54 protein-coding genes and 1 riboswitch (2 of these 55 running past the window's edge) are annotated in these 57,671 nt (G+C 60.1%); of the genes, 13 read left to right on the forward strand and 41 right to left on the reverse strand.

Annotated features, from left to right (window positions below):
* Positions 1-381, forward strand: the end of a protein-coding gene (locus ACYP2A_RS28295; RefSeq protein WP_459749227.1) for a class II fumarate hydratase. Its footprint begins 1,014 nt before the window's first position; the window shows 381 of its 1,395 coding nt (coding positions 1,015-1,395); the start codon falls outside the window, past its left edge; its stop codon occupies positions 379-381.
* Positions 374-988: an NAD(P)H-dependent oxidoreductase gene (locus ACYP2A_RS28300; RefSeq protein WP_459749228.1), complete on the forward strand. Its 615-nt coding sequence runs from the start codon at positions 374-376 to the stop codon at positions 986-988. The genes ACYP2A_RS28295 and ACYP2A_RS28300 overlap by 8 nt, the downstream gene beginning before the upstream one ends.
* A gap of 1 nt (position 989) precedes the next feature.
* On the opposite strand, the gene ACYP2A_RS28305 is transcribed toward ACYP2A_RS28300, so the two are convergent.
* Together ACYP2A_RS28305 and ACYP2A_RS28310 are read right to left on the reverse strand one after the other, a co-directional pair.
* Positions 990-1,931 (reverse strand): DMT family transporter, encoded by a 942-nt coding sequence (locus ACYP2A_RS28305; protein WP_459749829.1) that lies wholly within the window; start codon positions 1,929-1,931, stop codon positions 990-992.
* A gap of 99 nt (positions 1,932-2,030) precedes the next feature.
* A complete protein-coding gene (locus ACYP2A_RS28310; RefSeq protein ID WP_459749229.1) occupies positions 2,031-2,621 on the reverse strand; it encodes a tRNA-uridine aminocarboxypropyltransferase in 591 nt (196 codons plus the stop codon).
* A gap of 180 nt (positions 2,622-2,801) precedes the next feature.
* On the opposite strand from ACYP2A_RS28310, the gene ACYP2A_RS28315 reads away from it, so the two are divergent.
* Positions 2,802-3,116, forward strand: coding sequence for a hypothetical protein (locus ACYP2A_RS28315; RefSeq protein WP_459749230.1), 315 nt, complete (start codon positions 2,802-2,804; stop codon positions 3,114-3,116).
* A gap of 64 nt (positions 3,117-3,180) precedes the next feature.
* Here the strand turns inward: ACYP2A_RS28315 and ACYP2A_RS28320 are convergent, their stop codons facing one another.
* Positions 3,181-3,303, reverse strand: coding sequence for a PA1414 family protein (locus ACYP2A_RS28320; protein ID WP_459749231.1), 123 nt, complete (start codon positions 3,301-3,303; stop codon positions 3,181-3,183).
* Between the two features lie 188 nt (positions 3,304-3,491).
* A complete protein-coding gene (locus ACYP2A_RS28325) occupies positions 3,492-4,856 on the reverse strand; it encodes a DNA recombination protein RmuC (RefSeq protein ID WP_459749830.1) in 1,365 nt (454 codons plus the stop codon).
* Between the two features lie 1,000 nt (positions 4,857-5,856).
* On the opposite strand from ACYP2A_RS28325, the gene ACYP2A_RS28330 reads away from it, so the two are divergent.
* The 3 genes from ACYP2A_RS28330 (at position 5,857) to ACYP2A_RS28340 (ending at position 8,195) form a co-directional block, all read left to right on the forward strand.
* Positions 5,857-6,084: a hypothetical protein gene (locus ACYP2A_RS28330; RefSeq protein WP_459749232.1), complete on the forward strand. Its 228-nt coding sequence runs from the start codon at positions 5,857-5,859 to the stop codon at positions 6,082-6,084.
* 216 nt (positions 6,085-6,300) lie between these two features.
* Positions 6,301-6,780, forward strand: a complete 480-nt coding sequence (locus ACYP2A_RS28335) for a hypothetical protein (protein WP_459749233.1) — start codon at positions 6,301-6,303, stop codon at positions 6,778-6,780.
* A gap of 152 nt (positions 6,781-6,932) precedes the next feature.
* Positions 6,933-8,195: an OmpP1/FadL family transporter gene (locus ACYP2A_RS28340; RefSeq protein ID WP_459749234.1), complete on the forward strand. Its 1,263-nt coding sequence runs from the start codon at positions 6,933-6,935 to the stop codon at positions 8,193-8,195.
* 72 nt (positions 8,196-8,267) lie between these two features.
* Here the strand turns inward: ACYP2A_RS28340 and ACYP2A_RS28345 are convergent, their stop codons facing one another.
* From ACYP2A_RS28345 to cobO, 26 genes are all read right to left on the reverse strand, one after another.
* On the reverse strand, positions 8,268-8,819 hold the full coding sequence (locus ACYP2A_RS28345) for a glutathione peroxidase (protein WP_459749235.1): 552 nt from the start codon (positions 8,817-8,819) through the stop codon (positions 8,268-8,270).
* 57 nt (positions 8,820-8,876) lie between these two features.
* The gene (locus ACYP2A_RS28350; RefSeq protein ID WP_459749236.1) at positions 8,877-10,103 is read right to left on the reverse strand and encodes a glycosyltransferase family 4 protein; all 1,227 of its coding nucleotides are present in this window, start codon (positions 10,101-10,103) and stop codon (positions 8,877-8,879) included.
* A complete protein-coding gene (locus ACYP2A_RS28355) occupies positions 10,100-11,326 on the reverse strand; it encodes a glycosyltransferase (RefSeq protein ID WP_459749237.1) in 1,227 nt (408 codons plus the stop codon). The genes ACYP2A_RS28350 and ACYP2A_RS28355 overlap by 4 nt, the downstream gene beginning before the upstream one ends.
* Positions 11,319-13,247, reverse strand: coding sequence for an asparagine synthase (glutamine-hydrolyzing) (asnB, locus tag ACYP2A_RS28360; protein WP_459749238.1), 1,929 nt, complete (start codon positions 13,245-13,247; stop codon positions 11,319-11,321). The genes ACYP2A_RS28355 and asnB overlap by 8 nt, the downstream gene beginning before the upstream one ends.
* Before the next feature lie 67 nt (positions 13,248-13,314).
* Positions 13,315-14,514 (reverse strand): glycosyltransferase, encoded by a 1,200-nt coding sequence (locus ACYP2A_RS28365; protein ID WP_459749239.1) that lies wholly within the window; start codon positions 14,512-14,514, stop codon positions 13,315-13,317.
* Positions 14,515-14,553: 39 nt separating this feature from the next.
* Positions 14,554-15,519, reverse strand: a complete 966-nt coding sequence (locus ACYP2A_RS28370; protein WP_459749240.1) for a hypothetical protein — start codon at positions 15,517-15,519, stop codon at positions 14,554-14,556.
* Between the two features lie 38 nt (positions 15,520-15,557).
* Positions 15,558-18,419, reverse strand: coding sequence for a glycosyltransferase (locus ACYP2A_RS28375; RefSeq protein ID WP_459749241.1), 2,862 nt, complete (start codon positions 18,417-18,419; stop codon positions 15,558-15,560).
* Positions 18,416-20,200, reverse strand: a complete 1,785-nt coding sequence (locus ACYP2A_RS28380; protein WP_459749242.1) for an ABC transporter ATP-binding protein — start codon at positions 20,198-20,200, stop codon at positions 18,416-18,418. Before ACYP2A_RS28380 ends, ACYP2A_RS28375 begins: the two co-directional genes overlap by 4 nt.
* Positions 20,193-20,975: an ABC transporter permease gene (locus tag ACYP2A_RS28385; protein ID WP_459749243.1), complete on the reverse strand. Its 783-nt coding sequence runs from the start codon at positions 20,973-20,975 to the stop codon at positions 20,193-20,195. Before ACYP2A_RS28385 ends, ACYP2A_RS28380 begins: the two co-directional genes overlap by 8 nt.
* On the reverse strand, positions 20,972-22,057 hold the full coding sequence (gene wecB / locus ACYP2A_RS28390; RefSeq protein ID WP_459749244.1) for a non-hydrolyzing UDP-N-acetylglucosamine 2-epimerase: 1,086 nt from the start codon (positions 22,055-22,057) through the stop codon (positions 20,972-20,974). Before wecB ends, ACYP2A_RS28385 begins: the two co-directional genes overlap by 4 nt.
* Positions 22,054-23,148 carry a DegT/DnrJ/EryC1/StrS family aminotransferase gene (locus ACYP2A_RS28395; protein WP_459749245.1) on the reverse strand — a complete coding sequence of 365 codons (1,095 nt, stop codon included), beginning with the start codon at positions 23,146-23,148 and terminating at the stop codon, positions 22,054-22,056. Before ACYP2A_RS28395 ends, wecB begins: the two co-directional genes overlap by 4 nt.
* Positions 23,132-23,728 (reverse strand): acyltransferase, encoded by a 597-nt coding sequence (locus tag ACYP2A_RS28400; protein ID WP_459749246.1) that lies wholly within the window; start codon positions 23,726-23,728, stop codon positions 23,132-23,134. The genes ACYP2A_RS28395 and ACYP2A_RS28400 overlap by 17 nt, the downstream gene beginning before the upstream one ends.
* A 7-nt stretch (positions 23,729-23,735) precedes the next feature.
* Complete coding sequence (locus tag ACYP2A_RS28405) at positions 23,736-24,683, reverse strand: Gfo/Idh/MocA family protein (RefSeq protein WP_459749247.1); 948 nt, start codon at positions 24,681-24,683, stop codon at positions 23,736-23,738.
* 24 nt (positions 24,684-24,707) lie between these two features.
* Positions 24,708-26,018 carry a UDP-N-acetyl-D-glucosamine 6-dehydrogenase gene (wbpA, locus tag ACYP2A_RS28410; protein WP_459749248.1) on the reverse strand — a complete coding sequence of 437 codons (1,311 nt, stop codon included), beginning with the start codon at positions 26,016-26,018 and terminating at the stop codon, positions 24,708-24,710.
* A 483-nt stretch (positions 26,019-26,501) separates the two neighbouring features.
* Positions 26,502-27,710 (reverse strand): MFS transporter, encoded by a 1,209-nt coding sequence (locus tag ACYP2A_RS28415; protein WP_459749249.1) that lies wholly within the window; start codon positions 27,708-27,710, stop codon positions 26,502-26,504.
* Positions 27,711-27,844: 134 nt separating this feature from the next.
* Positions 27,845-29,023 carry a glycoside hydrolase family 5 protein gene (locus ACYP2A_RS28420; protein WP_459749250.1) on the reverse strand — a complete coding sequence of 393 codons (1,179 nt, stop codon included), beginning with the start codon at positions 29,021-29,023 and terminating at the stop codon, positions 27,845-27,847.
* A gap of 100 nt (positions 29,024-29,123) precedes the next feature.
* A complete protein-coding gene (locus tag ACYP2A_RS28425; protein ID WP_459749251.1) occupies positions 29,124-29,852 on the reverse strand; it encodes an adenosylcobinamide-GDP ribazoletransferase in 729 nt (242 codons plus the stop codon).
* 1 nt (position 29,853) lies between these two features.
* Positions 29,854-30,426 (reverse strand): alpha-ribazole phosphatase family protein, encoded by a 573-nt coding sequence (gene cobC, locus ACYP2A_RS28430; protein WP_459749252.1) that lies wholly within the window; start codon positions 30,424-30,426, stop codon positions 29,854-29,856.
* The gene (cobT, locus tag ACYP2A_RS28435; protein WP_459749253.1) at positions 30,423-31,475 is read right to left on the reverse strand and encodes a nicotinate-nucleotide--dimethylbenzimidazole phosphoribosyltransferase; all 1,053 of its coding nucleotides are present in this window, start codon (positions 31,473-31,475) and stop codon (positions 30,423-30,425) included. Before cobT ends, cobC begins: the two co-directional genes overlap by 4 nt.
* Complete coding sequence (cobU, locus tag ACYP2A_RS28440; RefSeq protein WP_459749254.1) at positions 31,472-31,993, reverse strand: bifunctional adenosylcobinamide kinase/adenosylcobinamide-phosphate guanylyltransferase; 522 nt, start codon at positions 31,991-31,993, stop codon at positions 31,472-31,474. The genes cobT and cobU overlap by 4 nt, the downstream gene beginning before the upstream one ends.
* A 1-nt stretch (position 31,994) precedes the next feature.
* Positions 31,995-33,455 (reverse strand): cobyric acid synthase, encoded by a 1,461-nt coding sequence (locus ACYP2A_RS28445; RefSeq protein WP_459749255.1) that lies wholly within the window; start codon positions 33,453-33,455, stop codon positions 31,995-31,997.
* On the reverse strand, positions 33,452-34,456 hold the full coding sequence (cobD, locus tag ACYP2A_RS28450) for a threonine-phosphate decarboxylase CobD (RefSeq protein WP_459749256.1): 1,005 nt from the start codon (positions 34,454-34,456) through the stop codon (positions 33,452-33,454). The genes ACYP2A_RS28445 and cobD overlap by 4 nt, the downstream gene beginning before the upstream one ends.
* A complete protein-coding gene (gene cbiB, locus ACYP2A_RS28455) occupies positions 34,449-35,357 on the reverse strand; it encodes an adenosylcobinamide-phosphate synthase CbiB (RefSeq protein ID WP_459749257.1) in 909 nt (302 codons plus the stop codon). The genes cobD and cbiB overlap by 8 nt, the downstream gene beginning before the upstream one ends.
* A complete protein-coding gene (gene bluB, locus ACYP2A_RS28460; RefSeq protein ID WP_459749258.1) occupies positions 35,354-36,004 on the reverse strand; it encodes a 5,6-dimethylbenzimidazole synthase in 651 nt (216 codons plus the stop codon). Before bluB ends, cbiB begins: the two co-directional genes overlap by 4 nt.
* Positions 36,001-37,299, reverse strand: a complete 1,299-nt coding sequence (locus ACYP2A_RS28465; protein ID WP_459749259.1) for a cobyrinate a,c-diamide synthase — start codon at positions 37,297-37,299, stop codon at positions 36,001-36,003. The genes bluB and ACYP2A_RS28465 overlap by 4 nt, the downstream gene beginning before the upstream one ends.
* Positions 37,296-37,907, reverse strand: coding sequence for a cob(I)yrinic acid a,c-diamide adenosyltransferase (cobO, locus tag ACYP2A_RS28470; RefSeq protein WP_459749260.1), 612 nt, complete (start codon positions 37,905-37,907; stop codon positions 37,296-37,298). The genes ACYP2A_RS28465 and cobO overlap by 4 nt, the downstream gene beginning before the upstream one ends.
* 94 nt (positions 37,908-38,001) lie before the next feature.
* Positions 38,002-38,216, reverse strand: a riboswitch (cobalamin riboswitch).
* Between the two features lie 104 nt (positions 38,217-38,320).
* Here cobO and ACYP2A_RS28475 point away from each other — a divergent pair.
* Complete coding sequence (locus tag ACYP2A_RS28475; RefSeq protein WP_459749261.1) at positions 38,321-39,634, forward strand: PQQ-dependent sugar dehydrogenase; 1,314 nt, start codon at positions 38,321-38,323, stop codon at positions 39,632-39,634.
* Positions 39,635-39,655: 21 nt separating this feature from the next.
* Here ACYP2A_RS28475 and ACYP2A_RS28480 read toward each other — a convergent pair whose 3' ends face one another.
* From ACYP2A_RS28480 to ACYP2A_RS28505, 6 genes are all read right to left on the reverse strand, one after another.
* Positions 39,656-40,198, reverse strand: coding sequence for a C40 family peptidase (locus ACYP2A_RS28480; RefSeq protein ID WP_459749262.1), 543 nt, complete (start codon positions 40,196-40,198; stop codon positions 39,656-39,658).
* 74 nt (positions 40,199-40,272) lie between these two features.
* A complete protein-coding gene (locus tag ACYP2A_RS28485) occupies positions 40,273-40,974 on the reverse strand; it encodes a C40 family peptidase (protein ID WP_459749263.1) in 702 nt (233 codons plus the stop codon).
* A 75-nt stretch (positions 40,975-41,049) separates the two neighbouring features.
* The gene (locus ACYP2A_RS28490) at positions 41,050-41,826 is read right to left on the reverse strand and encodes an NAD-dependent deacylase (protein ID WP_459749264.1); all 777 of its coding nucleotides are present in this window, start codon (positions 41,824-41,826) and stop codon (positions 41,050-41,052) included.
* Positions 41,820-42,524, reverse strand: coding sequence for a DnaA regulatory inactivator Hda (hda, locus tag ACYP2A_RS28495; RefSeq protein ID WP_459749265.1), 705 nt, complete (start codon positions 42,522-42,524; stop codon positions 41,820-41,822). Before hda ends, ACYP2A_RS28490 begins: the two co-directional genes overlap by 7 nt.
* A 136-nt stretch (positions 42,525-42,660) precedes the next feature.
* A complete protein-coding gene (locus ACYP2A_RS28500; protein WP_459749266.1) occupies positions 42,661-43,734 on the reverse strand; it encodes an AI-2E family transporter in 1,074 nt (357 codons plus the stop codon).
* A 39-nt stretch (positions 43,735-43,773) separates the two neighbouring features.
* The gene (locus ACYP2A_RS28505) at positions 43,774-44,802 is read right to left on the reverse strand and encodes a DUF2066 domain-containing protein (protein ID WP_459749267.1); all 1,029 of its coding nucleotides are present in this window, start codon (positions 44,800-44,802) and stop codon (positions 43,774-43,776) included.
* A gap of 309 nt (positions 44,803-45,111) precedes the next feature.
* Between ACYP2A_RS28505 and purM the strand changes: the two genes are divergently transcribed.
* The 4 genes from purM to ACYP2A_RS28525 all read left to right on the forward strand — a co-directional run bounded on the left by purM (position 45,112) and on the right by ACYP2A_RS28525 (position 47,988).
* Complete coding sequence (gene purM / locus ACYP2A_RS28510; protein ID WP_459749268.1) at positions 45,112-46,170, forward strand: phosphoribosylformylglycinamidine cyclo-ligase; 1,059 nt, start codon at positions 45,112-45,114, stop codon at positions 46,168-46,170.
* Complete coding sequence (purN, locus tag ACYP2A_RS28515; protein WP_459749269.1) at positions 46,170-46,832, forward strand: phosphoribosylglycinamide formyltransferase; 663 nt, start codon at positions 46,170-46,172, stop codon at positions 46,830-46,832. Before purM ends, purN begins: the two co-directional genes overlap by 1 nt.
* 8 nt (positions 46,833-46,840) lie before the next feature.
* Positions 46,841-47,554 (forward strand): DUF3108 domain-containing protein, encoded by a 714-nt coding sequence (locus ACYP2A_RS28520; protein WP_459749270.1) that lies wholly within the window; start codon positions 46,841-46,843, stop codon positions 47,552-47,554.
* Between the two features lie 245 nt (positions 47,555-47,799).
* Positions 47,800-47,988: a DUF3110 domain-containing protein gene (locus tag ACYP2A_RS28525; RefSeq protein ID WP_459749271.1), complete on the forward strand. Its 189-nt coding sequence runs from the start codon at positions 47,800-47,802 to the stop codon at positions 47,986-47,988.
* A gap of 7 nt (positions 47,989-47,995) precedes the next feature.
* Here ACYP2A_RS28525 and ACYP2A_RS28530 read toward each other — a convergent pair whose 3' ends face one another.
* From ACYP2A_RS28530 to cysM, 5 genes are all read right to left on the reverse strand, one after another.
* Positions 47,996-48,535, reverse strand: coding sequence for a DUF2058 domain-containing protein (locus ACYP2A_RS28530; protein ID WP_459749272.1), 540 nt, complete (start codon positions 48,533-48,535; stop codon positions 47,996-47,998).
* 29 nt (positions 48,536-48,564) lie between these two features.
* A complete protein-coding gene (gene mazG, locus ACYP2A_RS28535) occupies positions 48,565-49,398 on the reverse strand; it encodes a nucleoside triphosphate pyrophosphohydrolase (RefSeq protein ID WP_459749273.1) in 834 nt (277 codons plus the stop codon).
* Positions 49,399-49,504: 106 nt separating this feature from the next.
* Positions 49,505-51,745 (reverse strand): GTP diphosphokinase, encoded by a 2,241-nt coding sequence (gene relA / locus ACYP2A_RS28540; RefSeq protein WP_459749274.1) that lies wholly within the window; start codon positions 51,743-51,745, stop codon positions 49,505-49,507.
* Between the two features lie 154 nt (positions 51,746-51,899).
* On the reverse strand, positions 51,900-53,255 hold the full coding sequence (gene rlmD, locus ACYP2A_RS28545; RefSeq protein ID WP_459749275.1) for a 23S rRNA (uracil(1939)-C(5))-methyltransferase RlmD: 1,356 nt from the start codon (positions 53,253-53,255) through the stop codon (positions 51,900-51,902).
* Positions 53,255-54,157 (reverse strand): cysteine synthase CysM, encoded by a 903-nt coding sequence (cysM, locus tag ACYP2A_RS28550; RefSeq protein WP_459749276.1) that lies wholly within the window; start codon positions 54,155-54,157, stop codon positions 53,255-53,257. The genes rlmD and cysM overlap by 1 nt, the downstream gene beginning before the upstream one ends.
* A 242-nt stretch (positions 54,158-54,399) precedes the next feature.
* On the opposite strand from cysM, the gene ACYP2A_RS28555 reads away from it, so the two are divergent.
* Together ACYP2A_RS28555 and ACYP2A_RS28560 are read left to right on the forward strand one after the other, a co-directional pair.
* Positions 54,400-57,153, forward strand: coding sequence for an ATP-binding protein (locus ACYP2A_RS28555; RefSeq protein ID WP_459749277.1), 2,754 nt, complete (start codon positions 54,400-54,402; stop codon positions 57,151-57,153).
* A 123-nt stretch (positions 57,154-57,276) separates the two neighbouring features.
* On the forward strand, positions 57,277-57,671 hold the 5' portion of the coding sequence (locus tag ACYP2A_RS28560) for a hypothetical protein (protein ID WP_459749278.1). 43 nt of this gene lie beyond the right edge of the window; only the first 395 of its 438 coding nucleotides appear in the window; it begins with the start codon at positions 57,277-57,279; its stop codon lies off the right edge, out of view.

The raw sequence follows: 57,671 nt of genomic DNA on the forward strand, positions 1-57,671 counted from the left end.
ATGGGCAACGATGTCACGATTGGTTTTGCCGCCAGCCAGGGACATTTGCAGCTCAACGTCTACAAGCCGGTGATCATTCATAACCTGCTGGAGTCCATCGAACTGCTGGCCGACGGCTGCCGCAACTTCAATGAACACTGCGTTGCGGGCATGGAACCCGATGCCGAAAAAATGGCCGAGCACCTGGAACGCGGCCTGATGCTGGTCACCGCCCTCAACCCGCATATCGGCTACGACAAGTCGGCGCAGATTGCCAAGAAGGCCTACACCGAAGGCCTGACCCTGCGCCAGGCAGCGCTGGACCTGGGCTACCTGACCGAGGAAGAGTTCGACACATGGGTGCGCCCGGAGAAAATGCTCGAGGCCGGCACCCATGGCTGACCCACGAAGTGGCGCGACGCCACTGGAAGGCAATGGCAAGCGCATCCTGGTGATTCACGGCACCCCAAAAGCCAAAAGCCTCTGCCACGCCCTGGGCGATGCCTATGCCCAAGGCGCGCGCAGCCAGGGCCATGTGGTTCGCAGCATCAGGCTTGGCTCACTGGCGTTCGATCCGGTGCTGCACAATGGCTACGAGCAAAGCCAGACGCTGGAAGCCGACCTGCTCGATGCCCAGCGTCAGATTCACTGGGCCGAGCATCTGGTGTTTGTCTACCCGGTCTGGTGGGGCGGTATCCCGACCCTGCTCAGCGGTTTTTTCGATCGGGCCTTCACACCCGGTTTCGCCTTCAAGGTCCATGGCCGCAAAGACCCGTCCAACGAACTGCTGCGCGGGCGCAGTGCCGAACTGCTGGTGACGCTGGACACCCCGCCACGCTATTTCCGCTGGGTGTATGGTGCACCGGCGCACCGGCAGATGGTGCGCACGATTCTGGGCTTTTGCGGGATCAAGACCAGCCGTCTGACCGAATTCGCTCCGATCCAGACCGCCAACGAGGCCCAGCGTCAAGACTGGGTTCGTCAGGCCGAGCAGTTGGGACGGCGTTAAATCAGCGCCGCGCTCGCCACGCGGCAATCAGCGACGGCCCCAAAGCCGTCAGCGCCGAGCCCGCCACCACCAGCACCGCCCCACCATAACCGAGCAGGTTGAGTTGCTCGGACTGCACATCGGCCGGCCATAGCCAGGCGGCAATGGCCACCGTCACCAGCGTCACCAATGGCGTCAGGGCCAGGGTCGCACTGACTTTCGAGGCCTCCCAGTGCGCCAGCGCCTCGGCAAAGGCGCCATAGGCAACCAGGGTATTAAGGCAACAGGCCAGCAGCAGAAAGCCTTGTACCGGACTCAACTGCAGCACCTCGAACGGGTGCGCCCACGGCGTGATCAGCAGCGCGCAAAACAGGTAAATCACCATCATCACCTGCCGCGAATCCCATACCGTCAGCAACTGCTTCTGGCTCAAGCCGTAGAACGTCCAGACCAGCGAGGCCAAAAGCACCAGCAGTACGCCAGCGGTGTATTCGCCAAACGATGTGAAAAGCTCGACCAGACGCTCGTTGAAAAACAGCCCGAAGCCCAGCAGCATCACCGCAAGACCTATGCCCTGACCAAGGCTGAAGCGCTCTTTGAAGACAAAAATGCTGCCGATCAACAGCATGATCGGCCCGGTCTGGATCAGCAGTTGCGTCGTGCCTGGGCTAAGTACCCGCAGACCGATCAGGTACAGCACATAGTTGCCCACCAACCCCAGCACCGCCATGGCTACCAGGCCTTTGCCTTTGCGCCCCAATGGCTTGAAGCTCGGCAACCGGCCCATGGTCTTGAGCCAGACAAACAGCAGCGCGCCGGATACCAGCAAGCGATACCAGGTCACTGTGACCGGGTCCATGACCTGCAAAACCTGCTTGAGCTTGACCGGCAGGATGCCCCACAGCAACGCCGTCAACAGCGCCAGGCTCAAGCCGAACAGCCAGCGGCCGGAAGAAATATGCATCGGGTAACCCAGAGGATTGAAGAGGCGGGCCATTCTAGGCGCGCCACCGCCGATCACACAGTTACAGCTGTGTGCAGATAAGCCTCACAAGTGTTTTCTTCAGGAGTGGTTGCGACGGAAGGTCTCTTCGCCCATGGCTTCGATCTGCCGGTCGATCAAGGCCTCGAAGGGCCTTAGCAAGGCATTGAAATCATCCGGCGTCTCGAGCACGTTCAGCGCCTGCACAATCGACTCCAGAGTCGACAGCGCCTCAGGGGCGGGCGCCTTGCGCAGGCGGTAACGCGACACCGGCACCTCGCCCAGCGTGACTCTGGGCAAGGCTGCCAATGACGGATTGAGATGCAGGATTTTGCGCGCCTTGCGCCAAGTGCCATCTGGCACCACCAGTAAGGTTGGCAGCGCATTGCAAGGCATGGGGGTTACCACCTCGGCGCCCTGCCCCGGAAACAACAGCCGGGCCTGATAACCGGGCAGGTCGAGCAGTGCGGGTAAATCATCGAACACCTCCCCCACCCGCAACTGCGCGTTGCGCAGGCCCAGCGCAGCCAGGCGCGCCGTATTCAGGGCATGATTGACCTCGCCGGGATGTTGCAGCACCAACACCCGGGTACGACTTTCGAGGCTCGGAATCAAGGTACAGAGGCAATGACTGGCCGGACGCAGGCAGCGCTCGCAACAGACGCGGGACATGAATAACCTCGAAACGGAAAAACAGGCACGGCCGCACAGTCTATCCCAACCTATCCCAACGCGGATGCGGTGATGCGCCTGTCGGAGTACAGTTCATTCAAGGTGCGGCTGAACTAACCTGCAAGCACCGAAGCGGCTTTAGAAAGACTTCGTCAGAGCACGATACGCTCGGAGGTCCAGATGGATCGCGAAGGGATAAAGCAACGAGTATTCGATGCGCTGGGCATCATTCTGGTCGACAAGTCGCAGATTCACGAAGACTCGACCTTTGAAGAACTGGTGCTGGACGACGATGATGTCCACGAGCTGTTCAAACGGCTCGAACACATGTTCGCCTGTCGCTTTCCGGGGTTTATCAGGCAACGCGCCAATCGCAGGCCCGACCACGTCTCACTGCCGATGCTGGTCGACCTGATCGTAATGATGCAGCAGGAAGCCGACGCCACTGACAAATCGGCTCATAAGACCGCACCTGACGAAAAACGCAGATCGTAAAGAACGCCGCATTAAAGACGCGCGGCACCTTCGCGACCTGCACAGGCTACTGGTTTAGCAAGTCTCATCGACGTGGACGGCGTCGCTCGTCGTCGCTGCGTACCGGGATGGGCTGCAATTTCGGCCGTTCGATCAGGCCAAGGGCAACCCCGAGATCATGAAGCCATTCCTGCACTTTACTGTTCATACGCGCCCCCTTCAGGGAAAAACCGGCAACTTGTGACTGTTTAACTATCGGCTGCCTGAGATGATTCTAGAGCCAATTCAATAATTCGCCGAATGTAAACCAGAAACATCATATTTCATAAGGGCAATGTGACATTAATCACGCAGGACTTCTCGGCTTGGCGATGAACGGCGAGCCGTTGATGACGATCATTCCGGCAGGTGCATCAGACCCTCTTCGTCGGTCATTGCCCGCTCCAGCAAATCCGCCGGCAGGCTCTTGCTGGCGCGCGCGCCCAGCAAGCGCAACTGCTCGCTGCGGCTGACCAGATTGCCACGCCCTTCGGTCAGTTTGTTACGTGCCGCGCCATAGGCTTTATCCAGTTGCTGCAAACGATTGCCGACTTCGTCCAGGTCCTGAATGAACAACACAAACTTGTCGTACAGCCAGCCGGCCCGCTCGGCGATTTCCCGTGCGTTCTGACTTTGACGCTCCTGCTTCCACAAGCTGTCGATCACCCGCAGGGTGGCCAGCAGCGTGGTCGGGCTGACAATCACGATCTGCCGATCGAAGGCCTCCTGGAACAGGTTCGGCTCGACTTGCAAGGCGGCGGCAAAGGCCGCCTCGATGGGCACGAACAATAAAACGAAGTCCAGGCTGTGCAACCCCTCAAGACGCTTGTAATCCTTGCCAGACAGCCCCTTGACGTGGTTACGCAACGACAGCACATGTTGCTTGAGCGCCGCCTGGCCAATGACCTCGTCAGCGGCGCTGACATATTGCTGCCAGGCGGTCAGGCTGACCTTGGCGTCGACTACCACCTGCTTGTCACCCGGCAACATGATCAGCACATCGGGCTGAAAACGCTCGCCGTCGGCACTTCTGAGATTGACCTGGGTCTGGTATTCGCGGCCCTTGGTCAGGCCTGCATGCTCCAGCACCCGCTCCAGAATCAACTCCCCCCAATTGCCCTGGGTCTTTTGCCCCTTGAGTGCCTGGGTCAGGTTGGTTGCCTCATCGCTCAGGCGCAGGTTCAACTGCTGCAGACGCTCAAGCTCCTTGCTCAGAGAAAAACGCTCACGCGCTTCGTTCTGGTAGCTTTCCTCGACCCGCTTCTCGAACGACTGAATGCGCTCTTTAAGCGGATTGAGCAACTGGCCGAGTTGCTGCTGGCTGGTTTCGGCGAAGCGTTGCTCGCGCTCATCGAAAATTTTCCCGGCAAGCTCGGCGAACTGCGCTCGCAACTCATCGCGCGAACCTTGCAAGTCACTGAGGCGCTGCTGGTGGCTGTCCTGCTGTTCGCGCAGCTCGGCCTGCAAGGCTGCGCGACTGGCTTCCAGTTGCCGCAGTTCAGCCTCCTTGACCGACCGCTCCTGATTCCAGCCCTGCACGGCATCGCGACGCTCGTCGCATTCTTCACGCAACAGCTCGACTTCACGGCGCAGCGCTGCGAGGTCTGCCTGACGGGCGGCATTGGCTTCGCTCAAGTCACTGATTTCGTCGCGACTGGCATCCAGCTGGGCATTGAGCCCGTCCTGCGCCAGTTGAGACATGCTCAGGCGCTCATCGAGCAGCGCGCTGGCGGCCTCACGCGCGGCCAGCCGGCGTTGCAACTGCCAGGCCAGTGCCAGCAAAGGTAATCCGGCAAGGCCGAGCCCCAGCAACAGACTGGTGAGGTCAAACGCCATATCGACTCCATGGATGGATATTCAGGTCGCAAGCATTATGCGCACAATGGCTGGCATAAGAGAGGGGTGGCACAATGAAGGCTAAAAAACAGCGAGGTAAATCGAGGAGGGCCGAACACTCTACGCCTTTTTTGTGATAGGTAAACCCCCTGATACACCCCGACACCCCTTGGGACAATCCACAGAAGCTGTGGATAACTCAGTGGACAACCTCCTCTCACCCCCCGCAAAGGCACGTGGCATGGGGCTTAGGCTCAAACTGTCGATTTTTTCACCAGTTCAAAAAAGCGATGTTTTTCATTGACTTATTAATTGACTGCAATAAATCAAGCGCTTAGCCGCTGATGTGACAGTGATGTGGCAGCTTGCTCCGCTATGTGAACAAAACACCTTGACAGGCCCTGAAAATTAAATTCAAAAGGGGCTGTCATTAGCACTTTAAATGCGGTAGGCTTCTCACCGTTAGTACCAAGCTGAATATCAATTCTCTCAGGTCGATCAAGTCCGCTCTCTTCAGCAGCCTCTCAAAGGCACTGTCGATAACCAGAGCGACACGTTCGCCGGTTCCCCGGACATGCCCCTTGCTACAGCAGCCGCCGATGCGCTGTACGCTCAAGGCCCATGCCCCACCAAACCACCTGCAATTGATCAGGATCTTCACCGGAGCACGGAACCTTAGCTCCTGTCGTGATGCCTGTCCTCTCAAGTACCTACCAGTCAGCCCAAGCGCACTTTTCATAATATGACGCGCTTCAACCGACTGCTTTCATTCCAGTCAGGTTCTGCGCCCGGCCACAGCCCACATAATTATCTGTAGGCCCGCGTTTACTGGAATCCTTACGGATATGCGGCATCAAAGAATGCCGTTTCAGGAAACATTACACACATGACCATTCATAACACTCACACCCAGAAAGCCATCAGCGCCCTGACCAACGCCTTCGCTCCGATGCATTGCCTGATTCTTGCTGCACGCAAGGGCAGCTTCAGCTTTACGCTGGTCAACGAACACGGCATTGCCCGTCACAGCGAGCGCCTGTACCCGGAGCAATACGCCAGCGGCGCGCCACTGCAAGCCGTCATCGAACGCACCCGTCAGGCCCTGGCAGCCTGAACCAACCGCAAGCCCTGGATCGTTACGGCTAATCACCAACCGATCTAGGCGCGCCATTGCATAACGGCAAACGGTGTAAAAACAGATCTTTACACCGTAAATATGACACTACACTTGAACTCAAGCGGCCTGCCGCTTCCGCCGGACCCGTTTTGATTCATCGCTGCCATGCGCCTGGGTCCGCCGGCCACTTTTCTGAAGTGAGTGGACTGTCTCATGGGTATTGCAGCCGTAGATTTGCACCGTCACGTCATCCGCCCGACCCTGGCCTACCTGGGCCACCGCTCCTCCAGTGCCGAAGCACTGCTGCTGGGCATTGCTGCCAGCCAGTCCGCTCTCGGCGCCGCGCTGGACAGCCGTCGCGGTCATGGCCTCTACCATATCCCCGAACAACGCCATCAACAGCTTTGGGACAATTACCTCGCTCTGGACCCTGACCTGGCCAGCCAGGTACGCGGTCTTGCCAGCCAGCACGCATTTCTCACAGGCCCCCACCTGGAACTCACCGTCAACCTGCGCTATGCCACGGCCATCGCCTGGCTGATGATTCAGGCCAATGCCACTGTTGTGCCGGCCGAAGATGACCCTTTGGCCATGGCCCGAATTTGGCGCCAGATATTTCAGCCCCAAGGGTGCCTGAGAGATTTCGTAACAGCATGGCAAATCAATGTCGCACCTCTCTTTACACCTGCGTGAACATTCTTCCCGTTTTGCACGTTCGAAGACGTTCGCGACACAAATGTCGGATTGTCCTACAAGAAAAGGCTCTATTTCGGGCCCCTCAGCCTATAGCGCACTGTAAAAAATGTTGATACTTTCGACGCGGTGATTCTCACGGAGTACTAATAATGAAAAAACCAATGCTCAAGACCACACTCGGATTTGCTGCCTGTCTCGCTTCTTCACACCTGCTCGCTTCCGGCTTTGCCCTGAACGAACAGAGCATCAGTGGCATGGGCACCAGCTTTGCCGGTCGTTCCTCGGCCGCCGAGGATGCCAGCACCGTGAACGGCAACCCCGCCGGCATGTCGCGCATAAAGCGCGAACAGATCAGCCTCGGCGCGGCGGCCATCTTCGCCAAAACCGACATCGACAACGGCCGTGGCACCTTCGGTGGCAGCAACGACGGCGACATGGTTCCCGTAGTTGCCGTCCCCATGGGTTACTACGTCAAGCCGCTCAATGAGCAATGGACCTTCGGCCTGGGCGTCTACGCCCCCTACGGCCTGTTGACCGACTACGAAAGCGGCTTTGCCGGCCGCTACTGGTCGGACAAGAGTGAAGTCAAGGTCGTCACTGTCCAGCCGACCATCAGCTATGCCTTCAACGACAAGGTGTCGATCGGCTTCGGCCCGACGCTTAACCGCATCGAAGGCGAACTGAGCTCCAGAACCCTGACGGCTGCCACACCGGGCCGTAACGACGGCAAGGTCACCATCACTGGCGACGACACCGCCGTCGGCTTCAATGCCGGTGTACTGGTCCAGGCCACCGATGCTACCCGTCTGGGCCTGACCTATCACTCCAAGGTCAAGTACACGCTCAAGGGCAAGACCAAGGTCGAGGGCCCGGGTTTCGGACCTTTCAGCGGCCAGAAGTACGATGCTTCACTTGATCTGACCACTCCGGAATCGGTGGACTTCTCTGTCACCCATCAACTGGACGATCAGTGGACCATTTATGCTGGCAGCACCTGGACACGCTGGAGTCGCCTGCAATCGATCGACGTGGTCAACAAGACCCCTGCGCCATTGACACCGAGCATTGGACTCATTTCCGAGCCACAGGAATGGAAAGACACCTGGTACCACGCCATCGGTGCCGCCTATAAGGTCAATCGCGAGTGGACCCTGCGCGCCGGTCTGGCCATGGACGATTCGCCGGTCAGCAACTCGCACCGTTCGCCACGCATCCCGACCGGTGATCGCAAGATCGTCAGCTTCGGTGCCGGCTGGAGTCCGACCGACGACATCACCATCGACGTTGCCTACCTGTACCTGCGTGAAGACGAAGCCAAACTGCGTGACAGCAGTGCCACCAAAGGCACTTACAACGCTGACTATCGCAACAGCGCCCATACCCTCGGTACTTCCCTGACCTACAAATTCTGACCTTACAGGCCAGATACGAAAAAGCCCGCGATCAGCGATGATCGCGGGCTTTTCATGTGCTACGGCTAACGGTCAAGGTTTCGAAGCAATAGCCTTTTCCACGGCCGCAAGCAACTCGGGATCATCCGGTTTGGTCGTACTGGCAAAAGATGCGATTACCTTGCCCTGGCGATCGACCACATATTTGTAAAAGTTCCAGCGCGGCGCCCCGCTTTGCTCGGCCAGGCTCTTGAACAACGGGATAGCATCGTCACCTCGCACCGGCTGTGGCTCGGTCATGGTGAACGTCACCCCGTAGTTGACGTAACAAACCTTGGCAGTCTCTTCACCGTCTTTGGACTCTTGCTTGAAATCGTTGGAGGGCACGCCCAGCACCTCCAGGCCTTGCGCCTTGTATTTCTGATTCAGCGCTTCAAGTCCCTTGAATTGTGAGGTAAAGCCACAAAAGCTGGCGGTGTTGACCACCACTAGCGGCTTGCCGGCATAGCGCTGGCACAGGTCTATCGTTTCTTTGGCCCGCAGCTTGGGCAACTCGCCCTGCAACAAGGTCGGACAGTCGGCAGCGTGTACCGCGCCGCTCAAAGCCAGCAGTAAAGCTGGCAGCGAAATCCAGCGAATGGTCATCCGGGCATCCCTGTAGGTTGGCGTGATGCCTGACACATTACTCCATTGTCGAGGGTTTCAGCACTTCGCCACGCTCATCAGCACCGCCTCCATGGCGCGACGATTATCTTCGGCATTGAAATGCTCGCGTACATACGCTTCGGCTCGCTGCCCCATGAGTCGGCAATCGTCCTTGTCATGGCGCATGCGCTCGATCAATTCAGACAGACGCAATGCATCGTTGGCGCCAAATATGATCCCCGCGCCAGCCTTCTCGACGATTTGTCCGGCCTCGCCGGCCACCCCGCACAGCACAGGCCGGGCACAGGCCATGTAATCGAGCAATTTGGTCGGAATCGCCCCCAGAAACAACGGAATATCCAGCAGCGTCACTACGCAAATATCAGCGGCATTGATATAGGCGCGGGCCTGATGTTTGGGCACCGGCGGCAGGATCAACACATTATCGAGCCCTAACGCCTTGATGCGCGCCTGCAACCAGGGCCTGCGCATCCCATCGCCGACCAGCAGGTAACGCACGCGTTTGTCCTGGCTGTGGCGGGCAGCCTCCAGCAACACATTCAGATTATTGGCTTCGCCCATCGCCCCCAGATACAGGACGATATGGCAGTTTTCCCAGCCCAGTTCGCGGCGGATCCGCTGCCCTGCCGGCAAGTCCGGGAACAGCATTTGTTGATCGACACCGCAGGTAATCACATGCAGTTTCTCGGCCGGCCAGCCACGGGCGACAATGTCGTCGCGAATCCCGGTGGTGAGCGTAACGATGCGAGCGGCCTGCCGATAGAGCAGCCGCTCCATCCACGACATGACTGAAATCAGCAGACTGTTGCGCAGGATGCCCATCTGTACCGCAGAGGCCGGCCACAGATCGCGCACCTCGAACACCAGCGGAATACCGCGCAACTTGCACACCAGCCACACAGGAAGCATCGGAAATATCGGCGGTGACGAGGCCAGCACCACATCCGGCCGCGGCATACGCAGCAGGCCAATCGGGGCGGTCAGCGAAAACGAGATAAACCCAAGCAAGCGGCCTGAATAGCTGCGGTGCAACTGGGTGTAGGTAAAGGTACGAATGACATTGACCGCCCCCTCTTGCTCGCGGCGCAACAGGCGTCGATACCAGGGCAATACGGGCTGCTCGGTCTGCATGTAACCGGTCTCGCCAGACACCACCGTCACCTCATGCCCGCGCTCGGCCAGATGCTGAGTCAGCTCATAGACCAGAGAATGGCCCGGCGCTCCATGCCCCTGGTAATACTGATAAACCACGGCAACTTTCACTGGAGCCCCTCATAGATCTGCTTGAGCTTCTCGCCCTCACATTGCCAGCTCAAGGTTTGGCGCACCTGTTGCAGCGTGTCGCGCCAGGCTTGCAGGCGCTGTCGGTCAGCGAAGAAATCATCGATTGCGCAAGCCAGCCGGACGGCATTGCTCAAATCGCCGACCCGCCCAATCTGCTGGTCATGCACCAGACGGCGCAACTCGGGTAGATCGCTGGCCAGAATCGGCAGCCCGGCGGCAATGAATTCGAACAGTTTGTTCGGCGTGCAGTAGTAATTGTTCAGGCAGATCGGCTGGTACGGAATGATGCCCGCATCTGCCGTGCTGGTGATCGACAGCAAGCGTGCCTGCGCCACTGCCGGATGCAAATGCACACGCGGCTGTAGCCCCAGGCGATCAACCAACCGGCGTAATGCTTCAGCCAACTGGCCGTCGCCGAGCAACACCAGATGAACACTGGCCGTCTTGAGCAAGCCCATGGCCTGGACCAGCTCGGTCAGATGGCGGCCGGCCGAGAGCCCACCCTGAAACAACAGAATCTGCTGGTCTTCGGCAATACCAAAGCGCTCATGCAGGTAGCGCGAGCGTGGCAATGGCGGCTCAAGCCGTTCGGCGTTATGAATGACAAACACCTCGGACAACCCGTAACGTTTTTGCAGTTCGGCAGCAATCGATGGATTGACGGTGATTACCCGGTCACACGCCTGAATGTGACGCCGCTCGATATCAGCCCAGGTTGCCTGTTGCCAGCGGGCAAACTCTTGCTCGCTGTAAAGCTCATGACTGTCATAGACCAGCCGTGCGCCAGATTCGGCCGCCAGCGTACGCGCCACCGCCAGCATGGGCAGGTCATGGGCCACGACAATGTCGGCGCTATGCCCGCGTCCCGGCGCAAGGAAAAGGTTCAGGTAGAAACGCTCCTGATCGACGACCCAGCGCCAGGCGGCCGACTTGAGCAAGCGCATCATACGACCATTCATCGGCAGGTAACGGCGCACCAGTCGGTAGGCCGCCAGCACGCGGTTTTCACGACGAGCGGCCGCTTCGCTGCCGGCACCAATGCGCACGACACGCGGGTCGTCTTCGGCACCGCCCTGGTCGAGCGGCATCGCGAGGATCGTCACCTGCCAGCCGGCCTCCTGCAGGCTGTCGGCCTGCAAAAGAATCCGCCGGTCGATCTGCCGGTCATTGCAGAGCATCAATACACGTCGCGATTCAGACATTGCCTGACGGCCTGTCTGCGTCGATAAAGTTGCGGTGCCACAGCTCAAGGCACAACAGCCCCCAGACCACACGCCCGAACTCATGCTCGTTGGCCAGGGCCTTCTCGACCGCTGCCACGTTATACAGCCCGCGCTGACGGGCACGCTCACTGAGCAACGTGTCCCGTACGAAATCACGCGCCACGCCCTTGGTCCACTGGGTCAAGGGCGTCGGAAACCCCATCTTGTCCTGACGCTCGAAAATGCTCGCAGGGACCGCACTGCGTACCGACTCCTTGAACAGATGCTTCATCCGCCCGTTGGCAAACTTGATAGTAGGCGGGATGGTCGCCATGAACTCGACGATCCGGTGATCGAGCAACGGCACCCGCGACTCGATGGATGCCGCCATGCTGGTACGATCCTCGACATGCAGCAACGCTGGCAACGAGCCCTTAAGGTCGAAATAGGTCATCTGGTTGACCAGCGAGTGCAGCCCGTCACGATTGAAAATGCGCTGGAACGACTCGAAGGGCGAATAATCGCGGTTACCGCGCAATGCCTCCTGGTCAAACAACTGGCTCATGCCTTCGCTGCGATCCACCAGGCTGAAATAACGCTGATCATGAGGCCCGAACAACCCGTCCTTCCACAGCCCCTGAAGCATCGGCTGATACGTTGCCAGCAGCGGCAGGTTCGCCACGATAGACTCCAGCGATACGGCGTAACGGTGCTGGCTGGCTGTCTGATAGATAGCCCCCGACAGGCACTTTTCCAGGTAGGTCGCCATGTAACGGGCATAGCCGATAAACAGCTCGTCCCCGCCCTGCCCGCCCAGCACTACTTTCACGTGCTGGCTGGCCAGTTGCGAAACGTAATACTGGGGAATGACACCGGGCCCCGCCAACGGCTCATCCATGAAATGCATCAGCCGTGGCAGCACATCGGCCAGTTCGTTACCGGCCGGAATGTAGATTTCATGGTAGTCGGTGCCCGCAAACACCGAAACCTCCCTGGCATAGCGGGTCTCATCGAACTGCGGACCTTCGTGGAAAGCTCCGGTGAACGTATTCATCGGCTCGCCGCCAAGCATGCGCGAAGCCAGGCAAACAATCGCGCTGGAGTCCAGGCCACCGGAAAGATGCGCCCCCAGCGGCACATCGGAGCGCATGTGCAAACGAATCGAATCGTCGATCAGGCCCGACAGCGTGTCGATGAAATAGCGCTCGTCATGCTCTTCATCGATGTTGTACTGCACATCCCAGTACTGCCGGTCACGAATTCTGAGCGAATTGCCTTCATACCAGGCGGTCAGGCAATGTCCGGGCTCAAGCTTGTCGACGCCTTTGAACAGGGTCTTCTGATCGAGGCAGAACTGAAACGTGAGGTAATCCTGCAAACCTTCCTGGCTGGCCTGCGCCGGCACCGAGCCGTCCGCCAGGATGGCCTTGATCTCGGAGGCGAACAACAGGCGCCGACCATCGAAATGGTAATAGAACGGCTTGATGCCGATCCGGTCCCGGGCGCAAAACAGCTTCTGTTGATGCCTGTCCCAGATGGCAAAGGCGAACATGCCCAGCAGGCGATCGAGCATCGACTCGCCCCATTCCCGGTAGGCATGCAGGAGCACTTCGGTGTCCGAATAACTGTGAATCGGGTGCCCCTTGCCGATCAGCTCACGACGCAGTTCCAGATAGTTATAGATCGCACCGTTGAACACCACGATGAAGCGGCCGTCTTCGGTGAGCATCGGCTGTTTGCCGTGTTCGGGGTCTATGATGGCAAGGCGACGGTGCCCCAGGGCCACCGGGCAGCCAGGATCGATCCAGAGCCCTTCGCCATCAGGACCACGATGAGCAATAGCGTTCATCATCCGGCGAGTAGAATCAATGATCGACCCGGGCGACCCTGAAATACCGATACTCCCTGCGATACCACACATAAGACACCCAAGACCCAGTAAGTAATAACTGACGTTGAAAAGGCCAATCAATGAAAACGATCAGTAACTAATTGATAAATCGCCGGTAGATAGCCAGCAGTTTGCGCGCCTCGACATCCCAATTCAGCTCCTCGCGCGCCACGGCCGCGCCGCGTGTCAGAGCAGCCAGGCGCGCAGAGTCGCCAAAGAGCTGGTTGACACTGTTGGCAATGGCATCGGGTAAACTCAGGTCTGCCATCACACCGTTACCGTATCGATTGGCAATATCACGAAGAAACGGCAAGTCATTGCTGATAAAAGGCAGTTCGGCAATGGCAAACTCGAACAACTTGTTGGGGCTGCAAAAATAATTATTCTCGTCGACACCGTGGTAGGGAATTATTCCCAGATCGGCATCACAGGTCAGGGCATGTAACTGATCCGAAGGCACTCCTCCATAAAAGAATACCCGACGGGTCAGATCCAATGCGGCAACCTGTTGCTTCAATGCCTCTTCAAACGCCCCATAACCGACAATGACAAGATAAATATCATCATTGAAACGGGAAGCCGCCTTAACGATTCGGTCAATACCACGATGATCCGAAATCCATCCCTGATACAACAGAATCCTGGCGCTCGCAGAAATACCAAAGTGCTCGCGCAACGGGGAGGCCGACAAGACAGGAACTTTGGGGGCCGCATTCATGATGACATGGGGTGCCGGCACGTTATAGCGCTCCCCCATCAGCATGGCGATGTAAGGGTTCACGGTAATTGCCGCATCGACCTGCTTGATGAGTTGCGATTCTTTTTTCTTGTACCGTGCCTGAACCGCGCGCGGTAACTGCACCTGAGCGTAATACAGTTCATGGGCATCATAAATCAACGGCACGTTACGCAGAGCGGCCAGCCTGACAGCGGGGGCCAGCATCGGAAAGTCATGCACGTGCAGAATATCAACCTGATATTCCATCATTCGATCAAGGATGAAAGACTCAAACACGTTCAGAAAAGCCACGCGGTTGGCCCAGGCCCGAAACGCTCGCCAGGCCCAGTGATGAATACTTGAACCCGGCACCAGACTGTAACGTGTCGCCAGTCTGGAAAATCGGGAGTCACTCCAATCGAAAACAAAACGCTCGATCCGGATACCCTCCTGAACATAGGACTCACGCTGCTCGCATTCAAAGCCCGCCAGCAAAGTCACCCGATGTCCCTGATCAACCAGCGTTCTGGCTTCCTGCAAAATGCGTCTGTCGATCATCAGGTGATCGGCGGTAGTCATTAAAATATTCATCAAGGTCAGCCGTTGTTTTTAAAGTTTTCACTGACACTGAGCAGTGTTCAGTTTGCTGGCCAACTTCTCGGGGTCATAAGTGCCAACGCCCACTTGGCCGCCCACAGGTGCACCGTACCCGGTAATACCATTGTAATAAACGTGTGGAGGCGAACTCTCAGAAACGAAGTACATGCCATACTTGAGGCCATTCCAAAGACTGCCTTTATCTTTCTTGAACTCAAGCAATGCGCTTTTGGAGGACTGAACCAGTTGTCCGCTGGCATTGAAGCACAGTGCAACCCAGTCTTTTTCGGTTTCCAGAATCAGTATCGGATGGCCGCCAGACTTGATCGCCCCCAGCGTGTAAAACCCGCTTGCCGACGAATAGACAGTGTGAATGTCTCCCGCTTTTCCTGCAGAAGGCAAGGCCGCCGACCTGATGACATTGGCGCCCTCTACAACACTGGTATAGACAATAACATCCTGGCCGTTCAAGGTCAGGACAACAGGATCCAGCGCGTTGTCGGACAGTAACTTCTCGGGCGCCGACCAGGTCAAGCCCGTGTCACTGACCGCATGATAGATCGCTGTATAGCGACTTGAATCATCACCATCGGCCGCCGAGAAATACAAGTTCAAAACGGTTTTACCGTTAACCGTCGACGGGTAAACAAAAGGAAAAGCATACCCACCTTTAAAAGGCAGCTTGGCTTCATCAAAAATATTGCCCTGTTTGACAAAGTCATCTCCCGCTGTGGCCACTGCCAGCTTTATCCGCCAGCGGCCGTCATCCCCGTACGCCGAATACAGAAGCCCTTTGCCCTCGCCCAGGCTATAAACCGTTGGGTACTCTACATGCAGGGATTCATCTGACGCGGGTTGAATTCTGATAACAGGTTCAACCTGCCAGGTAAAAATATTGTCTCGTTCACCTCCCTGCCAAAAATAACCCAGTCCGATTGCAGCCATCACGGACATCGCCAGAATCACAGGAATACTGTACTTTTTCATGAGTTTCTCAATAACACGACGAACAGGTCTGGAGGGGGTCACAGTCGATGCCCCACTCGCAATCCCGAATAAATAGCGATCAGTCTTTTCGCAACACTGGGCGCTGAAAACCTCAACTCGGTAACTTGCCGGATGACGCGTCCATCGAACCCATCACGTTGAATCGCCATCTCCAGCATGCCAGCAGCCAGGGCATCGACTGATTTGTCGACGATTCGTCCCAGTTGTGGATGCGTCACAATGTCTTCGGGTCCGCCACAGCTGGACGTCAGCACAGGCCGGCCACAGCTCATGGCCTCGATTGCGACCACGCCAAACGTCTCGCTCTCACTGGCAATCACCAGAAAATCACAGTCACGATAGTGCCCGACAAGTTGCTCTCGACTCGCGTGCCCGAGGAATTCGACAACCCCCGCAACACCCAACGACTGCGTCAGGCGACGGGCTTCACTCATTCCCTCGCCACTGCCAACAAGGCGCAAGCGCAGCCGGCTCTGTAATTTGAACGCTCGGGCAAACGCCTCAATAAGCACCGGTACACGTTTGACCGGTACAAAGTGTCCAACCCAAAGCATATTAATCAGGCCGTTTTGGGCACGGGGTTGCTCAATGAAAAAACAGGTATCGACAAGATTGGCGATAATGCTCGAATGAACGTCAGGCTTTAGCTGAACCTGGTTTTTGATATCACCCAACAGCGCAGAACTTACGGCAATCACACGGTCTGCGGCATTCAATGCCTTTTGCGTCATGCGCTTGAGGTAACGCGTTCTCGTCAGCGTCGTAAAAGGCCCCGTGTGCTCAGTAATCACCAAAGGTACATTGAATTTTCCGGCCAGATGACGACCGGCTGTTCCGTCGGTGTATGCGGTATGGGCATGAACCAACTCAAAGGGAAAATCGTCATGCAGCCATTTGGCCTGGCGCATCAAGCCATGCGTGTAGGTGGCCGCATGTGTCTGAAAAGGCAGTGCGCCACTGACGATGTATGGAAACCGGATAACCGGAACACCGTCACGCTCCTCCCATGCCCCTGGAACCTGCGCACGGTAACTATCCAGAGCCTGCTTTATCCGCCTGGGGTTAAGCGTATTTATCCAGAAGGGTTCACCGCTGACAACGCGGGCGTCAACCCCCTGCGCTCGTAAAGCCTTGACCTGTTCGTGAACGAAAATACCGCCGGCAGGATTATAGTCACGCGGGTACATGTGCGACACGACCAGGACTTTTCTACACGTTCCTGCCACCCTCAGGCGGGCTGCCCCCTGATGAATAGCCACGGCATCGACAAGTACCTGATGCCGTTTTTTTTCTTCACTCAAGTCACGGGCAAGCCGTGAACACTCAAGCTTGCGCCTTTCCAGATCAAGCAATACGGCGCCCTTTTCAATCTCAAGACGTGACTGCTCCGACGTGAGACGACGCTGATCAGAGGACATGATTGTGATCCTCTGTCGCTGTTCGTCGATCTGTGTTTCCTTATCTGCCAACAGCAGGCTGAAACGGGCAAAACGCTCTTCGACTCCGGAACGTTTTCTTTCTATCTCATTGGCAAGTTCATTAAGCTCAGCCGCCGATTGCACCGATTCGTTGAGTGTCCTCTCTTTTTCCTGAAAACGAATCTCCAGTTCGGCCCGAGCGGTTTCCAGCGACTCGGTCAGTGCCAATAGCCTGGCAGAATCCTGCCTGATCCGGTCCATGGCAGAATCATCCCCCATACAGCAATCCACCCCACTCAGCCAGTCAGCATGTTCAAGGGTCAGTTGAAATTCGAGGTCTGTACTGGGGTGCAGAATCCGCAAGAGGCAGCCATGCGGCCCGAAGGGTACGATCGGCAATTCAAATGCCGAGCTTTTATTCTCGACCGACACCGTTACATAGTGTGCGCGCACATGGTCGTATACTTCGACAGTCTCGAAATTACCCGACACCAGGCGCAATGCAGCGGGGCGCCTTACAAGTGCCAGGGTGCAATAGCCCGCGCCACTCTGAATACGATAAGCCTGGCACGGATAGTTAACGGGATCGCTACGTTCGATGAGACTGGAAATCTGAAGCCTGTGCGCTTCATCCGGCTCAGGCAACTCCACCATCAGTTCGCTCTTTTCAGCCTGCGCGTCACGCTTGAAAAGCACCAGTATTTCACTGCGCGGCGGTCTTTCGCGGCAACCCTGCGCCACCAGCATGGCCTGGAGAGACTCAAACCGCCGATACACCTTACGGGCACGATCAGATTGCTCTACAGGCCCGCGGCGAGTTGCACACTCAGGGCATACGGCCTCTTCGAACGGATAATCCAGGCCTGAAAGCCGACGGGCCATCCCCACCAGCTCAGGGTCTTCAAAGGTCCAGCACTCACCAGCAAGCCGGACGCTGATCGCGGTGAACTCGGGAGCGAACAGGGAGACCACATCGTCAACGGCATAAGCGCGTTGATGCAAATGAGCATGATAACGATGGCCGCAGGCCGGACAGTCGATACCCGCCGCTTCAAGCAACTCTCGATAAGGCACTGCGATCAGAACATAGCGTGACGATACACGAGCGATCTCTTTCAAGGCCTGCGAATAGACCGCGTCGGGCAAGTGCTCGATGACGTCACTGGACAGCACAAGATCGAACTGTTTGTCTGCAAACGGGATTGCGCACAGGTCTGCCACAAGGGCAGGTCCGTGGAGGTGCCTGACAGCAGACTCGCTGAAATCGCAGCCAATGACATCCCAGTGCGGCAGTAACGCGTTTGTCACGGTCCCGTTGCCACAGCCGGCATCCAGAATGGTCGCCACATCATCGGGAATCAGGGCTATCAGTTCCCGGGCTACCGCCAGTTGCTCGGAGACCGCGTTGCGACTCCAGAGATCCTGCTGAGAAAAATAGCGGATTCCAGCGCTATTGTTCATTCAGCCACCTCCCGACTACTCCAATCGACAGGATGGACCACGACTCCGCGCTCCATAAGCACCTCGCCCGGAGCAACGACGCGAATACGGTACATGCGGTCATGTACATCCAGCGGGCGCTGACCGCTGGCCTGCCCTTGAGTCATTCCCTCGAAAATCCCGATCGAGATAACGTAATCCCCGACACCGATCATCAAGGGATTGAAACAGGCATGCACGACACCTCTGCGACGTTCACGCGTAGCGGCGACAAACGGAGACAGTACCTGTGAGATACACCGTCCATCCATCCCGTAAAGACAGACAATGAACGCCATTGTAGGAATATCTGCCCGGGCGCCCCACTGGATGCGGACATCGAGAAGCTCACCAAAGGAAAAGACCCGACGCGACACCTGTTCCTGATCGAAGAAATCCACCCCATCGATCCAGGCACTGCCTTCACCGTACTCAAACTCGGAACGCGCGCCCGACATCGGGGCCTGTTCATCGACAGGCAAGCGGTCCACGATCCCCAGCGCAAAGTACTGGGTGATCATTTGCTCTTCTTGAACGGCGACGTTCAGCTCACCCAGCGTGGCGTACTCCAGCCCGTCGAATACCTGCAACAACAGACGTTCACCGACAGTGGCACCGCCATGCCTGACAACCACCGAATACTCATCCAGCACTCCCAGGCCAAGGGGAACCTTGATACTGATGGGGGCATGCCGGTACTGACCGCCACACTCCTTGAACTCACGATAACTGATACCCTGAGCATTGATTGCGGGTGGTCCCCAATTCATGTAGCCCTGAGCAGTCAGAAGATGCACACGTTGATTACGATCATCGTCCAGCGCTTCACCGACCAATACGTTGTCGATGAGCTCGCCTTTACGCTCAAGCCGGAGTTCATACACACTCAGTGGGCTGACAGGCGCCGTGTCACTGGCGGTAACGAGACGAAGAATCGATACCCGATCCTGATCCGAGTCGGTCAAGAGTTCACTGACATCGCCCCGACTGAGCTTGAGATTTATTGCCCTGAGCCGCAGCTCTTCCTGCTTGCGAATAGAGGCGGCATAAGACCGACCGATCTCGATGGGATCGCCATCGGCGATAATCCGTCCACGCTCGATCCATATCACCCGGTCGCAGATCATCTGCACGGCCGACATGTCATGCGAGACAAACAGGACCGTAGAGCCCTCGGCGGTCAACGTGCGCATGCGCCTTGCAGACTTTGCTGCAAAGTAGGCATCGCCGGCGCCGAGAATTTCATCGATGATCAGAATTTCCGGGCGGATAGCAGTCGCCGCCGCGAACGCCAGCCGTGAATACATGCCCGAGGAATAGGTTTTGACCGGTTTGTCGATAAATTCATCGAGTTCGGCAAAATCCAGAACGTCTTCCAGAAGCTTCCTGGCCCGCGCGCCCGTGACGCCTTGGTAGGCAAAAGATGACAAGACATTGGCGCGCCCGGTGAACTCAGGATGGAACCCCGTTCCCAGCTCCATTAATGCCTGAACATTACCCGTGACCTTCAAGCGTCCTTCGGTCGGCTGAATCAAGCCGGCGATCAACTTGAGCAAGGTGCTCTTGCCGGCACCGTTGCGCCCGATAAGACCGACCCGCTCACCGGGGTTGATCGTCAACGACAGGTTACGCACGGCCCAGAACTCTTCATACGCAGAACGTGCAATCGGCAATCCCAATGCTTCGATCATTCGATGACGAGGCGAACGGAAGATCCTGTACATCTTGGCTATTGAAGCCAGCTCGATGATGGGCTCAGACATAATCGGAAAACAGCGGTTTAAGGCGAGAGAAAATGAATCCACCGAGACAGAGTGTGCCAATCGATATCATCGAGAAAATGCCCAGCAGCTCCATTTTCACTTCGCCAATGAACGCGGCATCCCGGTACAGCATGATCAGGTAGTACAAAGGGTTGGGGTACATGAAAGGAATGAGTTCCTGCGGGATCATTTCATGCGTGTAGGCAATGGGCGAAACCAGCATCAGGAACAGAATCAGCACGCCCACCATCTGGCTCAGGTCGGGAATGAACACGTTGATCGCCGCCAGAATCCATATAAGCCCAACGGTAAATATGATCTGCAGAATCAAGATGAGCGGGATCAACAACTGGGTCGAATGCACAATGCCGCGGGACCACAAGATGCATAACAGCATGAGCAGGCCGACCAGCATGGTCACACTACTGGCCAATACCGTTTTCACCGGAATCAACTCAATGGGGAATAGCGTATTCTTGACCAGTCCCTTGTTACCCAGTACCGACCCCACACCACTGCCCAATGCTTCGGCAAAGCCGAGGAAAGGCACCAGGCCACAAAAGATCAGCAGCACATAATCAAACGTTCCGAACTGTGCCACACGCACCTTGTAAATCATGGTGTAGACAACGGCATACAGCCCAAGAAACAGCAACGGGTAAATGACGATCCAGGCAGCACCAAACACAGTGCCAATAAAGCGGGTACGGATATCGGTAAGCGTCGTCGCCCAGAGCACATGGTGGTGACGCCAGATCATCGCGATTGGCTTCATGGTGCGACACCTTGCAGGCGCGAAACGATTTTCCCGGCGGCACGGCCATCGCCATAGACGGCGGTGCGCTTCCCGGGCAGCGCATGACGGTCGACGGCAGCTACAATCGCCTCACGATGGGCACCGACCAACTGGTTGAACCCAAGCCGGACTGTTTCAACCCATTCGGTTTCATCGCGCAGCGTTATACATGGCACACCGAAGAAGTACGCTTCTTTCTGGACCCCGCCAGAGTCGGTGAGGATGACACTGGCGGCTTGCTCAAGGGCAATCATGTCCAGAAACGGCAAGGGCTCGACCACGTGCAAGGACGTCAAGTGAGAGGCCAGATCATAATCGTGCAGCAACTTTCGGGTACGAGGGTGCAAAGGCAGGACAACCGGCATTTGCCGGGCAATGTCACTCAGCGCCGCCATGATCTCGGCCAGACGATGAGGGTCGTCGGTGTTTTCTGCACGATGGCAGGTGGCCAAGGCAAATTGACCTGTCTGCACCCCTAGCTGCGCCAGGATCCGGCTTCTGGATCTGGCCCGCTCACGATAGTAGAGCGCCACGTCGTACATGACATCGCCCACATTGGAAACACCCTCTACCCTTCCCTCCCTGGCCAGATTCTCGACAGCCACCGTAGTCGGGCACAGCAACAGGGTCGAGACCCGGTCAGCAACAATCCGGTTGATCTCTTCAGGCATGCGCCTGTTGAACGAGCGCAAGCCCGCCTCGACATGCGCCACCGGAATATTCAGTTTGGCCGCCGCCAGCGCCCCGGCCAGCGTGGAGTTGGTATCGCCGTAGACCAGCACCCAGTCCGGGCGCTCGTCGAGCAGGATGCGCTCGATGCCTTCGAGCATCCGCCCGGTCATCTCGCCATGCCCCCCGCCACACACTTCCAGGTTGTACCTGGGCACGGGAATGTTCAGCTCATCGAAGAACACCTGGGACATGTTTTCATCGTAGTGCTGGCCGGTATGCACCATCACTTCCTGGATACGCCCGGAGTGCCTGAGCATTTCTCTGGACACGGCAGACGCCTTGATAAATTGCGGACGGGCACCGACGACCGTCAGGACTTTGCAGGTCATGGGTGAATACTCGCTTTCAATGCATTGACGATGTACACCTGGATCGACTCATCCAGATAGGGATGCATCGGCAGGCTGATGACCTCATTGGCCATTTGATCGCCGACCGGCAGATGCGCCGACGGGTCTGCCACGGCAGGCTGGCGGTTCAGCGGAATCGGGTAATGCACCGCCGTCGGAATCCCGGCATCGCTCAAAGCCTGGCGGACCGTGTCACGCTCGGCGACGCGTAGCGTGTACTGCGCCCAGGCGCTGGTATTAGCGATCTCGATCAGCGGTGTGGTGTAAATCCCCACCGCCTGCAGCAATGCGTTGTAGCGATCGGCAACGATCTGGCGCCGCTCGAGTTCTTCGCTGAAGATTTCAAGCTTGGGTAACAGGATGGCCGCCTGCAACGTGTCGAGCCGGCTGTTCACGCCGACCCGGATATGGTGGTAATGCGCGCTTTGGCCATGGCGGGCAATCTGGCGCAACACCACAGCCAGTTCGTCGTCATTGGTGAACAACGCACCGCCATCGCCATAGCCCCCCAAGGGCTTGCTGGGGAAAAAGCTGGTGCAGGCGATGCGGGTCAGGCCGCAGGAGCGGCGCCCGTTATAGGTGGCACCGAAGCTTTGCGCCGCATCCTCGATCACCGTGATGCCGTGCCGGTCGGCAATGGCATTGATGCGCTTGAAATCCGCGCACTGGCCAAACAATGACACCGGAATAACGGCCTTGGTACGCGGTGTAATGGCTGCTTCCAGCAGCGCGGGGTCCAGGGTGTAAGTGAACGGGTCGATGTCCACGTACACAGGTTTTGCCCCGAGCAAGGCCACGGTTTCGGCGGTGGCAATGTAGCTGAACCCCGGAGTGATCACTTCATCACCCGGCCCGACACCGATGGCCATCAAGGCAATCTGCAAGGCATCGGTACCATTGGCCACGCTGATGCAGTGTTTGACACCGACAAAAGCGCTGAGTCGGTCTTCCAGCTCCGCGACTTCCGGGCCAAGGATGTACTGACCATGCGCCAGAACCCTTTCGATACCGGCCGTGATACGTTGCTTGAGGCGCGCCTGCTGGGTTTTGAGATCAATGAACTCGATCATGCGCCGCCTCCTTGGTCACGATCCGGCCTTGCAGGCGATAACCTGTGCCAGTGTGTTCGCAACGGGTGATGCCCTCGCCCTCCAGAGGCAGATCCAGTTGCTCGCCGAACTCGCTCATCCAGCCAATCTGTCGCCCTGGTACCCCCACCACCAGCGCATAGGCCGCAACATCCCGGTTGACCACTGCGCCCGCACCGACAAACGCGAATTCACCAATGGTCACGCCACAGACGATGGTGCAATTGGCCCCCAGCGTGGCGCCCTTGCCAACCAGCGTGCTGCGATACTCGGCCTTGCGCTCGATCAGCGCGCGCGGGTTATGGACATTGGTAAACACCATGCTGGGGCCGCAGAACACCCCGTCACCCAGCGTGACATCGTCGTAGACCGAGACATTGTTCTGGATCTTGACCCCGTCGCCGATCACCACCCGGTTGCCGACGAATACGTTCTGCCCCAGCGAGCAGTCCTTGCCGATCCTGGCCCCGGCACACACGTGCACGAAGTGCCAGACCCGGCTGCCTTCACCGATTTGCGCGCCTTCATCGACAATGGCGCTGCCATGAACCTGAAAAGTCATCATTACCTCAGCGCAACAGACGGGTCAGAAATGGATGGCCTTCACCGTCGCGAGCCACCACTGGCGCCATGCCACGAATCGTCTCGACGGTCTCGACACAGTGGCGGGCATCCTCGATGCCGTAGCCCCTGCCATCGAGGATCGCCTGATAGCTGGCGGTGTGCAGGTCGGTGAAGCCTTCGGAGAACTCGATTTCCTGGCCGTCGACGCTGATCGAGCGCCATGTGGACTGGCGTCCCTTGACCGTGTCGGGCAGGTCATTGGCATCGATCGACAGGAACCAGCGTACCCGGGCGTTCTCGTACTCCAGGTAACCGGCCGCCTTGTACGGGTCGGCAAAGTGCACAACATTGCGTTGCAGCTTGCCGAAGATGAAATGCAGCATGTCGTAGAAATGCACACCGATATTGGTGGCCACCCCGAACGATTTGCGCGGGTCGCCCTTCCAGCTCTGCATGTACCATTTGCCGCGCGAGGTGATGTAGGTCAGGTCGACCTCATGCTTGTGTGCAGCACCATGCCTTGCCCGTGCTTTCAGGTCGATGATCGACGGGTGATGGCGCAGTTGCAGGATGTTCCACAGCCGGCGGCCGGTTTCCTGTTCGGTTCGCGTCAGGTCATCGAGCTGGTGAGCACTCGGCACCAGCGGCTTTTCACAGACCACATCGCAGCCCAGCCGCAGTCCCGCACCGATATGCGCGTGATGCAGGTAATTGGGGCTGCACACCGAGACGAAATCCAGCGCCTTGCCAGGCTGTCGCTTCAGCGACCAGGCATGGTCGTAGAAGTGCTCGAACTCGGTGAAGAACTCGCTCCCGGGCGACAGGCTGTCGATGATTCCCACCGAGTCATTGATATCAAAGGCACTGACCAACTGGTTGCCAGTCTCCTTGATGGCACGCATGTGCCGGGGAGCGATGTAGCCGGCAGCACCCAGCAGAGCAAAACGTTGCATAGACAACTCCAGATGACAGCCGTATCAGGCTTTGACGATGTGAGCTTCGGGCTGGCGGTATCGGCCACGACTGTCGACCAGCAGGCGTGAGTGCAGACGAATCAGCTCATAGTCGAAACGGGCATGATCGGTAGCCAGCAGCACAGCATCGAAAGACGCCAGGTTGTCTGCGGTCAGCGGCTCGCTGCACAGGTCGAAACGGTGCTCGCGCATTTTTGGAAAGGACGGCACATGCGGATCGCTGTAAGCGACCACGCCGCCTTTGGCCTCGATCAACTCCATGATTTCGACGGAGGGCGACTCGCGCATGTCGTCGACGTTCTTCTTGTAGGCGATGCCCAGAATCAGCACGTGACAGCCCTTGAGCGCCTTGCCACGCTGATTGAGGCCATCCATGAGCTTGCCGACCACGTATTCGGGCATCGCCCGGTTCACCTCACCCGACAGCTCGATGAAACGAGTGTGCAGCCCGTATTCGCGGGCCTTCCAGGTCAGATAGAAAGGGTCGATGGGAATGCAGTGCCCTCCCAGACCGGGGCCTGGGTAATACGCGGTGAAACCGAAGGGTTTGGTGGCGGCGGCATCGACCACTTCGAAGATGTCGATACCCATGCGGTCGGCAACGACTTTCATTTCGTTGACCAGGCCAATATTGACGGCGCGATGGATGTTCTCCAGCAACTTGGTCATCTCGGCCGCTTTGGTGGAGCTGACCGGCACCACCTGATCGATCACCTGTTCGTAAAGCGCAACCCCCACTTCCAGGCAGTGCGGGGTATGCCCGCCAATCACCTTGGGAATGGTCTGCGTCTGGAAATCGGGATTGCCTGGGTCTTCACGCTCCGGCGAATAGACCAGAAAAATGGACTCGCCAACGGTCAGGCTACCCGCTTGCATGCGCGGTAACAGCTCTTCTTCAGTGGTGCCGGGATACGTGGTGCTTTCAAGCGAGACGATCTGGCCTTCACGTAGCCAGGGCCTGATCGCCTCGATCGTATCGATCACAAAGCTCAGGTCCGGCTCACGGTATTTGTTCAGTGGCGTCGGCACACACAGAATCAATGCATCGCATTGCGCGGCACGGGAAAAGTCCGCAGTGGCCTCGAACCCTGAAGCGCAAGCCCTGGTAATGGCGGCGCACGGTATATGTTCGATATAACTTGAACCACCGTTAAGTGTTTCAACTTTGAACGTGTCGATATCGATTCCCATAACACGATAACCCACAGCGTTATAGCGAAGCATAAGAGGCAAACCGACATAACCAAGGCCGACAATACCAATCAATGCTTCCTTGGACTTGAGCCGGCCCAGAACACTACTACGACACGTCACTGCCAATACCTTTCTTAAATCAAAAGAACACCACCCCGCTGCAAAAAACTGCACACAGGAGAACTTTACAATGGCAAAAACCCGAAAACCTTATTGACTCTGGAGAAAGACTCCATGCTGCAAAAACAGGCGCTGGTAGTCGATGAAGAAGATCATAGCAGCATTCAGGAATATAAAAGTTCGCAGAGCAGCCAGTCATCCTTTTCCTACAAACTTTGTCGAACTTTCACACAAAAGAGTAATGGCCCATTGCAAGCCAGTGGCAATTCAAAATCAAACTAATACTGGAGAATACTAAAATCAATATGCCATCGATTTGCACTCAGCCGAATGCCGTGTGGCAGGCAAAACGTTTATTGAGTTTTCAGCAGTTACCCATACCCAGCTGCAGGCCTGCCAGGCCCATCTGCTGCCAGCCCCACCAGGCCAGCCAAAGCAGTGCGCCGGCACCTGTCAGTGCCGGCAGCCAAAGCCATGCTTGCCTCACACCACCGCCTGGGCTTGCAGGCGTGCCACCGGGCGCTCGCGCACCGGCCAGCTCAGCGCGGCGGCCAGAACACTGAGCAGCACCGAGATCTGCCAGACCAGGTCGTAGCTGCCGGTGCGGTCATACACCACCCCACCCAGCCAGCCGCCCATGAACGAGCCCAACTGATGGAACAGAAACACGATGCCTGCGAGCATTGAAAGGTTGCGCACACCGAAAATGCTCGCCACGGTACCGTTGGTCAACGGGACGGTCGATAGCCACAACAGCCCCATCGCGATGCCAAACAGATACGCCGTAGTCTGGCTGAGTGGCACCCAGAGAAACAGCACGATCACCACCGCACGCAGCAGGTAGATAGCACTGAGCAGGTGCGGCTTGGACATCTTGCCGCCCAGCCAGCCTGCCGTATAGGTGCCGAAGATATTGAACAGGCCCACCAGTGCCAGCACCGTGGTGCCGACCTGCGCAGGCAGGTGCTGGTCCACCAGATAAGCCGGCAAGTGCAGGCCGATGAACACCACCTGAAAGCCGCAGACGAAAAAGCCCAGCGCCAGCAGCCAGAAGCCCGAATGCGAACAGGCTTCACGCAGCGCTTCACCGAGACTTTGCTGCGGGCCTGCTACCACCACCGGCTTGCTCTGCCTGAGCATCGTCGCCAGCGGTACGATCAGTGCCACCAGTGCAGCCAGCACCAGCAAGGCACTGGACCAGCCCAGCCCGCCGATCAGGCCCAGGGTGCCTGGCAACATGGCGAACTGACCGAACGAGCCCGCCGCACTGGCGATGCCCATGCCCATGCTGCGTTTCTCCGGTGGCAACGAGCGGCCAACCAGACTCAACAGAATCGAAAACGAGGTCCCGGACAGGCCAATGCCGATCAGGATGCCGGCGCTCAGAGACAGGCTCAGGGGGGAATCGGCCATGCTCATCATCGCCAGGCCTGCGGCATACAGCACCCCGCCAACCACCACGATACGCGCCGAACCATAGCGATCGGCAAGTGCCCCGGCAAACGGCTGCGCCAGACCCCACAGCAGGTTTTGCAAGGCAATGGCAAAGGCAAATACTTCACGGCCCCAGCCAAAATCGCTGCTCATGGGCGACAGGAACAGGCCAAAGCCATGCCGCGTGCCCAACGACAGCGCCAGAATCAACGCACTGCCCACCATGATCCAGCCACTGGTTCGCCAGGCTGATGTCATTGTCACTCCTTCCGTGCAGTGCACGCCATGCGGGCGTATACCCGTTTTTGTAGTAATGGATCAGACCAATCTCGGTCCTGTCATCGGGTATATAGGCTGGCACTATGCTTATTGCAAGATGTTTCTCGGACGTGTCAGGGCTGCAAGCGGCGACGAATAGGTTCGAATTCTGCCGTAGCCTTGCGCTGTAACGGGTCACGAGTGCCTTGCTCGATCGCCTGCCAATAAGGCCAGGGCACCTTGGCACTCCCCAACTCATAATCCATGCCGTCCCAGCTGTCTTCACGAAAACTGTAGAAGGCCCAGTGCACACGCTGGCGATCCAACACTGACAGAACATCCTCTAGATACTGCCGACAGCCAGGCAAGCGACGCATACAGCCAAATTCACCGACCACCAGCCGCGACGGCGCTAAACCCACCCTCTTCGCCCAGTCCAGAGGCTGTTGCAGCCAGGCTGCGACCTGAGCGCGCGCCCAAAGCCTGGGCTCGCCAGCAAAGGGCACCACGCCAGGGTAAGTGAAAGGCTGCTTGCGCTGCAGGTTGGGCGCACTGATCGCTGCATAAGGCTCATACATATGCACGCTATACAGCACGCGCTCATCGGCCAGCGCTGCCGGCCAGTAGCCAAACGCATCGGCGGCGGCATACCAGCCGGCATCAAGCATCACCGGGGTCTTTGTATCCACTTCTCGAATCGCCGCCACCAGCGTCTTATAGAAAGCTGGCAAGTCTCGTGGCCCACCCTGCTCGCGTGCATACCATTGATGCATCTGTGTCAGTTCAGCATGCTCGGGCAAATCGCTGTGTTTCTCCGGCGCCGGTTCGTTGATGAGGTTATAGGCTGCGATAGCCGGATGATCCTTGAGCGCCTGCGCCAGATCGCGCCAGTAGGCGGCAGCCTGCGTCCGGTAGTGTGGGTCTTGCCATAGACGATCATCGAACTGACCCTGATTGTTCTGCGCCCAGCGCATGCCTGGCAGTGACAAGGGTGTAATCACCACTTTCAGACCGGCCTGATGAGCACGATCCAGCGTGGCTTTGAGCCGCGTGAGGTCGGTCTGATCGAGCCCGGTGTAGGCGTCGGCATCACCCAGCAGAAAATCACGCTCGGCAGGCTGCCACTTGTCCCAGGACAGCCGCACCCAGGTAGCCCCATAGCCTTTCAGCGCGTTGAAGTAGTCCTGATCAGGCGCCAGTCGGTTGAAGCTGTTGCCACCCTGGCGCGGGGTGTCCCAGAAATCGATCAGATCGGCGGCCATGGCTGGCAGCCCGAAACACCCAAGTACGCTGGCAAATATCCAGTGGCGCATAAAGCCTCCCTGGTCGATGGAAAGGCTCAGAAGGTACGCCTTCGTTGACCGTCCAGCCCTTGCCAAAGGTTTACAGGGGGTTGCTATGGGTTACAGCATGTTACAGGGCAAGCCCCACCAGCACCGCCACCTCAAGCAATTCCAGCAGCGCCCCGGCCGTGTCGCCGGTGGTGCCCCCCAGCCGGCGCAGCATCACGTGGCGAAGCCAATAAAATCCGCCCACGCTCACCATCAGTACCAGCAACCCGCTAAAACCTCCCAGCAATAGACACACAACTGCGACCACGGCCAGCACCTGCCACCCCGCCCGGCGCGGCAAATGATCGGCCAGCGCCTGGCCCAACCCGCCTGAACGCACATAAGGCGTGGTCAGAAACAGCCCCAGCAAAGCGCTGCGGCCGATCAGTGGCGCCAGCAGCAGACCGAGGGTCTGCTGCTGATCGATCAAGGTCACAATCGCGGTGAACTTGAGCAACAGCACCAGCACCAGAGTGACCACGGCAATCGGCCCGCTGCGCGGATCCTTCATGATGGTAAGGGTACGTTCGCGGTCGCCGAAGCCACCCAGCCAGGCGTCGGCACTGTCGGCAAGGCCATCCAGATGCAGACCACCGCTGAGCAGCACCCAGGCACTGAGCAGCAACGCCGCCTGAAGCATCGGCGGTGTGCCGCTCAACAGGTGACTCAAACCGATCAGCACGATTCCGAACAAGCCACCGACCAGCGGATAAAACAGCAACGAACGGCCCATCTGCCAGGGCTCGGGCATGCCCGGCAAACGTACCGGCAGGCTGCTGAGAAATTGCAGGGCGATCCAGAACGGCAACATGTCAGCGCTCCGTTAGTTGACCATCGGCGGCGACGTTGATGGCCAACAAGGCGCCATGACCGACCTCGACTTGCAACAGTTGCTCACGCGGCAAGCCACGAGCCTGAGCCAGCAGCAGGCGCATGACGCCGCCATGGCTGATCAACAGCAGACGCTCGCCGGCATGTCGCTGTTGCAGACGCTGCACGCTGCCCAGCACTCGCGCGGCGAAGGCCTGCACCGGCTCGCCGTTGGGCGGGGTAAAGGTATAGGGGTTATCCCAGAAGGCGCCGAGTCCGGTCGCGTCGGTTTCCATGATCTGCGCCGCGCTGCGCCCTTCCCAATCGCCGAAATGCAGCTCCTGCAAGCCCGGTTCAAGTGCCAGCGGCAGTTGCAGGCGTTCGGCCAGGGATTCGGCAAAACGCGCACAGCGCTGCAATGGCGAGCTGACAATGCGTGACCAGGGACCGCCATCAACCACAGCCGCGTGCATCTGCGCCCAGCCATTGTCGGTCAGCGCGTCGTCCAGGCTGCCGCGCAGCCCACCGCCCAGTTCGGTTTCACCGTGCCTGAGCAAGTCCAGGCTCAGGCTCATGCAGGACGGTCCGCCACCGCGGCTTCGGCAAAGGTCGCCATGCCGTTGTGCAGTTCACAGGCCAGGCGCACCAGCGGCACCGCCAACGCAGCACCGCTGCCCTCGCCCAGGCGTAGCCCGAGGTCGAGCAAGGGTTCGGCGTGCAGCACTTCGAGCACGTGGCGATGGCCGGTTTCGGCACCGCGATGACCGAACAACAGCCAGGGACGGCAGGATGGATTCAAGCGCACCGCCACCAACGCGGCGACGCTACAGATAAAGCCATCGACCAGCGCAACGATGCCTTCCTGGGCACAGGCCAGATAAGCCCCGACCAGGGCCGCGATCTCGAAGCCACCGAGGCAGAACAGGCTGCACAGCGGATCGCCGGCATGCTCGGCGTGCAGCGCCAGACCGCGCTCGATCACGGCAGTCTTGTGCAGCACGCCTTCGGCATTCAGGCCCGTGCCAGGGCCGACCAGCAACGGCGCGGCGCATTCCAGCACCGAGCAGGCCACGGCGCTGGCCGCAGCAGTGTTGCCGATGCCCATTTCGCCGCCCACCCACAGCTCGCTGCCGGCAACCTTGGCGCGCAGCACGCTGTCGCGCCCGGCCTGCAAGGCGGCGTGGCCCTGCTCGACGGTCATTGCCGGCCCCTGGACAAAGTTTGCGGTGCCGGCGCCCAGGTGCAGATGGCGCACGCCGGGCAGGTTCAAGGGCGATACGGTGCCCAGGTCGACCACGTCCAGTTGCGCCGCCAGTTGCCGGGCCAGCACGCTGATCGCTGCGCCGCCGCTGACGAAGTTGCTCAGCATCTGCCCGGTCACCGCCTGCGGATAGGCCGAAACGCCCTCACTGACCACACCATGGTCGCCGGCGAAGATCGAGATCCACAGCCGCTCGACGCTGGGTTTTTCACGCCCTTGCAAACCGGCGATCTGTACGGCCAGACGCTCCAGCTGCGCCAGCGAGCCGGCCGGCTTGGTCAGTTGCTGTTGCCGCGCCAGCGCCGCTTCCCGGGCCGGTACATCGATTGCCTGAGCCGGCGCTAACCACCAGGATTGAGTCATGGAGCGGTTCCTTTCAAAGTCAGGGGCAAGCCGGCCACAGTCAGCACCACGCGCTGGCAGCGCTCGGCCAGGGCTTGATGCAACAGGCCGGCTTCGTCGACATAGCGACGGGTCAGCTCGCCGAGGGGCACCACGCCCAGCCCGGTTTCATTGCTGACAAAAATGATTTCGCCGGGCAACTCGGCAACGCTCTCGAGCAGCGCCTTGAGCTCTTCGGCCAAACGCTCGGCATCGTCGAGCATCAGCAAGTTAGTCAGCCACAGAGTCAAACAATCGACCAGCAGGCAGTGGTCGCTGGCGGCGTGCTCGCGCAGCACCCGGGCCAGGGCCAGTGGTTCTTCGACCAGCCCCCAACTGTCCGGGCGACGCTGGCGATGCAAGGCCACGCGCTGGTTGAGTTCACCGTCCACGGGCTGGCTGGTGGCGATATAGGTCACCGCCAGCCCGCAGCGCGTGGCCAGTTCTTCAGCCAGTCGGCTTTTGCCGGAACGGGCGCCGCCGAGAATCAGTTGCAGCATGTCAATAAGCCTCCAGGCCGCAGAGCTGACGGAGCAAGGCAACATCCAGATGCGTGTCGACCAGATCGGCCAGGCGCTCAATGTCGTATTCGCGCAGCGCGTGGTAATCGATGCTCTGCACCTCGCGCAGCCCAGCCCAGCGCAGCAGTGCGGTGCAGGCCGCCGGCGACTCGAACAGGCCATGCAGGTAAGTGGCGTAAATCTGCCCGTCTGCGCTGTGCGCACCGTCACAGCGACCGTCATCCAGCGTTACCGCGTATTGCGCCAGCGCAGCGCCAGTGGTCACCCCGGCATGAATCTCGTAGCCGGCCACTTCGGCGTCTTCCAGCGCCAGCCGGCCACGCACGTTGCGCAATTGTTTTTCGCTTTCGAGCACCGTGCTCATGTCCAGCAGGCCCAGGCCAGGGCTGGAACCCGGCGCGCCCTCAAGCCCCAGCGGGTCATGCAACTGCTGCCCGAGCATCTGCAGACCGCCACAGATACCCAGCAGCTTGCCGCCATAGCGCAGGTGCCGGGCGATGGCCTCTTCCCAGCCATTGGCGCGCAGCCAGGCCAGGTCGCTGCGCACACTCTTGGAGCCGGGCAGGATGATCAGGTCGGCGGCCGGAATCGGCTGGCCGGGGCCAATGAATTGCAGGTTGACCTGCGGATGCAGGCGCAGCGGGTCGAAATCGGTGTGGTTACTGATGCGCGGCAGCACCGGCACCAGCACGTTCAGCACTTGCTCGGCCTTGTCGGTCTGGCGCCGATCAAGGCCATCCTCAGCTTCAAGGTGCAGGTCCATCAGGTACGGCAGCACGCCGACCACCGGCTTGCCGGTGCGCTGTTCCAGCCAGTCGAGCCCCGGTTGCAGCAAGGCGATATCACCGCGAAAACGGTTGATCACAAAGCCCTTGACCCGCGCCTGCTCGCTGGGCGACAGCAGCTCCAGCGTGCCGACCAGATGAGCGAACACCCCGCCGCGATTGATATCGGCGATCAGCAGCACCGGGCAGTCCACTACCTCGGCGAAACCCATGTTGGCGATATCGTTCTCGCGCAGATTGATCTCGGCCGGCGAGCCCGCGCCCTCGACCATCACCACTTGATAGTGTTCGCTCAGGCGCTGGTGCGAGGCCAGCACGGCCTGCATGGCGATGGTCTTGTAGCCGTGATAGGCCACCGCGTTCATGGTGGTCACCACCCGGCCATGGATGATCACCTGCGCGCCGGTGTCGCTGTTGGGCTTGAGCAGCACCGGGTTCATGTCGGTATGCGGTGGCAGCCCGCAGCCTTGGGCCTGCACCGCCTGGGCGCGGCCGATTTCGCCGCCATCGGCGGTCACGGCGCTGTTGAGGGCCATGTTCTGCGGCTTGAACGGTACAACGCTGACGCCCTGGCGGGCCAGCCAGCGGCACAGGCCAGTCACCAGCGTGCTCTTGCCGGCATCGGAAGTGGTGCCTTGCACCATCAGGGTGGTCATTTCAATTCCTTGCGATAGTCATGCAGCAGCGTGTCGAGGCGCTGCCAGTCAGCCTCGTTGACCGGCAGGCCAATGCGCAGGCTGGCGGTATCGGCGCACTCGCCAGCAAACAGGCGCAGCAACACCCCACGCCGAGCGGCAAACTCATATAAAGGTTGTGCATGCGCCGTGACCCGCCACTGGAACAAGGCGCAGCCGCCGCTGGGCGCCAGATCATGGGCACCGAGCAGTGCCGCCAGGCGTGCGGCGGCCTGCTCGGTGCGCTGGCGCTGCACCTGCTGGCCGGCCTGATCGCTCAAGCAGGCCAGGCCGATCTTGCGCGTAGGCCCACTGACGGCCCACGGGCCGATTTCACGGGCCAGCGCCTTGAGCAGACCAAGATCGGCCAGGGCAAAGCCCAGGCGTACACCGGCCAGACCGAAGAACTTGCCGAACGAGCGCAATACGATCAAGCCGCTACGCCCGCTTTCGATGGCAAGGCTCGACGCCTGGGTGTTGTCCATGAACGCTTCGTCGACCACCAGCCAGCCACCGCGCTCGGCCAACCGCGCATGCCACTCCAACAGACGCTCAGGCGCCAGCAGCAGGCCCGTGGGATTATTCGGGTTGACCACCACCAGCACGTCGAAGCTGTCGATAAAGAACTCAACTTCGTGGGCCAGCACTTCACGTACCAGAAAGCCACCCTTGCGCCAGGCATGCGCGTGCTCGGCGTAGCAGGGCGACACCACGCCGACCTTGCCGCCGTTGCGCAAACGCGGCAGCGCCTGAATGGCCGCTTGCGAACCCGGCAGCGGCAAGGCACGGGGCGCGCTGTAGTAGGCACAAGCGGCCGCTTCAAGCCCGTCGTCGGCCTCTGGCAGACGTGCCCAGTCGCGGGCCTCGATGGCCGGGATCGGCCAGGCCCACGGCGCAATGCCGGTAGACAGGTCGAGCCATTCGGACTCGGGAATGCCATAGCGCTGCGCCGCAGCGCGCAAGCGGCCACCGTGTTCAAGCATACAATTGCGCTCCTGCGCACAGCACCAGCAGCCACAGCCAGACACCGCGCTGCACCAGTTGCCAGCCGGCTTCGATGGACTCGGCATCGGCAGGCTGGCCCTCACCCAACGGCGGCCGCTCATGCAGCTCGCCGTGATAGATCGCCGGCCCGCCCAGCTCGACACCCAGCGCCCCGGCACCGGCCGCCATCACGGGACCGGCATTGGGGCTGTCCCAGGTTGGCGCCTGGGTGCGCCAGCAGCGCAGCGCCAGACGCGTCTTGCCCAGCACCGCGTAGGTCAAGGCCACCAGCCGCGCCGGTACATAATTGAGTACGTCGTCGATCCTGGCTGCTGCCCAGCCGAAACGCTCGAAGCGTTCGTTGCGATAGCCCCACATGGCATCCAGCGTATTGCTCAGCCGATAGAGCACCACGCCCGGCGCCCCCGCAACAGCAAACCAGAACAGCGCGGCGAACACCGCGTCACTGCCGTTTTCGAGCACCGATTCGGTGGCAGCCCGGGCGACACCATTGGCATCGAGCTCCGAGGTTTGCCGGCTGACCAGATAACCGACCCGCGTGCGCGCCTCATCCAGGTCACCGCTGCGCAGTGCGGCGGCTACCGGCTGCACATGCTCGCCCAGGCTGCGCATGCCCAACGCACAATACAGCGCCAGAATCTCGACCAGCGTGCCGATGTACGGCAGCCAGCTGAGCAGCGTGATCAGCAGCGTCAACGGCACCACGGCCAGCACCCAGGCGGTGACGCCATGGCTGCGCCAGCCACGGCCGGCGGCATTGAAACGTTGCTCGATACGCTCGGCATAACGCCCGAACGCCACCAGCGGATGCGAGCGTTTCGGTTCGCCGAGCAACGCATCCAGCGCCACCCCCGCCACGCTCAACAGCGCCACACTCATGGATGCACTCCCCATTGATTTTCATACAGCAATTGTTTGAGCGGACGCGCTTGCGCCCAACCCTCGAGCACCAGCATCGGTGCTGGATAAAAGCCTTGGACCGGCCCCAGACACAGAATCGCCAGCGGCCGCGCGCCGTCCGGCATGTTCAGCAAACGGGCCAGCGCGTCGGGGTCGAACAGTGACACCCAGCCCATGCCCAGCCCTTCGGCACGGGCGGCCAGCCACATATTCTGAATCGCACATGACAAGGACGCGATGTCCATTTCCGGCAAGGTGCGCCGACCAAAGATATGTTGCTCGCGGCCATCCATCAGCGCGGCGACGATCACTTCGGCGCAGTCGTTGATGCCTTCGACCTTGAGCTTCATGAAATCATCGGCACGCTCGCCCAGTGCATGAGCGGTGCATACCCGCTCCTCTTCGACCTGCGCCTGTAACGCGGTGCGCAGGGCCGGGTCGCTGATGCGGATGAAACGCCAGGGCTGCATCAGGCCGACGCTGGGCGCGTGATGCGCGGCCTCCAGCAACCGTGCCAACAGTTCGGGCGCCACCGTACCGCCGCTGAAGTGGCGCATGTCGCGGCGCTCGGCAATCGCCCGGTACACCGCAGCGCGCTCATCGGGGCTGAATTCTGCATCGCTCATGGCTTGAACAACGTCGCTACCGCCTGGGGATTGGAGGGGAAGTAAAAATGCACATACGAGGCCGTCAGCCGGCCCTGACGATACACCGCCTCGGCGCCACGCCCGCCGTTGGGGCTCACGCCGCGGGCAATCGGTTCAAGTGCGGTGCTGGTCAACGAATGATGATAGGTGTGGCCGCGCAGCAGGCCTTCGGGCAGCTCGACGTTCTGCAAGGCCAGTGCCGCCAGGCGCTTTTGCATCACCGCCTCCCCCGGCAGCAGACCGGCCAGTTCGACGCGCACACCTTCGACATCGGTCAACGCATCGAGCAGATACAACATACCGCCGCATTCAGCCAATATCGGCTTGCCCGCCGCGTGATGGGCAGCAATCGCGGCGCGCATCGACTGGTTGGTGCCTAGGGTCACATGGTGCAATTCGGGATAACCGCCAGGCAGATACAGGCTGTCCGCTTCGGGCAGTTGCGTATCGTGGATCGGCGAAAAAAAACTCAACTCGGCGCCCATGCCACGCAGCAGATCAAGGCTGGCGCCATAGATGAAGGCAAACGCCTCGTCACGGGCGATGGCGATGCGCACGCCGGCCAGTAGCGGCTCGAGCGCTTGCGATTCGGGGGCGGCAAAGCTTACCGGTGGCGGCAGCGTGACTTCGCAGGTGCTGCCCAAGGCATGGGCCGCCGCGTCCAGACGGGCATCCAGGTCGTTCAGCTCGCTGGCTTGCACCAGCCCCAAGTGCCGGCTCGGCAACTCGATGCCGGTTTCCCGCGACAGTGCACCGTACCAGCGCAGGCCTTCGGTGAGGCTGTTTTCCAGCAGTTGCGCATGGCGTACAGTGCCGACCCGGTTGGCCAGGACACCGGCAAACGGCAGGTCGGGCTGATAGCGCGCCAGCCCCAGCGCCAGGGCGCCGAAGGTCTGGGCCATGGCGGTGCCGTCGATCACGCCCAGCACCGGCACACCGAAATGCCGCGCCAGATCGGCGCTGGACGGCGTGCCGTCGAACAGGCCCATGACGCCTTCAATCAGAATCAGATCGGCCTCACCGGCCGCTTCCCACAACAGGCGGCGGCTTTCTTCGACGCCGATCATCCACAGGTCGAGCTGATAAACCGGCGCACCGCTGGCGCGCTCCAGAATCATCGGATCGAGAAAATCCGGGCCGCATTTGAAGACGCGAACCTTGCGGCCCTGATTGCGATGCAACCGGGCCAACGCTGCGGTCACTGTGGTCTTGCCTTGGCCTGAGGCCGGGGCAGCAATCAATACAGCGGGACATTGGCGTGCAGCGTCACTCACAGCTCGATGCCCTTTTGCGCACGGATGCCAGCCTGGAAGGCGTGCTTGACCATGGCGATTTCCGAGACGGTATCGGCCAGCTCGACCAGCTCCGGCCTGGCGCCGCGACCGGTAACTACCACGTGCTGCATCGGCGGACGCGCTTGCAGGTCGCTCAGGACCTGATCCAGGTCCAGGTAACCGTGCTTGAGAGCGATGTTGAGCTCGTCGAGAATCACCAGGCCGATGGCCGGGTCGCTGAGCAATTGCTTCGAGACTTCCCACGCTGCCTCGGCGGCAGCGATATCGCGCTGGCGATCCTGGGTTTCCCAGGTAAAGCCCTCGCCCATCACGTGGTAGCGCACCTGCTCGGGAAAACGCCGGAAAAACAATTCTTCGCCCGTGCTGTTGCGGCCCTTGATGAACTGCACCACACCGCACTGCATGTCGTGACCCATGGCGCGGGCCAGCATGCCGAACGCCGAGCTGCTTTTGCCCTTGCCGTTGCCGCTCAAGACCAGCAGCAACCCGCATTCATTGGGGGAGTTGGCAATGCGCTCATCGATAATGGCTTTTTTGCGCAGCATGCGCGCCAGATGGCGTTCGTCACGTTCAGGGGATTGGTTCACACTCAGCTCTCCGCTGGGGGGCACGCGAAAGCAGACGACAGGACAGCATTGGGCCGCAGGCGCGTACCCTGTGCAGAGCATCGCCCGCCGTGATGCCGTGAAAAAGTGACAGGCCGGTCTCCGGGCTCATGAGCGGGATATCCATCCCAGGCGGTGCGCCTTCCCGGACCTGAAGACCAGTGGCGTTGGCACAGCCTCGACTCATCTACCGTTGCGGGGGCAGCGCCGGGATCGGATGGCTCCTGACCGGCTTCCCTGTTTCACCTCGCCAATCAATGATTGCAAGGCACCTGAAACAAGCGGCGAAGGGTAGAGGGTTGGGCAAACAGCGTCAAACAGTATTGAATTGAACCTCCCGGACGGCGCTTTCTCTATCCTTTAACCTCCTTTGGTTTTGCGAGATGGATCCCGGCATGCTCAGACTCGACCCGCGTTACGCACTCATTCTGCTCACCGCAGGCGGCCTGGCGGCCTGCGGCGAAACCGCCAAGCTGCAAGTGGCCGACGGTTTCGGCCCCACTCCGCAATTACCCGAGCCCAACAAGACCCTGATGCCGACGGTCAATATCGCCCCGGCCATCGGCTGGCCCGAAGGCGCTAAACCCATCGCCGCACCGGGCACTCAGGTGGCGGCGTTTGCCGAGGGCCTGGACCATCCGCGCTGGCTGTATGTGCTGCCCAATGGCGATGTGCTGGTGGCCGAGTCCAACGGCCCCGCCAAAGACAGCTCCGGTCTGCGCGACTGGATAGCGCAAAAAGTCATGAGCCGTGCGGGCGCCGGCGTGCCCAGCGCCAACCGCATCACCCTGCTGCGCGATGAAAACCGCGATGGCATCGCCGAGACCCGCTCGGTGCTGCTGGAAAACCTTAATTCGCCGTTCGGCATCACATTGGTCGACAACACCCTGTATGTGGCCGACACCGACCGACTGATCAGCTTCCCTTATGAAAGCGGCCAGACCCGCATCAGCGCAGCGCCGACCACCGTCACCGACCTGCCCGGCGGCCCGCTTAACCATCACTGGACCAAGAACGTGATTGCCAGCCAAGACGGCAGCAAGCTGTACGTCACCGTCGGCTCCAACAGCAATGTCGGCGAGAACGGCATGGACCAGGAACAAGGCCGTGCGGCGATCTGGGAAGTGGACCGCGCCTCGGGCCAGAAGCGCATTTTCGCCTCAGGCTTGCGCAACCCCAACGGCATGGACTGGGAACCGGTGACCGGCAAACTGTGGACGGCGGTGAACGAACGCGACGAAATTGGCAGCGACCTGGTGCCTGATTATGTGACCTCGGTACAGGACGGCGGCTTTTATGGCTGGCCCTACAGCTATTACGGCCAGCATGTCGACAAGCGCGTCGAGCCGCAAAACCCGGAGTTGGTGGCCAAGGCCATCGCGCCAGACTACGCGGTAGGCCCGCACACCGCTTCATTGGGCCTGGTGTTCGCCGACGGAAAAACCCTGGCGGCACCGTTCAATCAGGGGCTGTTCATCGGCCAGCACGGCTCATGGAATCGCAAACCGCACAGTGGCTATAAAGTGGTGTTCATCCCGTTCAAGGACGGCAAGCCCAATGGCCAGCCGATCGATGTGCTGACCGGGTTCTTGAACAAGGATGAAAAAGCGCTGGGGCGCCCGGTCGGTGTGGTCAACGACCAGCGTGGCGGCTTGCTGGTAGCCGACGATGTGGGCAACAGGATCTGGCGAGTGACCGCCAAGCAGTGAGACGGGGGTCGGCCGCTGCTGTCAGCGGCCGTTCTGTGCCAGGTTTTCCGGGCGAATGATGCGCTTGGCATTCAGATAGGCTTTCTGCCAATACGGCTTGCTCAGGCTGTCGAGCTTGACCGTACCACCGGTAGCCGGCGCATGCACAAAGCGCCCTTCGCCGACATAGATACCGGCATGCGAGACCTGCGAACCGCCAGAGGTAGCGAAGAACACCAGATCGCCGGTCTGCAATTGTTCGCGACCGACAGTGGGCACATTCATCACGATCATGTCGCGCGTGGAACGCGGCAGGCTGATGCCGGCCATGTCACGGTAGACATAGCTGATCAGGCCGCTGCAATCGAAACCGGAATCAGGAGTATTGCCACCCCAGCGATACGGCGTGCCCACCAGACTGAACGCACGGAACAGCACGTCTTCGACGGCAGGAGAAGGCACGGTAGCGGGCGCGGCCAGCACAGGGCGCTGAACGATACGAGGTTGCGGGGGCGGCGGCGCGCTGGCACAGGCGCCAAGCAGCGCAGCAAGGGAAATTACAGCCAGGCGCAATGTCATCGACATAACCACAACTTCTCCATTCGGATGCGGCCTTGTTGCCGAAAAATACAAAGCCCGGTCAGGGACCGGGCATCACGTCATTTATGGCGTTTGATAGTAGCTGGTTTCACGCTGGTCGAGGTCATCGCAGTGGTTTGTACTTCACCGGCGGCAGGCGCCATGACCAAAGCACGCTTGGCCTCGATGAACGTCTTGCTCCAGTACGAGTCATCCAGACTGTCGATGCGCACGCCACCGCTGCGGCGGCTGCTGGAGTGGATGAACTGATCACCGCCCAGATAGATCGCCGCATGGCTGACCCGACCACGGCCGGCAGTGCTGAAGAACAGCAGATCGCCTGGCTTGAGGTCACTGCGCGCGACTTGCGGCGCATCGATGTTGATCATTTCGCGACTCGAACGCGGCAAGCTCATGCCGGCCTCTTCGCGGAACAGGAAATTGATGAAACCGCTGCAATCGAAACCCGACGTGGTCGAGCTGCCGCCGAAGCGATAACGAGTGCCGATCAGCGACTTGCCACGCTCCAGAATGGAGTCGGCCAGCAGAGGCAACTGATAGTTGGTTTCTTTGGAGAATTCGGCCAGTTCTTCTTCAGCTTCTTGTGCTTGCTGCATTTGTGCAGTATGAGCACGGCGTGCGCTGGACTGGGCGGTAACGGAATTCGTGTACTGAGCCTGGTATTCAGGCTGTGGCTGGGTGACCGATGAATGGGTCGAGCAACCGAACAGAAACGTAGCGAAAACGAGTGGCACGAGGGGTGCTAAGCGAACAACCTGCATGGGCACGACCGTGGGTGAAAAATTGAGGAGCCGCGACTATGCCCGCTATCAAAGTGATTTGCAAATTCTATCGAATTAAATGTGACTTATGAGTTCCGGCATGACATGTGCGGCCCGACCCTTGAGAAAAACGTCCATGCCAGCACTGTAGTCAGTGGCTAAAGGATTGATTTCCAAGGTAAACCCACCTGAGACACGCGTGCGCAACACAGGTTCCTGTATATAAGGAAAACTCGCAGTGGTGCCAATACTTAGAACCGCATCGAAGCCCAGACGCATCTGCTGCTCCAGAGCCTCCAGAGCCCGCTCAGGAAGCATTTCCTGAAACAACACCACCGGGGGTCGCAAAATGCCATTACAAACGCCGCACAGAGGCGGTAGAGGGCGTTGCAGATGCTCACTCAAATGCGGGTCTTGGGCGCCGCACGATTGACAGAATAATGGCGCTATCTGCCCATGAATTTCGATCAAACGATCCGACGGACTGCCGGCAGCACGGTGGTAGCCATCGACATTTTGCGTCAGCACCCAGCATTCGGGCTTGAGGCGCTGCAACTGAGCGATGGCGTAATGCGCAATATTGGGCTCGCCATCCAGACAGGCTTTGCCCAACTGGGCGATGTATTTCCAGCACAACGCGGGGTCGCGACGCAGCATCGGCCCGGACAAGGCCATTTCGATAGGCAGATCGTCTTCGGTGCGCCCGTTATACAGGCCGCTCACGCCGCGATAGGTCGGCAAACCCGAATCGGCCGACAGCCCGGCACCGGTAATCACCAGAATGCGTTTGGCATGGCGCAAGGCTGCGCCGGCCTGACGGATCAGTTGCGGGTCGACCGGGGCGTCTACCACCCCAGGGTTTCCTTGAGAAACGGAATGGTCAGCTTGCGTTTTTCCTGCAGCGAGGCCTGATCAAGACGCTCGAGCAGATCGAACAGCGCACTCATGCTGCGCGTGCCACGGGTCAGGATAAAGTGCCCGACATCGTCGGTCAGGTGCAGGCCACGGCGCGAGGCGCGCAATTGCAGAGCACGCAATTTGTCTTCGTCAGACAAACCGCGCATCTGGAACACTAACGCCATGGTCAACCGTGACTTGAGGTCCGGCAGCTTGATTTGCAGTTCACGCGGGGATTTGGAGGCGGCGATCAACAAGCGCCGACCGCTGTCACGCAGGCGGTTGAACAGATGAAACAGCGCCTCTTCCCAGTCCGGCTTGCCAGCAATGACGTGCAGGTCGTCCAGGCACACCAGCTCGTACTGCTCCAGGTGATCGAACAACTCGACCCCCTCTTCAAGCAACTGCGCCAACGGCAGATACACTGCAGGCTCGCCAAGCTGCTTGAAGCGCAAACACGCGGCCTGCAACAGGTGCGTACGCCCTACCCCGTCCTTGCCCCATAAATAGATGAGGCTCTCGGTCCACCCCGCGTCTGCTTCACACAGGCGCTCGACATAGCCCAGCGCCGCCGCATTGGCACCGGGATAGTAATTGATGAAGGTGGCGTCATCACGCAGACGCACACTCAGGGGCAGCTGAACGGGTTTCATGCTGTCTGGGCGCTTCCTGGGAGCAAGCGAACCTCGGAAAAAAGAATGCAAAGTCTATACCTGCAAGGCGGGCCGCACAATGCGACACACCTCAAGGAAAATCAAAGGCTTGCAGTCGTGCCATCAGGCAGTCTGCCTACAGCTGCGGATCGCGGGGGCCGGCATACACGTCCGAGTCCTTGTAAAGCGTATGAACATGACGCAACAACACCATGATCACCGCCGCCGCCGGCAGCGCCAATAAAATACCGGTAAAGCCGAACAGCTCGCCGCCCGCCAGGATCGCGAAAATCACCGCCACCGGATGCAGGCCAATACGGTCGCCTACCAGCAGCGGGGTAAGGACCATGCCTTCCAGCGCCTGCCCGACCATAAACACGGCAACGATGCCGAGCATCGGGTACAGATCGCCGCCGAACTGGAACAGGCCGGCAATCAACGCAGCACCAATGCCGATCACGAAGCCCATATAAGGCACGATAGCTGCCAGTCCGGCGATGACGCCAATCAACAGCCCCAGCTCCAGCCCTACCAGCATCAGGCCGGCGGCATAGATGACACCCAAAGCCACCATCACCAGCAACTGGCCGCGAATGAACGCCCCCAGCACTTCATGGCACTCACCCGCCAGATTGACGATCTGCGCCTCGCGCTGACGCGGCAGCAGGCCGTGGATTTTGGCCATCATCACATCCCAGTCGCGCAGCAGGTAAAAGCACACCACCGGGATCAGCACCAGGTTGGTCAGCCAGCCGATCAGCGCCAGGCTTGAAGCGGTGGCCTGGGACAGCACGATGCTGACGATGTCGCCCGCCTCGCTCATGTGCCCGGACAAAGAGGTCTTGAGCTTGTCGAAACGCCAGAAGCCGTCCGACAGACCGAACTTCGCCTGCGCCCACGGCAGCGCCGTGTGCTGCAGCCAGTCAAGTATCTGCGGCGCCAGCTCATACAGGCGCATCAACTGCCTGAACAACATGGGTACCAGCACCAGCAGCAAGGTCATCAACACCAGGGTGAACAGCGCGAACACCGCCACCACCCCCAGGGTACGCGACAGACCGAGCCGCTCAAGACGATCCACCAGCGGATCGCCCATGTAAGCCAGCAGCAATGCCACCAGAAACGGCATCAGGATGGTGTGCAGCAACCCCAGAAAGACCAGCAGCAGAACAGCCCCGCCAATCCAGAACCAACGCCGCGTATCAGTCATTTAATGCCTCTGCATCTGAAAACCATTGACAGGCCCGCCTTACCAGCGGAAATACAACCGCGATGCATCAGTCGGCGCGACACCCGGAGCAACCGGCGCAGTGGCATCCACCGGGACCGCCTCGCTGGCCGGCACCTCTTGCAAGCGAGCCAGTGCCAGTTGTGAGCGAACCTGTTCGGCGCTGGCACTGACCTCGAAGGTCAGCTTGTCGCCCTCGACCAGCACCAGCCGGCCAGCGAACGGTTCAAGCAACCGGTGCAGTTCAGCATAGCGCTCCAGCGTCGAGCCCTGGACCTGCAATTGCTGCGTACTGGCGACGGCGCCCGGCTTGACGGCAAAACGCGGCGCCAAGCGTTCGCTCACCGCCAGCAGCACGGCATCGGCCAACGCTTCTGGATTGGCGCCGGCGGCCGTGCCCTGCTCGCGCTGGTCGCCCAGCCACAACCGCCAGGTGCCCTGCCATTGGCCGCCGTCTTCACGGGCATGCACCGCCAGAATCGCATCGGTGCCGTAGCGCTCGGAGGCTTGCTTGAGTTCAGTAGCATCGTTGTCCGCCAGGTGTTGCGCGGTGCCCACCCCCTGCTCGCTCAGATCGGCCAGCGGCAAGTGCAGCGGCAGCCCGCGATGCTCGGCGGCGCGGCGCAACGGTTCAGCGGCAGCCTGGCCGTCGCCGACCAGATTGGAACCCTCGACCGAATCGTTCAGCCACCAGCCAAGAATGCTCGGCCGATTGCTGCCCCAGATCGGCAGGCCGGCCTGGCGCAAGACGCTGTCGGTGCTGGACGGGTCAAAATCCACCAGCAGTGTCTCTGGCGGGCCGGCTTCATAGCCGAACTGGCTGATGATTTTCTGCGGGTTCTTGCGCAGTTCAGTCAGCGGCGCCTTGGCATTGCCAGTCAGGCGCAGGAGCAGGGTTTGCACCGCCGCCTGAGTGGCCCGGTCACGCTCCTGCGGCGACTGGCCAGTCACTGGCTCGCGCACTTGATAGAGATTGTTCACGGTCTGCGCAAACGCCGGCAGGCTCGCCAGACCCAGGCAGCCAAGAAGAAGACAGGTGGAAAAACGCATGGGCAGTTCCCGAACGAAAAGGAAGACAGCAGGTGAATACGAGACGTGGGACAACAAAAACCACCCATTCATTCACATTAAAGCCGTGTTTGTACAGGCTGCAGCCTTTACCGAATGCGAACGCCCGCACCGCCGGGCTCTGCCCGTCGGCCCAAGGATGGCCCCCACGCAGCAAGCCTGTTAAAATCGCGCGCCTTCACAGACCGACGATGGCACCGACTCCACAATGGCACAGCCAAGGCTGGCCCACACTGGACCCGGGTGTTACGGTCGATCCCCCGAATCCCCCCTAAAGGCCTGGATTTTTTTATGAGCAAGCAACCCTCCCTGAGCTACAAAGACGCCGGTGTAGACATCGACGCCGGTGAAGCATTGGTCCAACGCATCAAAGGCGTGGCCAAGCGGACCGCGCGCCCCGAGGTCATGGGCGGTCTGGGAGGTTTCGGCGCACTCTGCGAAATCCCGGCCGGCTACAAGCAGCCTGTGCTGGTGTCCGGCACCGACGGCGTCGGCACCAAGCTGCGTCTGGCGCTGAACCTGAACAAGCACGACACCATCGGCATCGACCTGGTCGCCATGTGCGTCAACGACCTGGTGGTGTGCGGCGCCGAGCCGCTGTTCTTCCTCGACTACTACGCTACCGGCAAGCTCAATGTCGACACCGCCGCCGCCGTTGTAACCGGCATTGGCGCTGGTTGCGAACTGGCTGGCTGCTCGCTGGTCGGCGGCGAAACCGCTGAAATGCCAGGCATGTACGAAGGCGAAGACTACGACCTGGCCGGCTTCTGCGTCGGTGTAGTTGAAAAGGCCGAGATCATCGACGGCTCCAGGGTTGCCAGCGGCGACGCCCTGATCGCCCTGCCGTCTTCGGGCCCGCACTCCAACGGTTACTCGCTGATCCGCAAGATCATCGAAGTCGCCGGTGCCGACATCGAAAACACCCAGCTCGACGGCAAGCCGCTGACCGAACTGCTGATGGCCCCGACGCGCATCTACGTCAAGCCACTGCTCAAGCTGATCAAGGACACCGGCGCGGTCAAGGCCATGGCCCACATCACCGGCGGCGGCCTGCTGGACAACATCCCGCGCGTTCTGCCAGAAGGCGCACAGGCCGTGGTCGACGTGGCCAGCTGGCAGCGCCCGGCGGTCTTCGACTGGCTGCAACAACAAGGCAACGTCGAAGAGCATGAAATGCACCGCGTCCTCAACTGCGGCGTCGGCATGGTCATCTGTGTGGCTCAGGAACACGTCGAGCAGGCGCTGAACGTGCTGCGCGCCGAAGGCGAGCAACCGTGGGTGATCGGCCAGATCGGCACCGCTGCCGAAGGCGCCGCTCAAGTCGAGCTGAAAAACCTCAAGGCGCATTGATGCCAGCTTCGCATCCAGCGACACGCAATGTCGTGGTGTTGCTGTCGGGTACCGGCAGCAACCTGCAAGCGATGATCGACAGCTTCAGTGACGCCGACAGCCCGGCGCGCATTTGCGCGGTGATTTCCAACCGTGCCGATGCCTTCGGCCTGCAACGTGCTCAGGATGCGGGCATCGACACCCGCGTACTGAACCACAAGGATTTCGAGGGCCGCGAGGCCTTCGATGCCGCCCTCGCCGAACTGATCGACGGCTTCGAGCCAGACCTCGTTGTACTCGCAGGCTTCATGCGTATTCTCAGCGGCGACTTCGTGCGCCACTATCAAGGCCGCCTGCTCAATATCCACCCTTCGCTGCTGCCGCTCTACAAAGGGCTGCATACCCATCAGCGAGCGCTGGAGGCCGGCGACACCGAACATGGCTGCAGTGTGCACTTCGTCACCGAGGAACTCGACGGCGGGCCACTGGTCGTACAGTCGGTGATTTCGGTAGAGTTGCACGACACGCCCGCCACCCTGGCGCAGCGCGTCCATGTTCAGGAACACCGGATTTACCCGCTGGCCATCCGCTGGTTTGCCGAAGGCCGTTTGTGCCTGGGCGAACAGGGTGCGACCCTGGATGGCCAGTTGCTCCCGGCCAGCGGCCACCTGATTCGAAACTAGGAGATCCCATGCGTCGTGCACTGCTCTTCGCTGCTGCTCTGCTTGCCCTGCCCACCAGCCAGGCAGCCGACCTTCAGCCCTTCTCCGCCAGCTACACCGCCGACTGGAAGCAACTGCCCATGAGCGGCACTGCCGAGCGCAGTCTGCAAGCGGGCGCCGACGGCGTCTGGAACCTCAACTTCAAGGCGTCGATGGTCATCGCCAGCCTGAGCGAGTCCAGCACCCTGAAGGTCGATAAAGACGTGATGGTGCCGCAGACCTACCACTTCGAGCGCAGCGGCCTGGGTAAATCCAAGAAGGTCGACCTGGTGTTCGACTGGTCGACCAAGTTCGTCACCGGCACCGACCGTAACGATGCCATCAAGCTGCCGATCAACCGCGGCGTGCTCGACAAGTCCACGTATCAACTGGCCTTGCAGCACGATGTGGCGGCCGGCAAGAAGAGCATGAGCTACCAGGTGGTCGACGGCGACGAGCTGGACACTTATGACTTCCGCGTCCTGAGCTCGGAAAAGGTCGATACCAAAGCCGGCCAGATCGATGCGATCAAGGTCGAACGCGTGCGCGACCCGACACAGAGCAAGCGTACGACGGTGCTCTGGTTCGCCAAGGACTGGGATTACCTGCTGGTACGCCTGCAACAGGTCGAGACCGACGGCAAGGAGTACAACATCATGCTCCAGGACGGTACCGTCAACGGCAAGGCCGTCAAAGGCAGCTAAGCCAGAACGAAAAAGCCCCGGTTCGCGAGATCCGGGGCTTTTTTTCGCCTTCATAAAAGAGATGAAATATCTTTCATGAAACATTAAGAAACAATCAATTCTTTATATATCAATCGGTTACATGAAAACCGAAGGATTTTCAGCCTGTTTGTCACTGACTGGGGTCTTTACTTAGCAAGCTAACAAAAACTATAAAGAAGGCCTGCGACATGTTGACGCAGTTTCCAGAATCGGGAGATCACACCATGACCGTAACAGTGACTGAACGCGACGAAGCCCACATTTCTCACGAAACCGTTGCCCACGGCATTCACATCTGGGATGTACGCCAACAGGATCAATTAGTCGGCATGTTTCATGAAGAAGCCGACGCCCAGCGCTACAAGCAAGAACTTGAAGCACTGGAGAGCAAGCAGTCGTCGCAAAACCGGTAAACCGGTCTTACCACATCAAATCGTCAGGAATCTGATAAGCCGCATACGGATCATCGGCATCCGGCGCTTCGGTCGGGGTGTTGAGCAAGACGATGCGGCGCGGATCGCGTTCCTGAATCTTCAACGCAGGTTCACGCGGAATGATCTCGTAACCGCCACCATGGTGCACGATGGCCAGTGAGCCGCTGCTGAGCTTGTTGCGCACCAGGGTGTTGACCGAGATGCGCTTGACCTTCTTGTCGTCGACGAAGTTGTAATAGTCTTCGGTGGTCAGCTTGGGCAGCCGCGAGACTTCGATCAGTTGCTTGATCTGCGCAGCGCGGGCTTTGGCCTCGACCTTTTCCTGCTGCTGGCGGTTAAGCTCCTGGTCGCGCTTGGCCTTCTCGGCCATGGCTTCCTGGGCCGCACGCTTTTGCGAGTCGTCGGCTTCGATCTGGCCTTTATGCACCAGACGCTGTTCTTTCTGTTTGGCTTTGCCGACCTGTTTGGCCTGCTTTTCGTTGACCAGACCTGCCTTGAGCAATTGGTCGCGTAGGGAAAGGCTCATTGTCTACTCGCTTATTCGATTTCACGCACTCAGCCACAACGGGCCGGGTTCTTTTCCTGACGTTTGGCTTCGCCCCACAGGGCATCGAGTTCTTCCAGGCTACAGGCTTCGAGCGCTCGCCCCTGCTGCCGTACCGTCGCCTCGATAAAACGAAAGCGTCGATCGAACTTGCCGTTTGCCGAGCGTAGCGCAGTTTCGGGGTCGACTTTAAGGTGGCGCGCCAGGTTGACCACTGAAAACAGCAAATCACCGATTTCCTCAGCCACCTGAGCGCTCTCGCCGTCGGCCATGGCCTCCAGCACTTCATCGAGCTCTTCGCGCACCTTGTCGACCACCGGCAACGCCGCCGGCCAGTCGAAACCCACCTGGGCTGCACGCTTTTGCAGCTTGCCGGCCCGCGACAACGCCGGCAAGGCCGCCGGCACATCGTCGAGCAACGACAACTGCTCTGGCACCTGCGCTTGCTCTGCGCGCTCCTGGGCCTTGATCTCGTCCCAGCGCCGATTGACCTCGGCTTCACTCAGGCGCGGCGTCTCCAGCGGTGCATACAACTCGCCGGTGGGAAACACATGCGGATGACGGCGCAACAGCTTGCGGGTGATGCCATCGACCACCGCATCGAACTCGAAGCGCCCTTCCTCCTTGGCCAGTTGGGCGTAGAACACCACCTGAAACAACAGGTCACCCAGCTCACCCTGCAAATGCGCAAAATCGGCGCGCTCGATGGTGTCGGCCACTTCATAGGCCTCCTCCAGCGTGTGCGGCACGATACTGGCGTACGTCTGCTTCAGATCCCACGGGCAGCCGTACTGCGGATCACGCAGCCGGGCCATCAGATTCAGCAGGTCTTCAAGCTTGTACATATAGGCTTCCTTCGGTCGCCCGTAGGACCGACTTTAGTCGGGAACGCAGACGCCGGTATTTCGCGTCGTAACCTTCGCGGCTGAAGCCGCTCCTACGGGCCGATCATCATGAGGTCTTGTTGCGGCGTGTCTCGATGATGTTCGGCAACTGGGCAATCCGCCCCAGCAGACGGCCCAGTGCGTCGAGCCCTGGAATCTCGATGGTCAGCGACATCAGCGCGGTGTTGTCTTCCTTGTTCGAGCGGGTGTTGACCGCCAGGACGTTGATACGCTCGTTGAGCAGCACCTGGGTGACGTCACGCAGCAAACCGGAGCGGTCGTAGGCACGAATGATGATGTCCACCGGATACGTGAGCACCGGCGCCGGCCCCCAGCTGACCTGGATGATCCGCTCAGGTTCGCGACCGCCCAGTTGCAGGACCGAGGCACAGTCCTGACGGTGAATGGTCACGCCGCGGCCTTGAGTGATATAGCCGACGATCGCATCGCCCGGTACCGGCTGGCAGCAGCCGGCGATCTGGGTCAGCAGGTTGCCCACACCCTGAATCTGGATATCGCCACGTTTGCCCGGCCGGTAGCCGGTGGCTTTGCGCGGGATCAGTTCGACTTCATTAAGGCGCTCTGGCTCGACCTGCTGTTGCGCCAGATTGACCAGTTGGGTCAGGCGCAAATCACCGGCACCCAAGGCTGCAAACAGGTCTTCGGCGGTCTTGTAGTTGGCCTTGTCGGCCAGCTTGTCGAAGTCGACCTGGCCCAGCGCCACCCGCGCCAGTTCGCGTTCGAGCAAGGTCTTGCCGGCGGCGACGTTCTGGTCGCGTGCCTGCAGCTTGAACCAGTGAACGATCTTGGCACGGGCCCGCGAGGTGGTGATGTAGCCCAGGTTGGAGTTCAGCCAGTCACGGCTTGGCGTACCGTGCTTGCTGGTGATGATCTCGACCTGTTCACCGGTCTGCAGGCTGTAGTTGAGCGGCACAATGCGCCCGTTGATCTTGGCACCACGGCAATTGTGGCCGATCTCGGTGTGCACCCGGTAAGCGAAGTCAAGCGGCGTAGAGCCTTTGGGCAGGTCGATGGCGTGGCCGTCAGGGGTGAAGACATACACCCGGTCAGGTTCGATATCGACCCGCAATTGCTCGGCCAGGCCACCGATATCGCCAAGTTCTTCGTGCCATTCCAGCACCTGGCGCAACCACGAGATTTTCTCTTCGTAGTGGTTGGAGCCCGATTTGACGTCAGTGCCCTTGTAGCGCCAGTGCGCGCACACGCCCAGTTCGGCTTCTTCGTGCATGGCGTGGGTGCGAATCTGCACCTCCAGCACCTTGCCTTCCGGGCCGATAACGGCGGTGTGCAGCGAGCGATAGCCGTTTTCCTTGGGGTTGGCGATGTAGTCGTCGAACTCCTTGGGAATGTGCCGCCACAAGGTGTGCACGATGCCCAGCGCGGTGTAGCAGTCGCGCATTTCCGGGACCAGCACGCGCACGGCACGCACGTCGTAGATCTGGCTGAACGCCAGCCCCTTGCGCTGCATTTTGCGCCAGATCGAATAGATATGTTTCGCACGGCCGCTGATATCGGCCTTGACGCCGGTGGCCAGCAACTCGCCTTCGAGCTGGCCCATCACGTCATTGATGAAGCGCTCGCGGTCCAGACGCCGTTCGTGCAGCAGCTTGGCAATCTGCTTGTATTGCTCGGGCTCCAGGTAGCGGAAAGACAGGTCTTCCAGCTCCCACTTGATATGGCCGATGCCCAGGCGGTGCGCCAGTGGTGCATAGATATCGAAGACTTCGCGGGCGACGCGGTTGCGCTTTTCTTCGTCGGTATTTTTTACCGCACGAATCGCGCACGTACGCTCGGCCAGCTTGATCAGCGCCACGCGCACGTCGTCGACCATCGCCACCAGCATCTTGCGCAGGTTCTCGACCTGGGTCTGGCTGCCCAGCACCAGCGACTGACGCGGGCTCAGGCTGGCGCTGATGGCGGCCATGCGCAGCACGCCGTCGATCAGCTTGGCGACCGTGGCGCCGAAACGCTCCTCGACCTGCGCCAGGGGAATGACCCCTTCGCGTACGCCGCGATAAATGACCGCCGCAATCAGGGTGTCCTGATCGAGCTTGAGATCGGCCAGAATCTCGGCGATTTCAAGGCCCGTCTGAAAACTGGACGTGCCGTCGGCCCAATCGTTGGCCGTGACTTTTTCCTGCTGCTCGGCTTGCCGGGCAAATTCGCAGGCCGCTTTCATGGCCTCGCGATCCAGAATCAGATCGACGCTGACGATATGATCGAGCCACGCGTCGAGATTGATACTGCCGTCGGTGTTGACCGGCTGGTGTGCTCTCACCTGTACCATGCATTACCTTCCCTACGGCGCGATGAATAGCGCCGACAGTCGCCTGCCTTCTGCGCGAATGCCACTTGCGGGGCCCACAAGCACCGGCATTCGCGGGCCGGTCGGATTAAACGAGATTCCCTGTCAGCAACGGCTCGATCCTCTGAACCGCTGCTCACTCACTCATTTCGAATAAAGCCATCGCCTCGACATGCGCCGTCTGCGGAAACATGTCGAGGATTCCGGCGCGTTTTAACCGGTAGCCCTGCCTGACCAGCTCGACCGTGTCGCGGGCCAGGGTTGCCGGGTTACATGACACATATAATAAACGCCGGGCGCCTGACTGGCCGATCTGGCGTACCACTTCAAAGGCACCGTCGCGCGGCGGGTCCAAGAGTACCGCAGAAAATCCCTCTACAGCGCCACCTGCCGTAGCCAGAGTCCCGGAAAGATCGGCCTGCCGGAACGTCACGTTTTCAAGCCCGTTGGCCTGGGCATTGAGCCCGGCACGGTCGACCATCACTTGCACACCTTCGATTGCCACCACTTCACGCACTTTGCCCGCCAGCGGCAAGGCAAAGTTGCCAAGCCCGCAGAACAGGTCCATGACCCGCTCTTGCGGTTGCGGCGCCAGCCAGTCCAGGGCCTGCTCGATCATCGCGGTATTGACCACTGCATTGACCTGAATGAAATCTCCCGGCCGCCAGGCCAGGTTCAGATTCCACGGTTCCAGCCGGTAGCCCAGCGCATGATCAGGATCAGCCGGATACGGCTCACCGTCGCCGTGCAACCAGAGCTGTACACCGTGTACCTTGCAAAAGTCATGCAGGATCGCCAGATCGGCCTCGGACAACGGCGCGGTATGACGCAACAACAGCGCCTTCGATGTGCCGCTGAACAGCTCGACATGCCCTAGCGCCTGAGGTTTACCGAGGCGCGCCAGTAGCGCCGGCAATTGCTCCATGAGCGGCTGCAGCTCGGGCACCAGCACCGAGCAATGACCGATAGCGACAATATCCTGACTGGCTGCTGCACGAAAACCGACGTCCAGGCGTCGCGCCTTCTGGTCCCAGCGCACCGCAACGCGCGCGCGGCGCCGGTAGCCCAGCTCGGGACCGACCAGTGGTGCGGCCCATTGCTCGGGCGTCACATTGGCGACGCGCTGCAACTGTTCGGCGAGCATGTCCTGCTTGAGCGTCAATTGTTGGGCGTGGGGCATGTGCTGCACGCTGCAACCACCGCAGCGGCCAAAATACTCACAGGCGGCAGGCCTGCGCGACTCGCTGGCCTTCAATACCCGCTCGGTACGTGCCTCGACCACCTTGCCACGAGCATTGAGCACCCGCGCCTCGACCTCTTCGCCCGCCAAGCTACCGGCGACGAACCAGGTGCGGCCCTCGACAAAGCCGATGCCACGGCCGTCACTGGCCAGGCGCTCGATGACCAGGCGTTGCTTCTTGCCAACCGGCACTTGCGTGGTTTTAACGCCACCGGCGGGCTGAAAGCGCAGCCCTCGTACGTGTTTGGCCATCAGTTGGGTGCGTCGTAGACGCCGGTCGACAGGTAGCGGTCGCCGCGGTCACAAATAATGGCGACGATCACAGCGTTCTCGACTTCACGGGACAGGCGCAGCATGCCGGCTACAGCACCGCCGGACGACACACCACAGAAAATGCCTTCTTCACGCGCCAGACGACGCATCACGTCTTCGGCCTCGGTCTGGCCCATATCGATGATGCGGTCGATGCGATCGGACTCATAGATGCGCGGCAGGTACTCTTCGGGCCAGCGGCGAATACCGGGAATGGCAGCGCCCTCCATCGGTTGCAGGCCGACGATCTGCACGTTCGGATTCTGCTCCTTGAGGTAGCGCGAGGTGCCCATGATGGTACCGGTGGTGCCCATGGAGCTGACGAAATGGGTAATGGTGCCAGCGGTCTGCTGCCACAGTTCCGGGCCGGTGCTGGTGTAGTGCGCCTCGGGATTGTCGCCGTTGGCGAACTGGTCCAGCACCTTGCCACGGCCTTCGGCCTGCATGCGCTCGGCCAGGTCGCGGGCGCCTTCCATGCCCTCTTCCTTGCTGACCAGAATCAGTTCGGCGCCATAGGCAGTCATCGCCGCCTTGCGCTCGGCACTGGAGTTGTCAGGCATGATCAGGATCATCCGGTAGCCCTTGATAGCCGCCACCATCGCCAGGGCGATACCGGTGTTGCCGGACGTGGCTTCGATCAGGGTGTCGCCAGGCTGGATCTGGCCGCGCGATTCGGCACGGTTGATCATCGACAGCGCCGGGCGGTCTTTGACCGAGCCTGCCGGGTTGTTACCTTCGAGCTTCAACAGGAGGGTATTGCTGGTGTCGCCACCGATACGCTGCAGGCGCACCAGTGGTGTGTTGCCGACGTGATCGGCAATGGTTGGATACTGCAGGGTCATGGCGTCTTCGCAATCCAGACTGCGGGGGCGCCTATCATAACGGCAAACGCCCAAAGCCCATATCACGCAAAGTGAGGGGCTTATCACCAAAAGGAATAAGGCAATAAGCCCTTTGTGGTTGCCCCATGGCTATGCCGGGCCCGACAAGGTTGTAACATGCGCACATTGAATGGCTACACTGCCTGTGCCGTACGTCTGTTTTCCGACAGCGTGCACACCTGACCTGCCGCCGGAGAACGCGTGTGCTGACCAAGCTGGGTATCAAGAGTCGGGTCCTGTTGCTGACCATCCTGCCCACCAGCCTCATGGCCCTGGTATTGGGCAGCTACTTCACCTGGATGCAGCTGTATGAACTGCAAAACCAGTTGCTGGCCCGTGGCGAGATGACCACCCGCCAACTGGTGCCGCTGGCCGCACCGGCGCTGGGCCGCAAAGACAAGGCCGTGCTCAGCCGCATCGCCACCCAGACTCTGGAAGAGGACGATGTTCGCTCGGTGACCTTTCTGGACGCCGATCGTACGGTGCTGACCCACGCCGGCCCCAGCATGATCAACCCGCCGCCCACAGGGCAAGGCACGCAACTGGTCAACAGCACCGGCAGCGACGCGACCCGTTACCTGCTGCCGGTATTCGGCAATCAGCGCCACCTCACCGGCGCAACCATCCCCGATGAAGCCGACCGACTGCTGGGCTGGGTCGAGCTTGAGATTTCTCATAATGGCACCCTGCTGCGCGGCTACCGCAGCCTGTTTGCCAGCATGTTGCTGATTCTCACGGGCCTGGCGATCACCGCCGTGCTGGCGCTGCGCATGAGCCGCAGCATCAATCAGCCCCTGGGGCGCATCAAGCAGGCGGTCAACCAGCTCAAGGAAGGCCATCTCGAAACCCGCCTGCCACCTCTGGGCAGCCAGGAACTGGATGAACTGGCCTCGGGCATCAACCGCATGGCTTCGACCCTGCAAAATGCTCAGGAAGAACTGCAAAACAGTATTGATCAGGCCACCGAAGACGTACGCCAGAACCTTGAGACCATCGAGATCCAGAACATCGAACTTGATCTCGCGCGAAAAGAGGCACTGGAAGCCAGCCGCATCAAGTCGGAGTTTCTGGCCAACATGAGCCATGAAATCCGCACACCGCTCAACGGTATTCTCGGCTTCACCCACTTGCTGCAAAAAAGCGAACTGACTCCGCGCCAGAACGACTACCTCAACACCATCGAAAAGTCCGCCGACAGCCTGCTGAGCATCATCAACGAAATCCTCGACTTCTCGAAAATCGAGGCCGGCAAGCTGGTGCTCGACAGCATTCCGTTCAACCTGCGCGACCTGTTGCAAGACACCCTGACCATCCTTGCTCCGGCCGCCCACGCCAAAGAGCTTGAACTGGTCAGCCTGGTGTACCGCGACACGCCGCTGGCGCTGACCGGCGACCCGCTGCGGCTCAAGCAGATCCTCACCAACCTGGTCAGCAACGCGATCAAGTTCACCCGCGAAGGCACTATCGTCGCCCGCGCCATGGTCGAGGAAGAAACCGAAGACACTGCGCAATTGCGCATCAGCGTGCAAGACACCGGCATCGGCCTGTCCAATCAGGACGTGCGGGCGTTATTCCAGGCGTTCAGCCAGGCCGACAATTCGTTGTCGCGCCAACCGGGCGGCACCGGCCTGGGACTGGTGATTTCCAAGCGTTTGATCGAGCAGATGGGCGGCGAGATCGGCGTCGACAGCACACCAGGGGTCGGCTCGGAATTCTGGATCAGCCTGAAGCTGCCCAAAGCCCGCGACGACACCGACGATCCGGTAGCACACCCGCTGCAAGACGTGCGCGTGGCCGTGATGGAGCGCCACGAACTGGCGCGCCAGGCGCTGGAGCACCAGCTTGAAGACTGCGGCCTGGAGCCGCTGATCTTCAAAAATCTGGAAAGCCTGATCAATGGCGTGACCGTCGCCCATCAGACCCCGACCGCCATCGAACTGGCGGTGCTGGGCGTGACCAGCTACGACATTCCGCCCGAGCGCCTGCGCCAGCACGTCTGGGATCTGGAAAATCTCGGCTGCAAGGTGCTGGTGCTGTGCCCGACCACCGAGCAGGCGGCGTTTCAGGTCTCGGTACCGGATGTGTATACCCAGCTACAGGCCAAGCCTGCCTGTAACCGCAAGCTGCACCGCGCCCTGTCGGAGCTGATCACCCCGAAAGTGGTGCGCCCCGACGTCAGCCTGCCGCTGCCCAGCCGCGCGCCGCGCATCCTGTGCGTGGACGACAACCCGGCCAATCTGTTGCTGGTACAAACGCTGCTCGAAGACATGGGCAGTATCGTCTCCGCCGTCGACAGCGGCTATGCCGCCGTGCAGGCGGTGCAGAGCGACACCTTCGACCTGGTGCTGATGGATGTGCAAATGCCGGGCATGGACGGGCGCCAGGCCACCGAGGCGATTCGAGACTGGGAAGCGCAACGGCAAAGCAGCCCGATGCCGATCGTAGCCCTGACCGCCCACGCCATGGCCAACGAAAAACGCTCGTTGCTGCAAAGCGGCATGGACGACTACATGACCAAGCCGATCGGCGAGCGGCAACTGGCGCAAGTGGTGCTCAAGTGGACCGGCCTGGCCCTGCGCACCGCACAACCCGAAAGCCCGGCCGATACCGCTGCCAGCCATCTGGGGCCACTGGTGCTCGACCACGAGGAAGGCCTGCGCCTGGCCGCCGGCAAACCGGATCTTGCCGCCGACATGCTGGCCATGTTGCTGGCCGCGCTGGACGCCGACCGCGAAGCGATCCGCGCGGCCCGCGCCGCCACCGATATTCAGGCCCTGATCGAACGCATCCACCGCCTGCACGGTGCCACCCGCTACTGTGGCGTGCCGCAATTGCGCGCCGCCTGCCAGCGTGCCGAAACCCTGCTCAAACAGGACGCCCCACAAGCCGATCAAGCACTCAACGACCTGGACAAAGCCATCACCCGCCTGGCCGTCGAAGCACGCGTCACAGCTTAGGGGCAGCGGCAAGTGATTAGCTGCAAGCGGCAAGCAAGAGCCAAAGCGCGTATGGCTTGCGGCTTATAGCTTGCAACTTGCCGCTGCTCCTGCGTGGTAAGATGCGCGTATTTTGGAGGACCCATGGCCGAACACGATTTCCGTTACAGCATGCTTAACCCGCAACACACCCTGACCGAGTGCCGTACGCTGGCGCCGGGCCGTTATCAGGTCACTGGCAACGGTGGCTCGATCCACGAAGGCGACCAGTTGCTGGTCACCCTCAAGGGCAGCAAAACGCTGTACATGCGCCTGTCGGTGGAAAAAGTCCGCCACCTGATCAACCCGCCCGGTCAATGGGTCGCGGTGGCCAAGGGGCCGGTGTTCAACGAACTGGCGATCCATGAGTGGAAAGTCAATTGCGACAGCTGCAACAGCGAGCTGACGTTCGAGTTCTCGGTCGAGAGCAGCCTGGGCACCAAGGCGCAGAAACCGGCGGCCGTGGCACGCATTGCCGAACTGGGCTGGAAAACCGACGG

This window comes from Pseudomonas sp. 3A(2025), assembly GCF_054589175.1.

Excerpts from the sequence above, each read along its gene's own strand:
- ACYP2A_RS28300 (WP_459749228.1), top strand. The coding sequence starts at position 374 with ATGGCTGACCCACGAAGTGGCGCGACGCCACTGGAAGGCAATGGCAAG.
- ACYP2A_RS28305 (WP_459749829.1), bottom strand. The coding sequence starts at position 1,931 with ATGCATATTTCTTCCGGCCGCTGGCTGTTCGGCTTGAGCCTGGCGCTG.
- ACYP2A_RS28310 (WP_459749229.1), bottom strand. The coding sequence starts at position 2,621 with ATGTCCCGCGTCTGTTGCGAGCGCTGCCTGCGTCCGGCCAGTCATTGC.
- ACYP2A_RS28315 (WP_459749230.1), top strand. The coding sequence starts at position 2,802 with ATGGATCGCGAAGGGATAAAGCAACGAGTATTCGATGCGCTGGGCATC.
- ACYP2A_RS28320 (WP_459749231.1), bottom strand. The coding sequence starts at position 3,303 with ATGAACAGTAAAGTGCAGGAATGGCTTCATGATCTCGGGGTTGCCCTT.
- ACYP2A_RS28330 (WP_459749232.1), top strand. The coding sequence starts at position 5,857 with ATGACCATTCATAACACTCACACCCAGAAAGCCATCAGCGCCCTGACC.
- ACYP2A_RS28335 (WP_459749233.1), top strand. The coding sequence starts at position 6,301 with ATGGGTATTGCAGCCGTAGATTTGCACCGTCACGTCATCCGCCCGACC.
- ACYP2A_RS28340 (WP_459749234.1), top strand. The coding sequence starts at position 6,933 with ATGAAAAAACCAATGCTCAAGACCACACTCGGATTTGCTGCCTGTCTC.
- ACYP2A_RS28345 (WP_459749235.1), bottom strand. The coding sequence starts at position 8,819 with ATGACCATTCGCTGGATTTCGCTGCCAGCTTTACTGCTGGCTTTGAGC.
- ACYP2A_RS28355 (WP_459749237.1), bottom strand. The coding sequence starts at position 11,326 with ATGTCTGAATCGCGACGTGTATTGATGCTCTGCAATGACCGGCAGATC.
- asnB (WP_459749238.1), bottom strand. The coding sequence starts at position 13,247 with ATGTGTGGTATCGCAGGGAGTATCGGTATTTCAGGGTCGCCCGGGTCG.
- ACYP2A_RS28365 (WP_459749239.1), bottom strand. The coding sequence starts at position 14,514 with ATGACTACCGCCGATCACCTGATGATCGACAGACGCATTTTGCAGGAA.
- ACYP2A_RS28370 (WP_459749240.1), bottom strand. The coding sequence starts at position 15,519 with ATGAAAAAGTACAGTATTCCTGTGATTCTGGCGATGTCCGTGATGGCT.
- ACYP2A_RS28375 (WP_459749241.1), bottom strand. The coding sequence starts at position 18,419 with ATGAACAATAGCGCTGGAATCCGCTATTTTTCTCAGCAGGATCTCTGG.
- ACYP2A_RS28380 (WP_459749242.1), bottom strand. The coding sequence starts at position 20,200 with ATGTCTGAGCCCATCATCGAGCTGGCTTCAATAGCCAAGATGTACAGG.
- ACYP2A_RS28385 (WP_459749243.1), bottom strand. The coding sequence starts at position 20,975 with ATGAAGCCAATCGCGATGATCTGGCGTCACCACCATGTGCTCTGGGCG.
- wecB (WP_459749244.1), bottom strand. The coding sequence starts at position 22,057 with ATGACCTGCAAAGTCCTGACGGTCGTCGGTGCCCGTCCGCAATTTATC.
- ACYP2A_RS28395 (WP_459749245.1), bottom strand. The coding sequence starts at position 23,148 with ATGATCGAGTTCATTGATCTCAAAACCCAGCAGGCGCGCCTCAAGCAA.
- ACYP2A_RS28400 (WP_459749246.1), bottom strand. The coding sequence starts at position 23,728 with ATGACTTTTCAGGTTCATGGCAGCGCCATTGTCGATGAAGGCGCGCAA.
- ACYP2A_RS28405 (WP_459749247.1), bottom strand. The coding sequence starts at position 24,683 with ATGCAACGTTTTGCTCTGCTGGGTGCTGCCGGCTACATCGCTCCCCGG.
- ACYP2A_RS28415 (WP_459749249.1), bottom strand. The coding sequence starts at position 27,710 with ATGACATCAGCCTGGCGAACCAGTGGCTGGATCATGGTGGGCAGTGCG.
- ACYP2A_RS28420 (WP_459749250.1), bottom strand. The coding sequence starts at position 29,023 with ATGCGCCACTGGATATTTGCCAGCGTACTTGGGTGTTTCGGGCTGCCA.
- ACYP2A_RS28425 (WP_459749251.1), bottom strand. The coding sequence starts at position 29,852 with ATGTTGCCGTTCTGGATCGCCCTGCAATTTCTCAGCAGCCTGCCGGTA.
- cobC (WP_459749252.1), bottom strand. The coding sequence starts at position 30,426 with ATGAGCCTGAGCCTGGACTTGCTCAGGCACGGTGAAACCGAACTGGGC.
- cobT (WP_459749253.1), bottom strand. The coding sequence starts at position 31,475 with ATGACTCAATCCTGGTGGTTAGCGCCGGCTCAGGCAATCGATGTACCG.
- cobU (WP_459749254.1), bottom strand. The coding sequence starts at position 31,993 with ATGCTGCAACTGATTCTCGGCGGCGCCCGTTCCGGCAAAAGCCGACTG.
- ACYP2A_RS28445 (WP_459749255.1), bottom strand. The coding sequence starts at position 33,455 with ATGACCACCCTGATGGTGCAAGGCACCACTTCCGATGCCGGCAAGAGC.
- cobD (WP_459749256.1), bottom strand. The coding sequence starts at position 34,456 with ATGCTTGAACACGGTGGCCGCTTGCGCGCTGCGGCGCAGCGCTATGGC.
- cbiB (WP_459749257.1), bottom strand. The coding sequence starts at position 35,357 with ATGAGTGTGGCGCTGTTGAGCGTGGCGGGGGTGGCGCTGGATGCGTTG.
- bluB (WP_459749258.1), bottom strand. The coding sequence starts at position 36,004 with ATGAGCGATGCAGAATTCAGCCCCGATGAGCGCGCTGCGGTGTACCGG.
- ACYP2A_RS28475 (WP_459749261.1), top strand. The coding sequence starts at position 38,321 with ATGCTCAGACTCGACCCGCGTTACGCACTCATTCTGCTCACCGCAGGC.
- ACYP2A_RS28480 (WP_459749262.1), bottom strand. The coding sequence starts at position 40,198 with ATGTCGATGACATTGCGCCTGGCTGTAATTTCCCTTGCTGCGCTGCTT.
- ACYP2A_RS28485 (WP_459749263.1), bottom strand. The coding sequence starts at position 40,974 with ATGCAGGTTGTTCGCTTAGCACCCCTCGTGCCACTCGTTTTCGCTACG.
- hda (WP_459749265.1), bottom strand. The coding sequence starts at position 42,524 with ATGAAACCCGTTCAGCTGCCCCTGAGTGTGCGTCTGCGTGATGACGCC.
- ACYP2A_RS28500 (WP_459749266.1), bottom strand. The coding sequence starts at position 43,734 with ATGACTGATACGCGGCGTTGGTTCTGGATTGGCGGGGCTGTTCTGCTG.
- ACYP2A_RS28505 (WP_459749267.1), bottom strand. The coding sequence starts at position 44,802 with ATGCGTTTTTCCACCTGTCTTCTTCTTGGCTGCCTGGGTCTGGCGAGC.
- purM (WP_459749268.1), top strand. The coding sequence starts at position 45,112 with ATGAGCAAGCAACCCTCCCTGAGCTACAAAGACGCCGGTGTAGACATC.
- purN (WP_459749269.1), top strand. The coding sequence starts at position 46,170 with ATGCCAGCTTCGCATCCAGCGACACGCAATGTCGTGGTGTTGCTGTCG.
- ACYP2A_RS28520 (WP_459749270.1), top strand. The coding sequence starts at position 46,841 with ATGCGTCGTGCACTGCTCTTCGCTGCTGCTCTGCTTGCCCTGCCCACC.
- ACYP2A_RS28525 (WP_459749271.1), top strand. The coding sequence starts at position 47,800 with ATGACCGTAACAGTGACTGAACGCGACGAAGCCCACATTTCTCACGAA.
- ACYP2A_RS28530 (WP_459749272.1), bottom strand. The coding sequence starts at position 48,535 with ATGAGCCTTTCCCTACGCGACCAATTGCTCAAGGCAGGTCTGGTCAAC.
- mazG (WP_459749273.1), bottom strand. The coding sequence starts at position 49,398 with ATGTACAAGCTTGAAGACCTGCTGAATCTGATGGCCCGGCTGCGTGAT.
- relA (WP_459749274.1), bottom strand. The coding sequence starts at position 51,745 with ATGGTACAGGTGAGAGCACACCAGCCGGTCAACACCGACGGCAGTATC.
- rlmD (WP_459749275.1), bottom strand. The coding sequence starts at position 53,255 with ATGGCCAAACACGTACGAGGGCTGCGCTTTCAGCCCGCCGGTGGCGTT.
- cysM (WP_459749276.1), bottom strand. The coding sequence starts at position 54,157 with ATGACCCTGCAGTATCCAACCATTGCCGATCACGTCGGCAACACACCA.